Below are 42,460 nucleotides of genomic sequence, written 5' to 3' on the forward strand. Positions count from 1 at the left end.
TACTACATAGGCGAACAGGATCTGTACCTGCCTAAGGACAAGGACGGAAAGTACAAAGTGTATTCCCAGCCCGCCGAAGGCATGGCTGAGATGCTAGAAGTTGGCAAAGGGCTGATCCCGACCCATGTCGTCTTCAATGGCGCGGTCGGTGCGCTGACGGGCGACAATGCGCTCAAGGCCAAAGTCGGAGAGAAAGTACTGTTCATTCACTCGCAAGCCAATCGTGATTCCCGCCCGCACTTGATCGGCGGCCATGGCGATCTGGTATGGCAGGGTGGCAAGTTCAGCGATCCCCCCATGACCAATCAGGAAACCTGGTTCGTCCCAGGGGGCGGGACCGGAGTGGCCTTGTATGAATTCAAGCAACCTGGCCTCTATGTCTACCTCAGCCATAACCTGCTGGAAGCCGTATTGCTGGGTGCCGCAGCACACATGAATGTCGAGGGCAAATGGAACGACGATCTCATGATCCAGCTCAAGAAACCGAATGAGAATTCAACCCCGGCGATGGATCACTAACAAGAATCCGTTAACAGCCTTTCCGGCGCGGCTTCAACGTTACGTTGAAGCCGCGTTTTTTTGTACGGGATACTGATCTGGAATATGAAATAAAATGAAGCTGACCGATAAGCCGGGTTCTGTCATGGACAATCATTCCTCTAGACGCACGGTTGCCCGTACGTTCAAGCAACCTACCCGCAGGCTCAGCGAGCAGCATCATCGCCTGCCTATTTGGTCTTGCTCCGGATGGAGGTTACCGCGTTTCACCGTAACTTAATACGCTCGTCTCTGTGGCCCTGTTCCTCACCTCACGGCGGCCGGCCATTAACCGGCATCCTGCTCTATGGAGCCCGGACTTTCCTCCCCCTGTCTTTCATGACTGAAAGCAGGCAGCGATTGTCTAGCCAGCTTCGGTTAGGATAGTATCATCAAACCGGAAGTATGAGACAAGCTTCCCCCAAGCTTTCCTTGCGAACTTATTTTTGTGTACTGTCTTTGTGAAAGCATCGTGTTTCGCACATCTCTTTTTACGAGTCGCCGTTGCGCTTGGCAGGATTTATCAGTCTTCCGTGACTTCAGACCGAAGAGCAATGTGGTGATTCATGCTCCCGTGGTCCATACGAAACAAAAAAGCGAGAAAGCCCTTCGATTCCAAAATATTCGAGTTATGATTCCAGATTCCACAAACCGGTAAGCCATAATTCCAAATCCGGCCGTTGTTACTCATTTATTAGGCTGATGCTATGATTGTTAAGGATGCTTTGTGCTATTTAGCCCTCATTTTCTGGGTGAGCCCGCCCAACCACTGGATTTAGGATATGAATCGTTGCGTACTACTCATTTCCACGCTGCTCCTCATTTTATCCGGATGCGCGGCACTCCGACTGCATGAACCGCTTCGCGTCTCCGTAGCCGGAATCGAACCATTGGAGGGAAGGGGTATGGAAGCACGTTTCGCGGTACACCTCAGGATTCAGAATCATGATGGCACGCCCCTTGACTATGATGGCATCGGACTCGATCTCGATTTGCGTGGGATGAGCTTCGCAAGTGGGGTAAGCGATCAGCAGGGCACGATACCCCGCTTTGGGGAAACGGTAATCACGGTGCCGGTAACAGTTCCTGGGACGGCTATGATTCGTCATGCCTACGGGTTTGCCACCGGCGATCGTACCAAGGCCGATTACCGGTTGCGTGGGCACCTTGGCGGACAGGGATTTGCCATCGGGCGGTACTTCGACTCAAAAGGAGAAATTACGCTGCCAACCATGCCGCCGGAGCAGGTGCACTAACATTAATCATCCTGGCAACGCACGGAACAGCGTCTTTCCCAGGAAGGTGTGACCCCGCCGCGGATGCCGGTGGCATGAAATGTGATCGGGCATTCCCTTTGTGATCCCCGCTTCGCCGAGACCCCGCGTGCGAGGGGCCCCTCGTGAGGCTCTGGGACATCCCATTCCAAAGCATTGCAATGCAACCATGCGCTACGAAAGCCGTGAAACCCAGCTCATAAACGGACCCCGTCAGGAAGACAAGAATCAGATTTCGAAACAATCTCTGTGAGTGATGGCTCGTTAGATTAACGAATTGGTGGGTCAAACTGCCGGACTCAAGATCATTCGCCGGAATCAAAAAAGTTTGCCCGGACGCTGCGTGAAACGACCCTGATACCGAAACCTGCCTATAGTCTCTCCTGGATCAGGAAGCTCCGTATTGTGCACGGTAGCTTTCTATCGCACGAAGATTGTGTCCCAGATTCCTGTTCCGCAGATAATTTGCAATGTCGTCCAGATTAACGATGCTGGCGACCTGAATTCCATATGCGTGATGAACCTCCTGCGTAGCAGAAAATCCTCCATTACCGCGCTCCATCCGGTCAAGCGCGATGATAACCCCACAAGGCATGGCGCCAGAAGCACAAATATGGCTGACAGACTCACGCACTGAAACACCAGCGGAAATGACATCATCCACAATCAGCACACGCCCGGCAAGGGGGGCGCCAACGAGGTTTCCCCCTTCGCCATGGTCTTTCACTTCCTTACGATTGAAACAGAAAGGGTAGTTATGCCCGCTCTCGGCCAGCGCGATGACAATAGCGCTAACCAGCGGAATGCCCTTGTAGGCGGGACCAAATAGCATGTCAAACGGAAGCTGGGCACCGAGAATGGCTTTGGCGTAAAATTGCCCCAGTTTCCTGAGAGAGTCACCGTCATTGAACAACCCGGCATTAAAAAAATACGGCGACATTCTCCCTGCCTTGGTTTTAAATTCGCCGAAGCACAATACATTGCGGCTAACGGCAAACTCAATGAATTCCTGACGAAAATCGGGCATCACTATATGACAAACTGGAAAAATAGACGTGAGAATTATAACGCTTAACCTTAATGGCGTGCGCTCCGCCGCAAACAAGGGGTTCTTTCGGTGGCTGCCAACACAGCAGGCGGATATCGTATGTGTGCAGGAACTGAAAGCTCATGTAGTCGACATAACCGGAGAAATGATCTCTCCTGATGGCTACCATGGTTATTTCCACTGCGCTGAAAAGAAGGGGTACAGCGGGGTGGGTATTTACAGCCGGCACAAGCCAGACAATATTATTGAGGGTCTTGGCATTGCGGAAATTGATGCGGAGGGACGTTTTCTACGAGCTGACTTTGGCCCATTGACTGTGATATCGATCTATTTTCCTTCCGGCTCCAGTGGCGAACACCGGCAAGCTGCCAAGTTTTTTTTCCTTGAGCGATTTCTCCCCATGCTCAAAGAACTGGCGGGTTGCGGCAGGGAGATCATATTATGCGGCGACTGGAATATTGCCCACAAGGAAATCGATCTGAAGAACTGGCGTTCCAATCAGAAAAACTCCGGCTTCCTGCCCGAAGAGCGCACCTGGCTGAGCGGGGTTTTCGATGAGCTCGAATTTGTCGATGTATTCCGGCGAATTAATACTGAGCCTGAGCAATACACGTGGTGGTCCAATCGCGGGCAGGCGTGGGCCAAAAATGTGGGCTGGCGCATTGACTATCAGATCGCCACGCCAGAGATCGCGGCCAAAGCGACCGAAGTTTCGATTTACAAAGCGGAGCGTTTCTCTGATCATTCCCCGCTTACCATCGACTATGACTACAACATATGATTCGACATCCGATGGCTGATCGCTCATCTTGCGGTATCACCATCTCGCTCGAATGCTGGATCTAGGATAATGTCCACTGCCTTATCCGGCTGGCTGCATGCTTTTCGCATTTACACCCATCCACGGGTATTGGGGATGCTGTCACTGGGTTTTTCTGCCGGGTTGCCGCTGTTGTTGGTACTGGGCACCCTATCGTTCTGGTTACGGGAAGCAGGCATCGACCGCTCCACCATCGGCCACCTGAGCTGGATCGGCCTGGCTTATGGTTTTAAATGGCTGTGGTCACCGTTGGTGGACCGTTTGTCATTGCCGTTATTAACCCGCCTTCTAGGCCGGCGGCGTGCCTGGCTGTTGCTATCGCAAATCGTTATAACCATCGCACTGGCTGGTATGGCGAGTACCGACCCGATCGAGAACTTGGCGTATATGGTTTTCTTTGCACTTGCTGTGGCTTTCGCTTCCGCCACCCAGGATATCGCGCTGGATGCTTATCGAATCGAAGCCGTAGCGCCGAGACTCCAGGGCGCCATGGCCGCCACCTATCAGGCGGGTTATCGCGTGGCCATGATCCTGGCTTCCGCTGGCGTATTGTGGATAGCGGCAGCGGTAGATCCTTCGGAAGCCACCTACGACTATGCGCCTTGGCGCACCGCCTATCTGGTGATGGCTGGATGCATGAGTGTGGGTATTATCACCACGCTTATCATCCGCGAGCCGGAAGTTCCTGTTACGCGTCTTATCGAAGAAAATGAAAACCACGCCCGAGGGATCATTGCACACTGGAATCTGAATGCACGACTCGCGCAAACGCTCGCCTGGCTGTATGGAGCAATGATTGCACCCTTCCGGGATTTTATTGTGCGCCATGGCCGGCAGGCGTTGGTGATTCTGGCATTGATCGCGCTTTATCGCATCTCGGATGTCGTGATGGGTGTAATGAGCAATCCTTTTTATGTGGATATGGGCTACACCAAGGATGAGGTGGCAACGATATCCAAGGTTTATGGAGTTATCATGACGATTGCGGGCGCGGCCATCGGCGGGGTACTCACGGCAAAAATCGGCGTCATGCGTACATTGTTTCTGGGAGCAGTATTATCAGCAGCAACCAATTTGCTGTTTGTCTGGCTGAGCGGACGCGGGCACGACGTAACCGGGCTTATATTCACCATCTCCGCCGATAACCTGTCTGGCGGCATCGCCTCGTCCGCTTTTATAGCCTATCTTTCCGGCCTGACTAATTCCGCCTACTCCGCCACGCAGTATGCGCTGTTCAGTTCGGTAATGCTGTTATTGCCAAAATTCATCGCTGGATTCAGTGGTGAATTCGTCGATGCTTACGGTTACGCCAGTTTTTTTACTGGCACGGCGTTGCTTGGCCTTCCGGTATTGGTATTAGTCTGGCTGGCGGGGCAGGCAAGATTTAAGACAATGGATTCCCCGCCGCATATCAAGTGATGTTGATGATTATTTTTGTTGTTCAAATCGATAAAATGCCAATGTTCCCAGTAAATTGGGCAGAAACGTAATTTGATGATCCCCACTCATTACCCTGCGCTCGAGAATACGTGCGCCATGCTGGCTGCAGAATTCTTCAAAATCACCGAGTGTACAATTGTGAATGTTAGGCGTATCGAACCACTGATAGGGTAGCGTTTCCGAAATAGGCATGTGACCGGACATAACCTGTAGCCGGTTTTTCCAGTAACCAAAATTGGGGAACGATACGATCCCCTCTTTGCTTACCCGCAGCATTTCCTTAATGATTCCCTCGGTGTGTTTTACCGCCTGCAACGTTTGCGAGAGAACCACGTAATCGAACGATCCTGATTCGAAACTTAGCAATCCCGATTCCAGATCACTCTGGATTACATTGACCCCGTTATTGAAACAAGCCAGGACATTGTCGTCGTCTATTTCCACGCCATAGCCACGAATATTGCGCATATCGCGCAAGAAACATAGCAGCGAACCGTCGCCACAGCCTAAATCGAGCACCTTCGCACCCGGTTTCACCCATGTGGCAATGGCAGCGAAATCGGGCCTGGTGGCGGTGGATGGGATAGTAAGGTTAGTCACGTCTTCAGTATTTGCGGGACTTGTCGCCCGCTGGTAATCATGGCAGTCTTCATCGAAAAGCAACGGCATCCCAGAGGGAATGCAAGGCAAACAGGATAGTATATGCCCGATGAAATGAAATTAAAATTATCTTGTTCTTTTCGCCATTTCGACTAAGGCATACCGCGCCTGTTGTGCGTCGAGTACCATCTCCTCAAAATCGAAACGCAAATTTCCACCATCGGCGCATACGTCGAAACCATCGCAATCGATCCCCAGCATTTCGACATCCACCGCCTCGCATTGGTGGAAATGTTCACAATAGCGGCGCAAAGTATCGCGATGATCTACATTCATGTGTGCAATGACGTCGTCCTCCTGCGCGATCAGTGGATAGGGGGGTACCAAATAACTGATCGCCGAGACCCAATGAATTTTGCCGAAGCCGCCAATGTAACGCAGTGTCCGCGGCAATATGCGGTAGAAAGAAAAATCGCTCATGGCGAGATAGCTTTCTGCTTCCGGAAAATGGCGCAGATAGCGCACAGCAATACGGGGATCGTTCTCCGCTGGTTGCGCCACCCCCACCACGGTGACGCGCCCTTGCGACTGGATGTTTAAATCATTCTGGTTGTGCGTAATAAGGCTTACGCGGGCATCATGCCGGATATTTTTGGTATGTTCGGCAAGTGTGCTAATCAGGATAAGCAGGCTGCCGTCGTGATCCACCAGATAGAACATAATCGAACCGAACGGATGGCCATTGAATTTTTCCGACAAGGTGCTCAAGGCCCCGTAGCGGTGGGCGCGTAACATCTGGCGAGCTGCGCGCGCGTTACTCATGGAAGCTTCTCTGATACCTCAAGCACCCCGGAGAGCTCATTTGCCCACCAATCATCGCGGTGAACTGTCCCAGCAATCCGCGAAGCGGTTGCTTGCAGATACAAGCTTCAAGGACATCCATGACCACGATCTCCAGCTTATATGACAATGTTGTCCATATAAGCCCGCATCAGCCTGTGATAATGACGATCTTCCATCAAGAAAGAGTCATGGCCATGACTGGAAGTGATTTCCGCATAGCTCACGTTGAGTTCATTATCCAGCAATGCTCTGACAATGGCACGCGAGCGCTCGGGCGAAAAACGCCAATCCGTGGTAAATGACAACACCAGAAACTTTGCCTTGGCAGCGCGGAATGCCGCGCTCAAATCGTTGTTGTGCAGGTACGCGGGGTCAAAATAGTCGAGCGCCTTGGTCATCAGCAGATAGGTATTGGCATCGAATTGATCGGCGAACTTATCCCCCTGGTAGCGCAGGTATGACTCAATCTCGAACTCCACGTCGAAACCGAATGCAAGGGCTCCGTTACGCAACTCCCGTCCGAACTTCGCGGCCATCGCGTCATCCGATAAATAGGTGATGTGCCCCAACATGCGGGCAAGCCTTAAACCGCGCCGCGGCACCGTGCTATGCGAATAATAGTCTCCGCCGTGGAAATCCGGGTCGGTAATGATTGCCTGACGCGCCACATCGTTGAATGCGATGTTCTGCGCAGTCAGCTTGGCGGCGGCGGCGATCACCAGCGCATGCCGCACCCTTTCCGGAAAATCGAGGGTCCACTGCAACGCCTGCATCCCGCCAAGGCTACCACCCGCCACTGCGGCGAACTGATCGATGCCAAGGTGGTCTGCCAGTCTTACCTGGGTTTGCACCCAATCTTCCACCGTCACCACCGGAAAATCCGGGCCATAACATTTTCCGGTCTTTGAATTGATGCTGGCCGGCCCGGTGGAGCCATGACAGCCACCCAGGTTATTCACGCCCACCACAAAAAACTTGCGCGTATCAATAGACTTGCCAGGACCGATCATGTTGCTCCACCAGCCAACGTTTTTGGGGCTGTCCGCGTAACAGCCGGCTAAATGATGATTGCCGGAAAGCGCGTGACACACCAGCACCGCGTTGGATCTGGCCGCATTAAGATCGCCATAAGTCTCGTATACCAGCTCGTAGTCTTCAAGCACGGCACCGCTCTTTAAATATAGCGGTGTATCGAAGCGTGCACGTTGCGGCGCGACAATGTCAATCGAACTGGAATCTTGCATCGGAAAGTTCGTTCATGAAAAAAAACGTTTATGCGTCGCGGCGTGCCGAAACAGATCGCACTTCGCAAGAATGCCAGGAAAATAACCAGTGACTTTGACTATCTCCAAGGTTCAGTCGCATCGACAGCTGGCATTCGCGCAATCCATGATCAGTCATTGTAATTAAATACATCGTTAATAATCCTTGCGCACACGCTAGCCTGGGCGGAATGGTTGCCTCCGCTCTCCATTTCTATACCTCGTTGCTCGAAGAAAAATACTCATTCATCCCGATATCATGCCGCGCCACGTTCTCTTCCACCACTGCTTGGCACTCAATTGGAGAATAAGTTGGCAAACAAGTTCACCCGGGATCTGCTTTCCGGGAGCTCACATCAATCAGCTATTCAATTTCACCAATAATGCTTGAATTTTTGCCGGATCATCAGCTTTGAGTATCTTCTGCGTGAGCGGGATGATATCAGACAGACTGCTCCTTAACACTTCTCGCTTCACAGTCAATAGTTGTGCCGGGTGCATGGAAAAAAGCCGTAGCCCGAAGCCCAGCAGCAACCGGGTAAATAATATATCTCCCGCTAGCTCACCACAAACCGTCACGGGCACGCCGGTTCGGTTGGCACTGCGAATGATATGTGCAACCAGTCGCAGCACTGCCGGATGCAGGGAATCATAGAGGTGCGCCACCGAATCGTCGGCGCGGTCTATGGCAAGCGTATACTGAATCAAATCATTGGTGCCGATGGACAGAAAATCCAGTTTGCGCATAAAAATATCGAGACACAGCGCTGCGGCGGGCACCTCAATCATGCCACCTACCTGAATTTTCTCGTCGAATAAAATCTTTTCCTGGCGCAAGCTTTGCTTGGCGTTTTCAATCAGGTGCAATGTCTGCGTAATTTCGGTAATACTGGAGAGCATCGGCACCAGAATACGAATCTGGCCATAACGCGAAGCGCGCAAAATCGCTCGCAATTGCGTATGGAACATTTGTGGTTCGGCCAGGCACAGGCGGATGGCGCGCAATCCGAGTGCCGGGTTGGCTGCCACGCGCTTGGCACTATCAAGGTTCTTGTCGGCGCCCAGATCGAATGTACGAATCGTCACCGGCAGACCTCGCATTTTTCGCGCCACAGTACGATAGGCTTCGAATTGTTCTTCCTCGTCAGGCAGACTGTCGCGGTTGAGAAATAAAAATTCGCTGCGAAACAAGCCGATGCCGGTGGCACCGTTTTCTTTGACCTGTTCGATATCCTGGGGTAGTTCGATATTGGCGTGCAGCTCTACTATAGTGCCATCAAGCGTCGTGGCAGCGGTTGTTTTGATGCGTTTGAGCTTCTGCTTTTCCAGCTCAAACTGGCTCTGGCGCAACCGGTATTCCGACAGCACATGCTTGTCAGGATCAACAATTACGACACCCTGATTACCGTCCACAATCAGGATGTCATTATCGCGGATCAGGCGGCGAGCTTGATGCAGCGCCACGATAGAAGGAATATTGAGACTGCGCGCAACGATAGCAGTGTGGGAAGTCAAGCCGCCCAAATCAGTAAGAAACGCGCTAAACCGGTGCTGCTTATATTGAATGACATCGGCGGGACTTAAATCATGGGCAACCAGAATGCTATCGCCATCGCGCTTTAGCGAACTGGGCACATAACCTGGATGCCCGAGCAAGACTTTCAGCACGCGCTCCACTACTTGAATCACATCGGTTTTGCGCTCGCGCAGATAAGGATCTTCAATCTCCTCAAACTGCGCCATCAATACGTCCATCTGTTGAGTAATCGCCCATTCGGCATTGCACTGATTCTGGGCGATGTAAGTTTTGGCCGCGGTGGAAAGCGTGGGATCGTCCAGAATCATCCGGTGCAAATCAAGGAATGCGCCATATTCCGCCGCCGCAGGACCATCGACAACAGAAGTATGCAGGACTTCAAGCTCCTCGCGAACCGCTGTGAAGGCAGTGTCGAGCCGGGATATTTCATTGTTGACCTGATCCCGCGGCACAATGTGGTGTGCCACCTCCAGCGCGGCATGGGAAGCAAGATAAGCGTGGCCTATGGCAATGCCGCCGGAAACGCCCACACCATGCAACGCAAAGCTCATTCATTCTCTCCGAAATAATCCTCGATCAGGTTTACCAGCGCCTGCATGGCTTCGGTTTCATCCGTACCGTTCGTTTCGATACTCAAAATAACTCCCTTGCTTGCGGCCAGCATCATCACGCCCATGATACTTTTTGCATTCACTCTACGATCGTTTCGCGATAGCCATACCTCACACCTAAATTTACTGGCCAACTGGGTTAATCTGGCGGAAGCACGCGCATGCAAGCCCAGTTTGTTGATGATTTCAATCTCTCTACATTGCATTTTGCGGCCTCGATTCGATGCGCATGACACCTTCCCTGCCACCGGTCAGCGCCTTATCCCCAACTACTGCCAGCGGTTCGTTACGATAAGTGAGTGCTCTCACCAGCATGGGCAGATTGACGCCGGCAAGACATTCCACCCTGCCGGGGCTCACCAGCCGAGTGGCGATATTGCAGGGTGTTGCTCCGCAAATATCACTCAATACAAGCACACCATCACCACAATCGACCTGTTTGATCAATTCCAGCGCTTTAGGCATAACAGCATCGGGATCGTCTCTGTTGGTAATACTTAGATACGTCAAATGCGGCGACTTCTCCCCCATGACATGGTTGGCGCAATGGATAAGACTGTCACCCAGATTGCCATGAGAAATAACCAGAATTCCGATCATGTTCGGTTCCGCCACTTTATATCAAAGGACGAATACATTAATTAAGCATCTTCTCAAGTGCGTCCATCATCATTCCAGCGGCGTTGAAACCTGTCTGCTCAGCGATCTCCCGCATGCAGGTTGGGCTCGTAACATTAATTTCGGTGAGATAATTGCCGATCACGTCCAACCCCGCCAACATCAAGCCCTTATCATATAACGCGGGACCCAGCGCTTTAGCGATTTCACGGTCGCGCCGGGTGAGCGGCTGCGCCACGCCGGTACCGCCCACGTTAAGATTGCCGCGCGATTCACCCGCCTTCGGGATGCGCGCAAGCGCGTAAGGCACAGGCTCTCCAGCTATCAGCAGAATACGTTTATCACCTTGCGTGATTTCGGGGATGTAGCGCTGCGCCATAATCGTACGCGTACCATAATGCGTAAGCGTTTCCAGAATCACGCTGATATTATGATCAGCGCTATGAATTCGAAACACGCTGGCCCCACCCATGCCGTCAAGCGGTTTCAGCACGATATCGCCATATTCAGCAAGGAAATCGCGAATCAAATATTCCTGTCTTGTCACCAAAGTCGGAGCAGTAAATTGCGGAAACTTCGCTATGGCGAGCTTCTCGTTATGATCCCGCACCGCTCGCGGGCTATTAACGACACGAGCGCCCCGCTTCTCCGCCAGTTCCAGCAGGTAGGTACTGTAGACATACTCCATATCAAATGGAGGGTCCTTGCGCATCAACACCACGCTAAATTCTTGCAATGGCGTTTCCTCCGGTTCCTCTGTCCGATACCAATGATGCCCGTCTGCCTGAGCTGTTAGTTCCAGTGCGCGCGCAAGTCCAACTGTCTCGCCGCTCCTGCATACCAAATCCCCCTGCTGCATACTAAATAGCTGATGACCGCGGGAGGCTGCTTCACGCATCATGGCAAAGCTTGAATCCTTATAAGGCCTGATGGAATCCAGTTGGTCTAGAATGAAGGCGAGTTTCATTTATTATTGCTGATCACAACTTAAATATCGGGGGTCGATGAGTTATTTTTGTATGGCTCCAGCAAGCTGCCGGACGTGAAGATCGAAGCCAGAAAACAATGGGATGAGGACAGGTTTTGACGATTTTCCGATCCAGAATCGGGCTCGCCCGGAACAGCGGCAAGATAGGCTTCAGCATGGAATAAATATGATGTTTACTGAAAGTTTACATTGTAGCATCACGTGTTGGCGGAACCCGTGAATATTGGAAATCGTGTATGGGTTCAGAGACCAGGGCCTGTTAACAGACCCTAGCGTAGTTCGCCCATTGTATACAGCTCCGTTTGGAAATCAGTTTTGTATTTTTGTGGAAGCTCGGTCTCCGCCACACTGGCTTGGTCGCGGTTGACATAAATTCCGTACGAAACCCTGAATCTGGCCACGCCGTCGCTGGTGACCGGATGTATAAAAAGATCAGATAAATTGACTAGACTCTGAGCACGAGTCAGAAACCGCTCCATCCGGTCAGGCCGCACATTTTCAGTTGTAAATAATTGAATAGTATAGTAATTGTTATCAACCGTGGCCATAATTTGCTTGGTGGCCTCGATTCGCTGTTCTAACAACTTATGCCCCGCCAACTTGACTCCGCCAAAATCCAGCTTGGCGGTTACGTGTTGTTCGGTTGTGGGAACTGACCCACCCTGAGTGGACGCGATTGCTCCCGCCGCAGTCGCAGATAATCCTTGTGGCGCAGAAGGTCGGGGCGGTGGGGAAGACTCGGAAAGCACAGGCGGGGCGGAGAGTACGGGAGATACGGATACCGGTGCTGAGGCTGCCGGAGAGACACTGGGAGTGGCTAGTGCAACCGCCGGTGGAGATAGTGGGGTCGAGAGCGGAACGGGTGCTGTCGCCTCAGCGGATACCGAAGCAACAGTGGAGGTAACGTTCGTTGGCGTAAAAAGCTGGGCCTGCCAACCCAGTACCGCCAGCATTACCACGGCGAGTATGGCGCCCGCACCCGCTATGCGGAGATTCGGCAAATGGCGGCGCTTGATTCCGGAATCGTTAATAGCCGTTCTGGCATGAGGGGCTTCTATGCCACGAGTATGGGCGGCAAACGCCGCGAGCAGAGATTTATCGGCAAGAATGTTTATCCGTTGAATGAGTCCACCGGAAGCGGCGGCAATTAATCTTACCGCTTCAGGAGTAAAAATATCCGGACCGCGATGGCCAGCAGCGCGCATGCGGAACATGAGATAGCCATTCACTGCTTTAGCGTCGAGTGGCTGCATCATTAAATGATGCGTGATGCGATTCTTCAACTGACGCATAGGTGGCAAAGCGAGCGTATGCTTCAGTTCGGGCTGGCCAAACAGAACAATTTGCAGCAATTTGTGGTGAGATGATTCAAGCTCGTAAAGTAATCGTAAGGCTTCCAGTGTCTCCGCCGACATGGTGTGGGCTTCATCCACCAGCAACACCACTTGTTTGCCATCGTATTTCTCGATCAACGCATTTTGCAGGTCACATATCGCGACGATGGTGCGTGCTTCGATCATCGCGCTTTCAGCAAGCTCAAACCTTAATTCGTCGGCAATTGCGTGAAAAAGCTCATCTCGTGACAAATTCTGCCCGCCCAGATAAATAGTTTTCATCCCGGCGGGCAACCGTGTCATCAGTACCTGACATAAGGCGGTTTTTCCACTGCCCTCTTCTCCAGTGAGCTGGATAATGCCCTCGACCCCCTCACCATGGGTCAACATATAGATGAGCGCGTCCAGGGTTGCGCCTCTATCACCTCCCTCGTAAAAGCAATCGGTGATTATTGTATGGGCAAATGGCTGTTTAGAAAGTCCAAAATGGCCAAGATACATTATCCTAAATCCGGTAGTTGTAGCGAGCTCGACAAAAGGTGGACGTTAAACCTAAATCCGATAGTTGGACGGGGGGTGAAGTGTGCAGTTTTTGGGGTACAGAGCAAGTTAAATGGTCCAAATAGTGTTTGTATATCATAGCGCCACTGAATCATGAAAAATGAGCGGCCAATCACCGGATCCAGGATTATCATCTCTTGTGGTCAGGAATCCGCCGGTATGTTCGCATACTGTAACCTTTATCGAAGCTGCATCGCCATGCAAGACGCGCGGTACGATCCTGCTCCAACCCTTCTGAGCAGCAGAAAAGCACGGCTCCAAGTTTCGCTGGCCTGGAATAAGATATCACTATAAATGTAAAGCTTCCTGATTCCAATCGCGGAAAAAGCACTTTCAACATACTATTTACCTTGTCTTGATCCCCGTTGCTGGAGTATAGTGCGAGTCTGCTATTTATATCCAAGCGGAAGAGCGCGCCGGTTTCATCGTCGCCGCCGAAGGCGCAACCCCCCGGAATCGCTCAGGCGTAGATCAGATCGATCTTGATCTTTAGAACCGCTTGCGACAAGCAATCTGGAGAGTGCCAGCATTGAATGCCGGCCACCGAAGGGGCACACGGACAGGGATTCCGTAATCTCTCAGGTAAAAAGGACAGAGGGGTGAGGTCATATAATGTGACTTCGCCTTTTTTATTTTTGGGACATCCATTCGTGAAAACAACCTCTCTTAATCAAACCCACCGCGAGATGAAGGCCAAAATGGTCGATTTCGGCGGTTGGGATATGCCCCTGCATTACGGCTCCCAGCTGGATGAGCATCACAAGGTGCGTAGTGACGCCGGCATGTTCGACGTATCGCATATGTTGGCGGTAGATATCAAGGGCGAATCAGCGCGTAGTTTTTTGCGGCGGCTGGTCGCCAACAACGTGGATAAACTGACGCAGCCGGGGAAAGCACTTTATACGTGCATGCTCAATCCCCAAGGGGGCGTAATAGATGATCTGATCATCTATTTTTTGACGGAATCGCATTTTCGCATGGTAGTCAACGCGGGTACCGCTGACAAGGACATGGCGTGGATGCAGGCGCAACGCGATGAAACCGCACCCGGACTGGAAATCATTCCCCGCCGTGATCTAGCCATGATTGCGGTGCAAGGACCTAATGCACGCGCCAGGGTTTGGCAGGTCATTCCCGGTGCCCAGGCTGAGACAGAGGGCTTGAAGTTGTTTCAAGCGGCAACGTATGATAAATATTTCATCGCCCGTACCGGCTATACCGGGGAGGACGGCTTTGAAATCATGCTTCCCTCGAAGGATGCTGCGGAATTCTGGCACGCTCTCCATGCCGCGGGCGTAGCGCCAGCGGGGCTCGGTGCGCGTGACACTTTACGGCTTGAGGCTGGAATGAATCTTTACGGTCAGGATATGGATGAGACGTCCAACCCATTGGAATCTGGATTAGGCTGGACGGTTGATCTAAAAAGTGATCGGGATTTTATTGGCAAGCCGGCACTACTGGAAAAACCCGTTAAGCAACAATTGATTGGTTTGATTTTACTGGAGCGGGGTGTGCTGCGCAGCCACCAGAAGGTTGCTACGCAATATAGCGACAACGAAGGCGACGGTGAGATAACCAGCGGCGGGTTTTCTCCCTCGCTTAATCAGTCTATCGCCCTGGCGCGCTTGCCGTTACAGGTATCCGCGGGAGATGAAGTACAGGTGTTGGTGCGGGACAAAATGCTGCGAGCGAAAGTGGTGAAGCATCCTTTCGTGCGAAACGGCAAGAGCTTGATTTGATTAGAACGGAAAAGCGATATCATTTAATTCTGGAGCAAAAACATGATTATTCCAAACGATCTGAAATACACTAAATCCCATGAATGGGTCAGGCTTGAAGACGACGGGACAGTGACAATCGGCATTACTCAGCATGCTCAAGAGTTACTGGGCGACATGGTATTCGTAGAGACGCCGGACGTCGGGCGTAAACTCAAGCAGGGAGAGGAATGCGCCGTAGTGGAGTCAGTCAAGGCTGCGGCCGACGTGTATACGCCCATCGCGGGAGAAGTCACCGCGGTTAATCCTGATCTTGAGCCGGCCCCGGAAAAAATCAATCAGGATGCCTACGCAGCATGGCTCTTTAAGCTAAAGCCAGTGAATACCGCGGATCTGAACAATCTTCTCGATGCCGCAGGCTATCAGAAAATACTTGAGAGCGAGGAAGATTAATAAAGCCATGGACCTGCGAAAATTAAAGCTGGGATAATATTTTCCGGCTTGTCTTTCACTTCTCCTTTTCAACTTTCATACCCATGATTCACGGAACAAACCATGCCGTTCATTCCCCACACTGAAGAAGATATACAAGCGATGCTTGCAAGCATTGGCGCAAAAACCATTGATGATTTGTTCGATGAAATCCCTCCCGCCCTGAAGGGCGGCAGCTTGAAACGAGTGCCTCCCGGTTTGAGCGAAATGGAAATTTCGCGATTGATGCTGGAACGGGCCGAAGCGGATGGGCGTTATCTCAGTTTTATCGGTGCAGGTGCCTATGAGCACCATATTCCGGCAGCAGTATGGCAAATAACCACTCGCGGCGAATTCTATTCCTCATACACCCCCTATCAGGCGGAAGCGAGTCAAGGCACGCTGCAATTGCTCTACGAGTATCAGACCATGATGGCGTCGCTGACCGGAATGGATGTCTCCAATGCAAGTATGTACGATGGCGCTTCCGCACTGGCTGAAGCGGCATTGATGGCGGTACGCTCGCATAAATCCTCACGCCGTATTCTGATGCCCGCAACGGTGCATCCCATCTACCGTAGCGTGGTACGCGCGATCGTCAAAAATCAGGGTATTGACGTGGTTGAAATCCCTTATTGCAAAGAGTCTGGCCAGACCTTGCCCGAATCTCTGAATGCGTTCGACAAGGAGGAATTTGCGGCGTTGGTTATTCCCCAGCCCAACTTCTTCGGTGTGCTCGAACAGGTTGATGCCCTCACCGATTGGGCGCATAGCAAGAATGCGCTTGCGATCGGCGTGGTCAACCCCATTGCGCTGGCATTGCTTAACCCACCCGGCGAATGGGGGGCGAAAGGTGCAGATGTAGCGGTGGGTGAAGGGCAGCCATTGGGAATTCCCCTTTCGAGCGGTGGGCCCTACTTCGGTTTCATGGCCTGCAAGCAGGCACTGGTGCGTCAGATGCCCGGGCGTATCATCGGCCAAACTACAGATCAGGATGGCAAGCCTGGCTTTGTTCTCACGCTACAGGCACGTGAGCAGCATATTCGACGCTCCAAGGCCACTTCCAACATCTGTACTAACCAAGGATTGATGGTCACCGCCGCCACCATTTATATGGCGCTGACGGGTCCGGAAGGGTTGCGGCGGATTGCCGCTCAGTCTCATGCAAACACCTTGGTTCTGCTGGAAAAACTGGAAGCCCTGAAAGGCGTAAAGAGAATTTTCAATGGATCATTGTTTCATGAAACGGTGATTTCGCTACCGGGACCGGTTGATGAGTTATTGCGGACGCTCAAAAATCAGCAGATATTGGGGGGACTGAGTCTAAAAGATTTTTATCCAGAGCTTGGCAACGCAATACTGGTATGCGCCACCGAAACCAAAACGCCGGCGGATCTGGAAAATTACGCAGGGTATTTAGGCAAGGCAATTGACAAGCTATAACAGGTTCCTCGTCGATTCCTGGCTATCCTCAATTGAATCATTCTTAACTTAAGGAGAACAGCATGGTTACGCTTGCAGGCAATCCCATCAAAATTGAAGGAACCTTTCCCAAAACAGGCGAAAAAGCACCGGCATTTTCGCTGGTTAACAAGGATTTGAAGGATGTCACGCTGGCCGACTTTGCCGGCAAGAAAAAAGTACTTAACATTGTTCCCAGTTTGGATACCCCCGTCTGTGCCATCTCTACCCGCAAGTTTAATGAGAAGGCCAGCAACATGGAAAATACCGCGGTGCTGATAATCGCCGCTGACTTGCCTTTTGCAATGAGCCGTTTCACTGATACCGAAGGGTTGGACAAAGTGGTGGTATTGTCCACCATGCGGGGGGCGGAATTCATGAAGAATTATGGCGTTGCCATTACCGACAGTCCGCTGGCTGGCATTACCGCCCGTGCCGTTGTGGTACTGGATGAAAACGACAACGTAATTCACGCTGAACTGGTGCCGGAAATTAAGGACGAGCCCAATTACGATGCAGCTCTGGCGGCTTTGAAATAAATCCGGCAACCAGAGATACCCTATAAACAAATACTTATTGCAGGACTCGGATTATACCCATGTTGATATTCGAACACGCGCGCCCCGGCCGGCGCAATTATTCGCAATCCCCCGCGACGGCAGCGAAAACAGATAGTATTCCCCAGAGCTTATTGCGTAAAGTGCCGCTGCTGCTGCCGGAAGTATCTGAAATGGATGCGGTGCGTCATTACACGCGACTGTCGCAAAAGAATTTCTCGATAGATACGCAGTTTTATCCGCTTGGTTCCTGCACGATGAAGTACAACCCGCGGGCATGCAATTCCCTGGCCATGCTGCCGCAATTTCTGGCGCGGCATCCGAGGGCACCTGAAAGTACCGGGCAGGGATTCCTTGCATGCATGTATGAGTTGCAGGAAATCTTGAAAGATGTAACCGGCATGGCGGGTGTAAGCCTCACACCGATGGCCGGTGCGCAGGGTGAATTAATCGGCATAGCGATGATACGCGCCTATCATGAAGCGCGCGGAGACTCTGCCCGTACCGAAATCATTGTTCCCGATGCCGCCCATGGTACCAACCCCGCCACAGCGGTCATGTGCGGCTACAAGGTGGTGGAGATTGCCACGGATAAGGAAGGCGACGTGGATATGGACGCGCTCAAGGCAGCTGTGGGTCCGAAAACTGCCGGATTGATGCTGACCAATCCTTCCACGCTCGGCGTATTTGAAAAGAATGTGGCCGAGATGAGCAAAATCGTCCACCAGGCGGGCGGATTGCTCTACTATGACGGTGCCAATCTTAATGCGATACTTGGCAAGGTAAAGCCCGGTGACATGGGTTTTGACGTCATTCACATCAATCTGCACAAAACTTTCTCAACCCCCCATGGCGGCGGAGGGCCAGGTTCAGCGCCTGTGGGTGTTGCCCAACGTTTATTGCCATTCATGCCCGTACCGATAGTGGCATCTGAAAACGGTGTCTATCGCTGGCTAACGGAAAAGGAAATACCTCAATCCATCGGCAGACTTTCGGCACATATGGGCAATGCGGGCGTGCTGCTGCGAGCGTATGTCTATGTCCGTCTGCTAGGGGCGGAAGGCATGCACCGCGTGGCTGATTTCGCCGCGCTCAATGCCAATTATCTGATGGCGGAATTGAGCAAAGCGGGTTTTGAAATCGCCTACCCGACCCGCCGCGCCAGCCATGAATTTATCGTCACGCTAAAAGAGCTGAAGGAAAAAACCGGTGTCACTGCAATGAACGTAGCCAAACGGCTGCTGGACAAGGGTTATCACGCGCCTACCACCTATTTTCCGCTACTGGTGCCGGAATGCCTGCTGATCGAGCCTGCTGAAACCGAATCCAAGGAAACGCTCGATGCGTTTGTCGTGTCCATGAAGGAGATCCTGGAAGAAGCCTACACTCAACCGGAAATGGTAAAGGGTGCACCCTACAACACACCGGTGCGCAAGCTGGATGATGTAAAAGCTGCGAGGGAACTGGATTTAGCCTGGAAACAACCTTGAACGCCGGTCTGATTTAAACGGACGCCGAAAGACAGTCTCCTCTAACACGCCGGGCATATGCATACACTCATTTGCGGTTCCATGGCCTACGACACCATCATGGTGTTCAACGACCATTTCAAGAATCATATCCTGCCGGAAAAGATTCACATTCTGAATGTCGCTTTTCTGGTTCCGGATATGCGCCGGGAATTCGGCGGCTGCGCCGGAAATATTGCCTATAATCTGCAAATGATCGGTGGCAATCCGCTTATCATGGCTACAGTGGGCGATGATCATCAGCCCTATGCCGGTCGCTTGAGCAGTCTGGAGCTGACGCAAACTCATCTCCGCCACGTAGATGGTACATTCACCGCACAAGCGTTCATCACCACTGATCTGGCGGATAACCAGATCACCGCGTTCCATCCCGGTGCAATGAATTTTTCGCATGAGAACCATGTAAGTGATGCGAAAAACGTAAGCCTCGGCATTATTGCTCCAGACGGGCGTGATGGCATGGTACAGCATGCCCGGGAGTTTCATGAAGCAGGTATTCCGTTCATGTTTGATCCCGGGCAAGGACTGCCCATGTTCAATGGCGAAGAGCTGTTGGACTTTATCGGCAAGGCTGATTACGTCGCCGTCAATGACTACGAAGGCCAATTACTGCATGAGCGTACCGGATGTCCGCTGGAATCGTTGGCGAAACTCGTCAAAGGTTTGATAGTCACAAAAGGTTCGGAAGGGTCGATAATTTATGCCGATGGTCAACAAATTGTGATCCCGAGCGTTAAACCGGAGAGGCTGATCGATCCGACTGGCTGTGGCGATGCTTACCGCGCGGGACTACTTTACGGTCTCACCAATGAAATGGATTGGCAGAGCACTGGGCAGCTTGCCTCGCTTATGGGGGCTCTGAAAATCGCCCAGCGCGGCGGGCAGAATCACAGTTTCAGCCGGGATGAGATTGATCAACGATATTTTGAGATTTTCGGCAATCGCATTCTATAAAGAGAGCGAGATGATGCGGATGAATATTTCCGCGGTGGCGTTGATATACTTATCCGTAGCCGTTTTAAGCGGTTGTGCGTCGGGCTTGTCGGGGAGTGATTATTCGCGCGGCCAGGCTCGGCAAGAACAAAGTGTACGCACCGGCGTGGTGGAGAGCGTTCGTGAAGTAAAGATCGAAGGCACGCGTAGCGGCATCGGCGCGATCGCAGGCGGTGTAGCGGGCGGTATCGGGGGCAGCACCGCGGCCAACGACAGACTTGGCGCCATTCTGGCCGTTCTCGGCGCGCTTGGCGGCGGGCTTCTGGGACAGGCTCTGGAGCAGGGCGTAACAAGTCAGAAGGGACTCGAAATTACCATCAAACTGGATAATGGCTCGATGGTGTCAATTACCCAGGCGGCAGATGAGGAATTCAAGCCCGGTGAACGGGTAAGAATTCTCGGGGGAGGAGGAGTTTCACGCGTATCGCACTAACAGCCAGCCGGAGCCGAATTTAAGTACCAACAACTGTTCTGTTGATCAAAAGTGGTACAAGCAGCTTTCTTTCAAGATCGGCCGCCGTTATTGATGCAATAATAAGAGCATGAAGAATGCTACTACGAGCAGGTTGACACAAATTGTTCGTGCCATCCGTTTGTTGCTGCACATCATTTCGGGCTTGGCCCAATCCGCGATATATCCGCACCTGAGTCAGCCAGCACAAAGGCGCATGGCGCAAAACTGGTCGGCGATACTTCTTAAAATTCTACGCATCAGGTTGCGCTACAGCGGTGTCATGCCTGCGGCTGAAGAGCGCCGAGTAATGTTAGCGGCCAATCATGTTTCCTGGCTGGATGTTTATTCCCTGAATGCGGCATGCCCTGCTCGCTTCGTCGCCAAATCCGAAATTCGTGGCTGGCCGTTACTCGGCTGGTTAAGCCGGAATGCGGGAACATTATTCATCGAGCGTGCGAAGCGCAGCGATACCGCCCGGATCAACACGGACATTGGCAATGTATTGATGATGGGAGACCGGATTGCGGTATTCCCGGAAGGCACCACCAGCGACGGAACCATGCTCCGGCACTTTCATGCGTCGCTATTGCAGCCGGCGGTAACGGTTGCAGCAATATTATGCCCGGTTGCGATACGTTATACCGACGCCACAGGAATGATTAGCAAAGCGGCGGCGTTCACCAATATCTCGATGCTGGAATCGCTGCGGCAAATATTGCGGGAACCGTGGATTAACGTCGAATTAATCTTCACCGACCCTATTCATAGCGACGGGAAGAACCGGCGAGAACTGGCGCGTTATGCCGAGCATGCTATTGCCAGCGCTTTGTTCCTTCCCCTGCCGCACAAGACACCTGGAAGATCTTTCGATCTTCCAGCCGAACCGCAGTGAGATTTCCTCCCCATAAGCAACCGGTATCCAGCGCTATCAGATTGCTTCTGATTTGCAAACCTAGCGCCGACCAATGGCCGCAAATAATGGTAGCTTCCCGGCTGACACGATTCGGCACCTCAAACCACGGCAAATAGCCAGCCGGAATGTCCTGGACCAACCCCTTATGAGCGAAATTCATTTTCCCGCCGGGTGTGCACACGCGCATCCGCGTCATGGCGTTGATGATCACTCGCAGGCGCGCATATCCTTCGAGACTGTCGTCCCAATGGTCGGGTTCGTTGCCATACATATGGGCACATAAATCGTGGAAATCTCCGCCGCGAAGCACTGTTTCAACTAATTGAGCAAGCAGCATGGCTTGTTCTACGCCCCATGACGGCAACAAACCCGCATGCACCATGACATGGTTCTCATGCACATGCAGCAGCCGCTGATGCCGTAACCAGTGGAGCAACTCATCCCTGTCAGGCGCAGAAAGTATTTCCTGTAACGTATCGTTCCGGTGCAATCTGGCGCAACCTTCAGCAACCATGAGTAAATGCAGATCGTGATTGCCTAGTACCATGACTACCGCATCATTCAATCCCCGGACAAAACGCAATATCGATAGCGAATCCGGCCCTCGGTTGACAATATCCCCCACCAGCCACAATCTGTCTTTCGAGCAATCGAAACGGATCAGGTCAAGAAGCTGCCTGAACTCCTTATAACACCCTTGTAAATCACCGATTGCGAAAGTAGCCATTCTCTGGAAAACTCATTAACATCAATCGCCCAAGATTCATGCGCTTCCGCTTCCAATCTAGCTCAGGCAGTTACTGCCCATTTTTCAGTTTAATGCCCTGAGCCCACCGTTTTGGTGAGCGCGCTACAGCGCCGTATTCAGATTCAATTAGCGTTTGCGTCCCACCATAAAGAATAAGGGCGATAGGGATCTTTCCTATCGCCCCGCTATCTTTTTACTCTTCATATCCTCAGGAAATTATTTTGCCTGGCTCACCATATAATCCACCACCGCTTTGACATCGGCATCAGATAGGCTGGCATTCCCGCCTTTGGCGGGCATCGCATTCTTGCCCTTGAGCGCGCTATTGTATAGTGTATCCGTACCACTCTTAATACGGGAAGCCCATGTCGATTTATCACCGAGTTTGGGAGCGCCCGCCGCACCGCTTGTGTGACACGCAGCACAACTTGCTGTGTAGATTGTCTTGATCCTATCTGCGCCATCTGCAGCCGCTGCCGGAGCGGCTACCGCACCTGCCGTCTGACTGGTTACGCCCACGTTCTCGTCAGCCTGCGGCGAGTCACTTGCAACTATCAGCCGGCCCACCGGTTTCAAGCGCTTCGCGATGGCTTCATCCGAATAAATGGGATCATTCTGATCTACCGTTCTATCGCCCGTAACAAGCTGTGCCAACAAGATAATAGTCAAGACTGGAAACAAGAAAGCGGACACAAGGACCGTAATCAATTGTTTCGGTGTCTTGATGGACGAGGTATGCCCTTCTTCTTCATCAATCTCGCTCACAATAACTCCCCAAGGAAAAAGGGGTTATTGTATAGATTCATGCGTGTTGAAGCAAAATGCAATTCGTTTACGTTGGACGCGGGATTTAAAAAAGGCTATTCTATAGCATCCAACCGGTTTGCTCGATAAGGGTTACACCACTTCATTTGCGCCCATAGCTCAGCTGGATAGAGTACCGCCCTCCGAAGGCGGGGGTCACACGTTCGAATCGTGTTGGGCGCGCCACTGGATTTGCTTCCGTCACACCGAAAGAATGGATGGTAACAACGCACTTCAGGCCTTCCTTTTCCCGCGCCCAAACACTGCATACTCCATCCCTCCAATCACCACTCAGGCTTATTGAATATGCCGGTATAGCGAGAGGCCGCTGTCCCTAACCTCCAGGCGGAGGAATATCCTGACGACGCTCACGGCACGCCTGTTTTAAGAATCCCAAAAGATAACAAGACTTGAAGACTCAATCGCATCAAGGTATATCAACGTCAACGACTAAAGATGGATGCTACCTGTAAAATTTTACAGCTATCAGGGAGTTGAATCTAATGGCATTATCATAGCGACAAAGGGAGGCTGCCCTCCTTATTTAAGCCATCTCAATACATACGATACTTGAAACACTATGCATATTGTCGAGCTTGAACCCTCCCACTCCGCGCACATCCGTATCCGATTGAATTGAGAGTCGGTCCATCAGTCCGGTTATTATTTCTGTTTCTGCTAATGGGTGGCATGTCCATTGCCGGTAGTGCTGTCGCGGCAGGATTTGCCTTACAAAACCAGAATGGAGCTGGAACGGGCTATGCCTACGCCGGAGCAGCGGCAGTCGCGCAAGATGCTTCAACGATCTATTTCAATCCGGCCGGCATGACCTATCTTGCCCCCAGACATCATGTTTCCGGGGCATTGAGCTTATTGGTGCGGTCGCTGAAGTTCAGTGACACGGGGAGCAGCACATTACTGGGCTACCCCCTCGGTGACAACGGCGGCCAGGCGGGTGGTCTGGCCGCGATTCCTGCGGTTTACTGGACCATGCCTGTTACATCCGCGCTGCGCCTCGGGTTAGGTGTATCGCCAACCTTTGGCAACTCCACGGAATGGAAAAATACCTTTATCGGCCGGTATCAGGGCGTATTCTCGGAGATAAATGCCATCAATTTTAATCCCAGCATTGCCTGGCGAGTGAATGATGCCATCTCGCTCGGTCTAGGCTTCAACGTCGTGAGATTCGAAGCTGATCTGCGCGCCATGTCGCCCGTAACAGCGCTATTACCTGCACGGGTGGATACCAGAGCAAAAGTGACCGGTGACGATATAGGTTTTGGCTATAACCTTGGCGCCATGTTCCAGTTAAACCAGGCCACGCGCGTGGGTCTGACCTATCGATCAACGGTGAATCTGAAAGTTGATGGGCATCTTGGGGTACTCAGCAGTACCCTTCCGGCATCCGTCTCTGTTGAGTTGCCGAATACTGCATCGATAGCAATATCTCATAGAGTCAATGACCGGTTGCAGCTTCTCGGTGATTTAACATGGACAGGCTGGAGTAGCATTTCCGCATTAATGGTCAGGAGTCGTACTTCCGGATCTGTCCTGTCAAACGAGCCGTTGGGTTTTAAAGACAGCTATCGCGTGGGGGTAGGAGTGCAATACCAATATAGCGATACCTTTCGGCTACAGACAGGAGTCGCTTACGATCAGTCACCGGTGCGCAATGCAACGGATCGAACCGTCCGGCTGCCGGACTCGGATCGCGTCTGGTTAAGCGTGGGCTTTAACCAGAAGATCAATGAACGAACATCGATTGATGCGGGATATGCCCACATATTTTTTGACAAGAGCGAGATCGATCGGGCGACGAATAATAACCCGATGCTCCAGGTTGTCCGTGGTTCCTTCAATACCTCGGTACACATCATTTCTGTTCAACTCAATCACCGATTTTGATCTCGCCGCGAGGATGGATGGGTTTCAGGGAAAAACAGAGTCCCAATAATGAATCTATACTTAGATTGTGTTTCATATACCGGGTCTACACCGTGACGCGCCATGATCCGGATGATTCGGCCATGGCGGAGCACCCATGGCCGTGCGCAAACTCAAAGCACACCATATGACACAACCTAAACCGTTAAGCAGCTCGAACCCCAACCTCGAATTCGATGCATTGAAGGTTGAGCACGTTCATTTGCTCTATGCCAACTTACCGCTCTCGCTTGGCGCCAATCTGGTGCTTGCGCTGATTCTTGTCTATGTACAGAGATTAGTGATAGATCCCGCCGTGCTGTTTGGCTGGTTTATATCGATCAGCATGGTCTCGTTGTGGAGAGCAGTTCTGATGGTACGTTGGCGCCGTAACAGAAAGGGCGACATATCCATTTTATTATGGAGATTCCGTTTTCGCGGGGGGGTCATTGCCAGCGCACTGGTCTGGGGCGTCGGTGGGGTGCTCTTATTCCCAGAGGGCGACATACCCCATCAGGTATTTCTTTCCTTTGTCCTGGCTGGATTGAGTGCCGGAGCCGTCACTTCATTGTCAGTGGACAGATTATCAGTATTGAGCTTTCTACTGCTGACCTTGATACCGCTGATTGTACGTTTCGGGATAGAAGGCAGCGAAATTTCCCTGGCCATGGGCGTGATGACCACGCTTTTTTTGATTGTTATTTCGCAAAACGCGTCACGAACGGCGCGCACTATCCATGAAAATATCAAGCTGCGTATCGAAGCATCAGCGCGTGAAGAGGCATTGCAAGAGGGCAAAATACGCTTGCAGCAACTGAACCAGAATCTCGAACAGCTTGTCGCCAAGCGCACAAGTGCGCTGAGAGAAAGCGAGGCGCGCTTTCGGTTCCTGTTTGAGCAGGTAGCGGTGGGCGTAGCGCAGATCGATACCATGACCGGCCGGTTCGTGCGCGTCAATCAGAAGTATGCCGATATTATCGGCTATACGCCCACAGAGATGCTTGTGCTGGATTTCCAATCCCTTATCCACCCCGACGACCTCAAAGCCTCTCTGGCCAATGTAGAACGCCTCAAGGCAGGAGAAATACGTGAATTCGAGATGGAGAAACGCCTCTTTTGCAAAAACGGCAGAGACATCTGGGTCAAGCTAACGGTTTCACCCATGTGGATGCGGGGTGCAAAACCCGATTATCACATCGTGGTAATACAGGACATCACCGGGCACAAGCAGGCGGAAGAGCAAGTACATCAACTTGCTTTCTATGATTCACTCACCAGGCTACCCAACCGGCGTTTGTTCCTCGATCGTTTGCAACAGGCGCAGGTTCATAGCACACGTCATAAGACCAATTGTGCAATCCTATTCATCGATCTGGATAACTTCAAGACACTTAACGATACCCGGGGCCATGATGTCGGTGATTTGCTTTTAATTGAGGTTGCCGAACGCCTCCGGAGTAGTGTGCGTAGCAGTGATACCGTAGCCCGGCTGGGTGGCGACGAGTTTGTTGTAATCATTGAGGGACTAAGCGAAGATACCGTGCCGGCGGCTGGCCAGGCCAAAGATATCGGTGAAAAATTTCTAGCATCCATCACCCAGCCTTTCAAGCTTCAGGAGTTTGAATACCACGGCTCCTCCAGTATTGGTATCCGCTTGTTTCGTGATGGCGAGACCAGCATAGATGACCTGCTCAAGCATGCCGATACCGCAATGTATCAGGCTAAGACAGCAGGTCGCAATACCCTGTGTTTCTTTGACCCGTCCATGCAGATTGCGCTGGAAATGCGTACCACCATGGCGATTGAGCTGCGTCAGGCCATAGCTCGTCAGCAATTCAAGCTTCACTATCAGAGGCAAGTCAATGCGGAAGGCACTGTGGTGGGTGCTGAAGTCCTGCTACGCTGGCAGCATCCCGAACGGGGAATGATTTCGCCGATGGTATTCATTCCGATCGCAGAAGAGACCGGTCTCATTGTGCCGCTTGGAAAGTGGGTGCTGCAGATGGCCTGTGCACAGCTTAAGCAATGGGAACACGACCCGGATACCCGCAACTTCCAGCTTGCCGTCAACATTAGTGCACGCCAGTTCCGTCAATTGGATTTTGTCGATGAGGTGCTTGAAGTATTGCGAAAATCGGAGGCCGATCCGCTCAAGCTCAAGCTCGAGCTTACGGAAAGCCTGGTGCTACAAGACATTGTCCATAGTATCGAAAAAATGGAGATACTATGCAATGCTGGCATACGCTTTGCGCTGGATGACTTCGGCACAGGACACTCCTCGCTGACCTATCTTAAGCGCTTACCGCTGGAGCAGATCAAGATCGACCAGAGTTTCGTGAACGACATCGCCACCGACCCAAGTGACGAAATAATTGTTCGCACCATTATCGTGATGAGCAACAGCCTTGGGATGAAAGTCATTGCCGAGGGAGTGGAAACAGAAGACCAGCGAGACTTCCTTGCTCGAAACGGTTGTTACACCTATCAGGGCTATCTGTTTGGAAGACCTATGCCAATCGAGGATTTCCAGAAACTGCTATCCCAGTTTCAAAAAATTTAACCCTCACCGTGCTTTCATAGCACGGGGCTCAGCAAACCGGTTTTTTGGACTCGCCATTATCGAAATATGGACCGGCTCGATGCTTTTATCCCCGGCTTTTGCAGCCAATAGCTTTGAGTCCGGCGGGCTGCTAGATCTCGACCCGTGCCCCCAGTTCAAGAACCCGGTTAGCGGGTAGCTTAAGATATTCCGCCGCATTGCTCGCATTGCGGGTCATGGCTGCGAAAAGCCGTTCCCGCCACAACGCCATGCCGGCACCAGAGCTCGGTACGACGATCTGGCGACTCAGAAAATAGGAGGTTTTAAGCGGTTCGAACACAAGCCCATATGGTTCGCACAATTCCAGTGCGTATGGCAGGTTGGGTTCGTCCTTGAAGCCGTAACGGACAGTAATTTGGTAGCAGTTATTGTTTAATGACTTTACGGATACTCGCTGGTCTTTAAGAACGCGAGGAGTTTCCAAAAGAGCCACCGTCAAGAATACCACTCGCTCATGCAAAACCTGGTTATGGGCAAGATTATGCAGTAGCGCATGAGGCACTCCATCTAAATCAGCGGTCAAAAAGATCGATGTGCCGGCGACCCGCGCCGGGGGGTGCGCCATCAGCGATTCCAGAAACGGCTCAAGTGGAATAGCTGCCGAGCGCAGGTGCTCGAACAGGATTTGACGTCCGCGATGCCAGGTAACCATGATAGTAAAAATTATCACTCCGATTACCAGCGGGAACCACCCGCCCTGGGCAATTTTCAGGGTGGTCGCCGCAAAAAATGTCATATCGATGGTAATGAAAATCGTTGTCGCAAAAACAGCTAAAAACCAGGAGTATTTCCAGGCGTAGCGAAGTACGAAGAAAGTAAGCAGTGTTTCAATGACCATCGTGGCGGTCACGGCAAAACCATACGCGGACGCGAGACTGGAGGATGAGCCAAAGCCCAGCACCGCCATGACTACCGCTGCCAGCAGCGTCCAATTGACGAAAGGAATATATATCTGACCAATCTTACGATCGGAGGTGTGTTTTATCTGCATGCGCGGCAGAAATCCCAGCTGGATGGCCTGCTTGGTCATGGAAAAAACACCGGAGATAACGGCTTGTGATGCGATGACGGTGGCAATAGTCGCCAATCCTACAGCCGGATAAAGCGCCCAGGCGGGAAACAAAAGATAGAAGGGGTTGGAAATCGCCAGTGGATTGGAGAGCAGCAGCGCTCCCTGCCCGAGATAATTCAACGTCAGCGCTGGCAGCACACATCCATACCAGGCAAAGCGGATAGGTTTGGCGCCAAAGTGTCCCATATCTGCATAGAGCGCCTCTCCACCCGTGATCGCGAGCACCACGGCACCAAAGGCAACGAATGCCGGCCACCCATTGTTCAGGCAGAAAGCGACGGCATGAACCGGGTTTAGCGCCGTCAGTATCTGTGGCGCGGCACCAATATTGGCGAGACCGGCGAGACCGAGCGTACTGAACCATATCAGGGTGATGGGTCCGAACATGGCGCCGATTCCCCCCGTTCCCCGCTGCTGGATTAAAAAAAGTGCAATCAGTACAGTCAACGTGATGGGTACCACGTACGGCTTGAGCAGCGGCGTAGCCACTTCCAGCCCCTCCACGGCACTCAGCACCGAAATGGCCGGTGTAATAACCCCGTCACCATAAAACAGCGCCGCACCAAAGCCACCGATGAGGAATAGCATATTGCGCAGTTGCGGATGACTGGCGACCGAAGAACTGGCGAGCGACAGCAACGCCATGATGCCGCCCTCCCCCTTGTTGTCCGCACGCAAGATCAACGTTATGTACTTGAGCGACACCACCGTCATGATCGCCCAGAAGATAAGCGAGATAATGCCGATTATATTGCCCTCGCTGACCGCAAGCCCGTAGACGGGATCGAAAACCGTCTTCATGACGTATAAGGGGCTCGTACCAATGTCGCCATAGACCACCCCCAGAGCGGCCAGACTTAGTACGCCCAAAGACTGCTGTCTGACTGTTGTTTTCGGTCCCGTGTTTTCGCCGGTCACGATCCTGAATCCCGCGGTAAGAGCAGACCTACCAAAAAGGTAAAGTCGGGTTGGAGCAAAAAGTCATTACGGGTCATGTGATACCGAGCTAAGAAACGAGTGAAAAATACATGGTCAACTGACAGGCTTATTGATTCGGCGAGAAAACACCATGTACCATAAATTTCGCCATTCCGGACGGGCTGGAATCAGCCCAAACCAGCAACGGCACACTTTGAACGCCCGTTGGATACCGGTTTCTAATAGCATGACGTTTGTAATGTTTACTCGCTGGATCAACAGAATATGGATGCATTGAAGCAGGTGCCTGATTTACCTGATGGCGGCACGATGGTGGCTAAGGGATCCATACGGCTAGGAGTGAGCCCCATAAGTACTTCCGCCTTCTTTACTTCAATATGAAGGACGACAAACGTTATAAGTCTGAACGCCCTTTCATTGGGTTTAGTGTACTGAATGGTTTATTTGCTGCGTGCCTGCGGCAATGGGCAATGGTTAATAGTCGCCACCGATTGAACGGGATTCCGCTCCTATTGTACACGACCTGTATGTTGGATTGCGCCAGCGCGCAACGCGGGGCAATTGCACACAAGACTACAACATATCCGGAGAAATGCTGGTATGCAAGACCACTTCAGCGAGGTCTCCCTTCTTTTTGTTGCTAAACCACCATATTGCGCCTTTCCGGACGCTCCATTCCATGGGATCGCCTGACATGAGAAAAGCCGCGACTTCTCCAAGTGTGGGCTGATGGCCCACTACTACGACCGCGCCTTTGGCATCTGGCCAATCCGCGGCAGCGAGAATTGCTTTTGCCGAAGCACCCGGCCCGATTGCACTGACAGTTTCGAAATCGCCGTCCAACGCCGCCGCGGTCTGCTGGGTGCGCCTGGTGGGGCTGACTATAATGCGTATATTTTTTGGTAATCTTGGCTTAAGCCATTCAGCCATGACTCGCGCTTGTTTTAATCCCTTGTCCGTAAGTTCCCGTGCGCTATCGGGTACACCATCCTCAGCTTCGGCATGACGCCATAGAATGAGTTCCATGTTTTCTCCTATAGTAAAATCATTGATCCATAGCAGCCTGAATGTGTGCCGGATGGAGGCAATTCTATATATTCGCACGCACTGAACTGACCAAGTGCGCTATAGCGACTATATAACATCTGATCTTGCTCTTTGTGTCTGGCAGAGCATTACATGAAATCGTCTCATCGACAACGAGCATGCGCTAAGGAGGACAACCGGTATTGAGTGCCTATGAGAGAGATTCTGACAGTGGAATCTATTGGGGATGACGGAAAAATGATGCTTGCGGAAATGGCGGGCATATCCGCCCGCCTCCCATCGCAATTAGGATTTCAATGCGGAAATTGGGGCGCCAAAGTTGATGTGGAAAGGTGCTCCGTTGATTACGATTGCGGGTACTGACTTCACGCCAGCCGCTTCAGCAGCTGCAATGCGATCTCCATGCTCGCCGAGATGCACAAGTTCCACATCGTAACGGGTGGGATCCAAGGCATCAGCAATCTGACGCTCGGCTTCGACACATACAGGGCAACCGGCATGATAAAAAGTAGCAGGTGTTTTCATAGTCGATATCTCCAGAATATTTAGATGTCAGTGGGGGCTACCCACGTTCGCAAGAACCACTTAAACTGTAACCATGCGACGAGGTTATTATAACCGAAGACCCTCAGAGGATCAAAAATAGCAGGCCGTGAATTTCGCTGTGGTTGCACGTTCAGCGCTAACATTCGTTGGCAATTAAGTCCACCGCTAATGACAATGCCTATGCTCTGCTATTTGTCTCACCTTTTAGTGCCAATGCCAAGGCATACAACATGTTTTTGCTTTCACCAGTTATCTCCGTGGCTAGCTTGACAGCCTGCTTCAGCGGCAGATCTTCCAATAATAGTGCCAGTGTACGTCGTGCCTGATCGCTGACTTTCTCTTCAGTTCGGACCTCCGCGCCAGACACAAGTAATACGAATTCGCCCTTTTGACGGTTAGCGTCAGCCTGCAACCATGCGGGAGCATCATGCAAAACGCAACGGTGAAACGTTTCGAACACTTTGGTCAGCTCTCTGGCAATAATGAGTTGGCGATGCATGCCCAGTACCTCAACCAGATCGGCCACGCAGTCAAGTATGCGATGAGGGGCCTCGTAAAATACCAGCGTGTGAGGCAGCGATTTTAATGCCTCCAATTCGCGTTTGCGCGGCCCGGAATTGACGGGGAGAAATCCATAGAACAAAAAATGGGGCATGGTAATCCCTGATGCGGACAGGGCACATATGGCCGCATTGGCCCCAGGAATCGGGGTTACTTTGTAGCCTTGATCCCGCACCAGGCTAACCAGTACGCTCCCCGGATCGGAGATTCCCGGTGTACCTGCGTCAGTGACGAGAGCGATGGATTTTCCTTGGGCGAGAAAATTCACGACCTTTTCTGCCATAGCGCGCTCGTTGTGCTGATGCAGCGCCATCATCTTCCTGGCTATCGAATAGTGTGCCAATAAACGCGCTGTCATGCGGGTATCTTCAGCAGCGACCATATCCACCGCCGCAAGTATATCCAGCGCCCGAAGACTAATGTCGCGCAGGTTTCCTATGGGTGTGGCAACGATATATAGCGTGCTGGTGGATATCATATTATTGTGATTCATTCTATTGGGACTTGCCGGTATGGATCGTCGCACTATAAACCTAAATCAGGCGTATGGACCGTCAACTTCCAGATTTTGGATAAAGCGATCTGTTGGTTTTTCAATCGGGCTAGGGTGATTTTATGGTAGATGCGCACGCGCGGAACGAGATAACCGCAGCGTGTTTTTTGGACCGTGAGGGGCAGCCACCTTTAGTTCCTCTCTGAATTACTGATTATCTATAATTCATGAAGTCACGATAAAGCGCTATGCTGGATTGCGGGACATTGTAAAATATAACAGCTGACTGACTGGCGCCTAGCTGAAACGGAAGCCCTCAATTTTCTTCTTTATATGCTCCGTTTCGCGCAACGGCAAGAACAGAAATTGGATATCCTGTCGTTTGGAGCGGGAATTGTAGGGACATTAGGATATGAAGGGCAGCGAGGCTGAGCGATGTGCCGAGACATTTCTTTTACGTCAGCGCCTTCGCTTGCTTGAGCGAAATTACCGGTGCCGTTTTGGTGAAATTGATCTCATCATGCAAGATGGGGAGATGCTGGTATTTGTTGAGGTACGGTTGCGTACGAGTTTGATTTTTGGCGGGGCAGCAGCTAGCATTACGTCATTCAAGCAGGCGAAGCTGTTACGAACAGCGCGTCATTATCTTGCCGGTTTAAAGATGGCGCCTTCGTGCCGGTTTGATGCGGTACTACTATCGGGTCAGAGCGGGGAGGAGATGGAATGGATCAAAAATGCCTTTGAGGAATAGTGTTGTTACTAGGGCCTGTTAACACTTATTTTGCACCCGCGACGGCGACGGATTTCATCCAGTAGGAGGCATGAGCCGCGCGGCGGAGCAGGCCTCCGTAAGCGGCGAGTAACGAAGGGCTGGATGAAATCCGTTCCGTCCCTTCGGGTTACTCACAAAAAACGCGGATGCGAAATAAGTGTTAACAGGCCCTAAGTCGCAGAGATCGCATTCCTGGTTCCCATTTTTGCCGTGAAGTACGATGAACACCTTGAGTAGCTTGCCGAGCTTGAAGAATCGAAGCAAAGATCTGGCTGATGAGGGTAGATTTTTAGGATTTTGAAAAGCTGATAATTCTATTGGCCGAAAGGGTGGCGAAATATAAGTCGGTGCAGCACCTTAACATTCGGTTTTTGCAGCAGTCGATTTTCTTTAATCCCGACAGGCTGCCAGGTGAGGCGGGAAAACGTGGTTGTTTTTTACAAAGGGAACATTGATGAAAAGTTTGAACGGGGGATGGCTGTTTTTACTTGCGCTGCTATTTCCGTTTCTTCCGGGGTGCGCCGCGTTGATAGCGGCTGGTGTCATATCCGGTGTCGGTACAGGCGTGGCGGTATCTCAAGACCGACGAACGGGGGGTATTTTCGTCGAGGACGAAGGGATCGAGATAAAGGGTGGACGACGCGTCAGTGAGAAATTCGGGAGTGATGTTCATGTTAATGTCACCAGCTTTAATCGCAACGTCTTGCTCACCGGTGAGGTTCCATCCGAGGCTGCGAAAAAGGAAATTGGGGATCTTGTCAAAGGCGTCGAGAACGTGCGCAACGTCACTAACGAAATAGTTGTGACCGGAATAAGCTCATTCATGTCCCGCAGTAATGATGCGTTGATTACCTCCAAAGTGAAGGGTCGCTTTATGGATGCCGGGAAATTCCAGGTCAATCATGTGAAGGTTGTTACGGAAAACGGGGTGGTGTTCCTGCTGGGTATGGTAAGCCGCAAGGAGGCTGATAGCGCGGTAGAGGTTGCGAGTTTGACCAGTGGCGTGAAGAAAGTGGTCAAGGTTTTTGAATACCAGGGTTGACCGCTATTGGCAGGGATATCGAAGCCCGACTGATACTCTGGATTGCGGATCGGATGGTCGGATTTGTAATCTGAGATTTCGCACACCCGGATTGATACGTGTTTTGGTGAAGGATCCTGTCATTGAGTCGTTCAATACTGCCTGCCCTGTCTGGCGATTTTCCTCGAATGCTTCCTGTTGACTTCGTCGCCCGGCTCCGGGATCTTTTGCCTCCTGATCGGCTGCTCACGGACCCTGTGGATTGTTACGCCTATGCCTACGACAATAGCCGAAAAATCTTCCCGCCTGCGGCGGTTGCGTTTCCGGTGACGGCAGCGGAAGTTCAGGCTATTGTGGCACTTTGCAATGATCATGGAATCCCGCTCACCCCGCGTGGACGCGGCACTGGGACGTCGGGAGGAAGTCTTCCCGAACAGGGAGGTGTCGCGTTATCGCTGGAACGCATGCTGCGTGTTGTTTCAGTTGATCCCGCCAACCGTGTGATTGTTGCCGAACCGGGCGTCCTCAATCAGTCAGTACAGGAGGCTGCCAAACCCTATGGTTTTTTTTGGCCGCCCGACCCGTCCAGTGCCGCCTATTCAAGTATAGGCGGGAATCTGGCCACCTCCGCGGGCGGACCCCATGCGGTAAAATATGGGACGACACGGGACCATGTGCTGGGGCTGAGAGCCGTGACGGGGGCAGGCGAGTTTATCAAAACCGGGTGCTATACCACGAAAGGTGTGGTGGGTTACGATTTAACGCGGCTTTTAATTGGCTCGGAGGGTACGCTGGCCGTCATCACCGAGGCTACACTCAAGCTTACTCCTCTCCCTCAGGCGCGTGGTGGGATCACTGCACACTACCGTGATGTCAGAAGTTGTGCGTCCGCGATCGTTAAGGTGATGGCGCTTCCGGAAACCCCTAGTGCGCTTGAGTTTCTGGATGCGGGCGCACTCAACCTGATCCGTGGGCACTTTCCAGACATGGTGCCCGGTAACACCTGTGCCATGCTGATGATCGAGGTGGATGGGCCTTCTCATTGCATCTCGGAGTCAAGTGCGTCGATTCTCGATGCCTGCCGCAATTCGGGGCTGATTCTCGCCGGGGAAGTCGCGGATGCCGCCACCTTGTGGCGGGCGCGTAAGACGCTATCCCCGCTATTGCGCGATATCGCACCAAAAAAAATCAACGAGGATGTGGTGGTGCCCGTTTCGGCATTACCGGAATTTCTGGATGGCTTGGCGCGGCTAACTGGCGAGTACGGGATTGCCAACGTCAATTTTGGCCATGCGGGCAATGGTAACATTCATGTCAATCTGCTGGTAAATCCGGATATCGGCGATGAAATGGATCGTGCGGAGAGATGCCTGAATGAGATGTTCGATCTGGTAATCAGGCTCAATGGTACGTTATCGGGTGAACATGGAGTGGGCAGCGAGAAACGCGCATACGTCGGCAAGGAGATTGATGCGACAACGCTGGCATTGATGAAAGATATCAAGCGAGTATTCGATCCCCGTAATATCCTTAATCCGGGAAAGTTATTCCCTGGGGATCCATAATAGATGTAACGTATCGCACTTTGGAGCGCAAACAGAAGTCTTGGCGCAGTGTATCTCCCTTTCTCCGTAACACCCGCCGTTATGCGGAAGTCCTCAATAACTCCACGATATCATGGGCGAAAACATCCCGGCCAGCGCCGTTGCTCACGTACAATCTGAGTTTTCCCCTGGGATCAAAAATATAGGCACCGGACGAGTGATCCATGGTGTGATGATCCGCCGAGTTCGACATCTGCTTCTGATAAACGATCTTGAATTCGCTGGCGATGTCTCTGGTTGATTGTGGATCACCGTATAGGCCCAGAAATGCTGGACTGAATGCCGATAGATATTGCGCTAACTGCTCGGGAGTATCGCGTTCCGGATCGACTGTAACGAATAATACCTGCACACGCGCCGCGTCTTTATCCAGCTTCTGCAGGGCAGCCGCAATTTCTCCCATGGTAGCGGGGCATATGTCGGGGCAGTGCGTATATCCGAAAAAGAGAACTACGGCTTTACCTTTGAAATCAGCCAGAGTTCTGGATTTACCCGTATGGTCGGTGAGTTTGAAATCCTTGCCGAATTCGGCGCCTGTGATATCCGTTGCCAGAAAAGTTGGCTTGGCGGTATTCCCGCAAGCCGCCAAAACAAGCACCGCCGACCATACTATAGCCGCATAGAGGGCACGATACCTCATGCGAAATTGTTCAGAACCGGATGTAGTGATCTACCAGTAATACAACGAACAACGCCGCCAGATAAAAAATCGAGTACCGAAAGGCTCTTCGCGCAAGCTGATCACTGTAGTCGAGATAAATCTTTACTGCATAGTACAGAAATACCGCATCCAATACCGCCGCACCGATTAGATAGATGAGCCCACTCATTTGGGTGGCATAGGGCATGAGCGTCACGCCGATGAGTATTAGCGTGTATAGAAGAACATGCAAACGCGTAAACTTGTCGCCATGGGTTACCGGCAACATCGGCATTCCCACTTTTGCGTATTCCAGCTTCCGGTAGAGCGCTAGCGCCCAGAAATGGGGAGGAGTCCAAGCGAAAATGATAAGAAACAGGAGTAACGCATCAGCGGTCACTTCGCCCGTCACCGCCGCCCAACCCAGTACAGGCGGCATTGCGCCGGAAGCACCGCCGATCACTATATTCTGCGGCGTCATTGGCTTCAGTATTACTGTATAGATGATTGCGTAGCCGACGAATGTACCGAGGGTAAGCCACATGGTTAAGGGATTTACCAGCTCATGAAGAATGAGTAATCCCGCTCCACCAACCAGCGCCAGAAAAAACAAAGTTTCCGGAGAAGTTACCTTTCCCCGTGGCAACGGCCTGGCACGCGTACGCGCCATGACGGCGTCGAGCTTTTGCTCCACCAGGCAATTGACCGCCGCGGCTGCACCCGCCACAAGCGCAATTCCCAGCGTGCCAAATATTAGTGCGTTTAATGGAACCGCACCCGGGACTGAGAGAAACATGCCGATAAACGCAGTAAAAACGATGAGCGAGACGACTCTCGGTTTGGTTAATCGGTAAAATTCCTGCACACGCGAAGCGGTTTGTTGCCAAGCCAATGTAGTAGCCATAATTATTACCTCCTAATTCATCTGTCGCAGGCACAACTACCTGCTTCTGTCTCATAAATGCTAAATTATTTGCGGCTGCGATCTATTTTCCTGCACCTGAGGTCCAAGATAAAGTTCTGGATCCCCCAAGATATTTATTCACTTTAATGCTTTGAATCCGTTCCCATCGCATGTTCCAATTGAGAAACTTTGAGCAGCCGTTTAATATCTTTTGCCATGAGCGCTGGGTCTGGATTTTTGGGAAAACGCATCATCAGGTTTCCTATGGGATCTATCAGATATATGTGATCATGCCGTGAATCCTTTGCCGGAAGTTGCGAAAGTATGTCGCTATCTTTGGCATTGATCCGCCATGTACCCTCGAACTCGCTCGCGATTTCAGGTGCTGGCACTTCCGGGTCGTCAATCAGCCATACACGCTCTACACGTTCCTTTTCTGTATTTTGTATCAGCCGGACCTGACGCATATAGTAGAGTTTTTTCCGGCAATACTCGTCGCATTTCCCCGAATCCACCGATATCAACGCCCATTTTCCGCGTAGGTCACGTATGCGAAAAATGGTATTGTTGGATTGATTCAAACCATCTCCCGCCAGGGGCTTCACTTTGAGCAATTCGCCATAATTTACGCTCTCAGGTCTTACTTCCCAAAAATAAAGCGTATAAGACGCGATAATCGGCGCACCCATCAATACCAACAACAGGATCATCGTACGCCTGTTTGTTCTATTTGCTTTTGGAGTGCTCTCGTTTGACACTTAACACCAAATAAATAATCGATACGGCGAATGCCATCGCGAACCATTGAAATGCATAGCCGAGGTTCTTGCCGGCACCCGAGTCTGGCCGAGTCCACTGCCGCACCAAACCGTCCTTTATATCATCCTGCTGCAATATCATCACAGGCTGCAGCGTTAACCCCGTGGCGGTGCGGTAGCGCTCCAGATCAAGATTCTCCCATACTTGACCCGATACGAGTTCATCGGAAAGCTCAAGCGTTTTCTGTGTTGCGGACGTTGCAACCCCTGAAATCACCACCGTGCCACCGGGTATGACTACCTCCGGCAATTTTCTGCGATCGCGGTCCGCAGCTGCCCAACCGCGATTGATCAAAACGTGCATCGAACTTGTACCGATTCTCAGGGGAGTGATGATGTGGTAGCCAGCCATTCCCTTATATATCTTGTTATCCAGATAAATCGTATGTTTCGGTACATACACGCCGCTAACCTCGACATGCCGGTATTGCAAGTCCTCGAGCTTGACAGGCACAGCAGGCAACGCTACAGCGGGCTGCTGGGAGCGTAAATCAAGTTGCTCCTGCCTCGATTCTTTTTCCCGAGCTCGGGAAAGCTGCCAATTACCAAGCTGCAACATAATTATTATTACTATCGCCGCAGTCGCTGTTGACCATAATCGCGGCGTAAATCTCCAGCCTGAAATAGTCATTGGATAGTGTGTGGAACTCGGCTAAACTTGTTCCTGAACCCTACAACTACCGGAATTAGCCTTGAAAATCGTCGTCGTACTATTTCTGTTCTTCATACTCGCCAGTCTGGCATCCGCTTTATATTACCTGGTCAAAGACAAGGGGCAGGGTACGCGCACCGTCAGGTCCCTGACCTTTCGCATCGGTTTGTCAATGTTTCTCTTTGCCTTGCTGATGCTGGGCACTTACCTAGGCTTCATTCCGCTTCAGTGATTTGCCGGACTTAAGGACGGCTACGAAGCTCAATCCCTCAAGTCCGGACGCTGTCTTATATCAACCAGTAAACAAAGATAAACAGCCCCAGCCAGACCACATCCACAAAGTGCCAGTACCAGGCAACGCCTTCAAAGCCGAAGTGATTCTCGGGCGTGAAGTGGCCCGCCATGACACGAAACCATATCACCAGCAGCATGATGGAACCCAGCGTTACATGGAAGCCGTGAAAACCGGTCAGCATGTAAAACGACGCGCCGTAGGCACCAGTCGTCAGCTTGAGATTGAGATCGGAATAAGCATGACCATATTCATACGCCTGGAGGCCGACAAACAGGAATCCCAGCGCGAAAGTCAGAAACAGGCCCATTTTCAGCTGCCCACGCTTGTTCAGTTTGAGTGCCCAGTGCGCCCAAGTAACCGTCACACCCGATGTCAGCAGTATCAGGGTATTGATGGCAGGAAGCCCCCATGGTCCCATAGGCATGAACTTCTCGCTGATCCCGGGGCCAGCCGTAGGCCAAATACCCGTGAAATCCGGCCACAGAATCTTATGCTCCAAATCAGAAAGCCAGGGAATCGAAAACACCCGCATGTAGAACAGCGCCCCGAAAAAAGCAGCAAAGAACATCACTTCGGAGAAAATGAACCAACTCATCCCCCAGCGAAAAGAGGCACCCACCTGCGAGCTGTACTTGCCACCTTCGCTCTCCCGCGCCACCGTGCGGAACCAGACAAAGCACATATAAAATAGGATGGCAAAGCCAATTGCCAGCAGCCCATAACCAATCGGAAGTCTATTGACTGAAAAGGCGGCACCAAAACCCATGAATAACAGCGCTATCGACCCGGTCATCGGGTAAGTCGATGGGGCTGGAACGTAGTAATGACCGTGACCTGCTTCTTGGCTCATGTTGAATCTCCCGCGTATAATTAATTAATTTCTAACTTGTTACAAATTTAACCAGCAATAACACGCCCACCACAAACAACGCTGCACCAACGATTCCCGCAATAATCACCTGTCCCATTGTCAGGGTTGCCGCATCATGGTCATGATCGGTATGCTTTCTCACACCAAAAAAAGCCCATGATACTGCCTTCATCGCTTGAATGAAGGTTCCCTTGGCCGGTTTATCGCTCTTGTCTTTCAACTTTTACTCACGCGGCTGCCCGCGTCAGCCGCCTTGTCGCCACCAAGTTCAAAGAATGTGTACGAAATGGTCACGGTATCATAATCGACCGGTAAACCCGGTTCAATCATGAATTGAACCGGCATCTGCCTTACCTCGTTTGGCTTTAATACTTGTTTGCTGAAACAAAAACATTCAAGCTTCTTCAGGTGCTTGGCTAGCAATTGGGGACTGTAACTGGGTATTGCCTGGCCATTTATTTCGCGATTTGAATTATTTCTGACTTCATACATTACCTGCACCAATTCACCAGGATGTATGCGCACAGTGGATTGCAGCGGTTTGAATTCCCATGGTAGCCCGCGTGTATTCGCGTCTAGCTGCACCGTTACCCACCGACTGGTGTCCACTTGCGTATTTTCCGCCAGCGTATCCGCCTGCAACAAATTATTAATCCCTGTAACTTCGCAAATCTTTTCATAGAACGGCACGAGCGCAAAGCCAAAACCAAACATGGCTACTGTAAAAATCAGTAGCTTCTTCATGACGATGGAATTGGATTGGATTACGTTCATTTCCAGTTCTTTATAATGACTGTAACAAAAAGACCCACCACGATTGCCAGCAGAATTAGCGCCGTTCTGATTACTCCACGCTTCCTTCGCGCATCTTCTGCTGACATATCGTAGCCGTTTATTACCTGACGACCGGGGGCGTTTCGAAGCTATGGTAAGGCGCCGGCGACGGCAGTGTCCACTCCAGCGTAGTCGAACCTTCCCAAGGATTCGCTGGCGCCTTCTCTCCGCCACGGATGCACTTCAGCACCACGACGAGGAATATCAACTGACTCAGGCCAAACCCGAAAGCGCCGATACTGGAAATCATATTGAAATCGGCGAATTGCAACGCATAGTCGGGGATACGGCGTGGCATGCCTGCCAGTCCCAAGAAGTGCTGCACAAAGAAGGTAAGGTTGAAAAAGATCATTGACATCCAGAAATGTAATTTGCCCAGCTTCTCATCGTACATATGTCCGGTCCACTTCGGCAGCCAGTAGTATGCCCCACCGAATATCGCGAACAACGCACCTGACACCAGCACATAGTGGAAGTGCGCAATCACGTAGTAGGTATCCTGTACCTGAATATCTATCGGCACGATGGCGCAGACCACGCCGCTGAAACCGCCAATCGTAAACAGGAAAATAAAACCGATGGCGAACAGCATGGGCGTCTCGAAGGTCATGGCGCCACGCCACATGGTGGCGGTCCAGTTGAACACCTTCACGCCGGTCGGTATCGCGATCAACATGGTCGCGTACATGAAAAACAGTTGCCCGGTGACCGGCATGCCGGCGGTGAACATGTGATGCGCCCAGACGATGCAGGACAGGATGGCAATGGAGGCGGTCGCGTAAACCATCGAGGAGTAGCCAAACAATGGTTTGCGCGCAAACGTCGGAATGATCTCCGAGACAATGCCAAATGCCGGCAAGATCATGATGTAGACTTCCGGGTGCCCGAAGAACCAGAACACATGCTGGAATAACACCGGATCGCCACCGCCCGCCGCATTAAAGAAATTGGTGCCGAAATTGCGGTCGGTCAGCAGCATGGTAACGGCTCCCGCCAGCACCGGCATCACCATGACCAGCAGATACGCCGTGATCAGCCAGGTCCAGACGAACAGCGGCATCTTCATCAGCGTCATGCCCGGCGCGCGCATATTGAGAATGGTGGTGATGATGTTGATCGACCCCATAATGGAGGAAGCGCCCATGATGTGGAGGGCAAAGATTCCCATATCCATACCCATGCCCATTTGTACCGATAGCGGCGGATAAATTGTCCAGCCACCCGCGGGCGCCCCGCCCGGCACAAAAAACGAGGATATCAATAGCAATGCCGCCGGAGGCAGCAGCCAGAAGCTCCAATTGTTCATGCGCGCGAAAGCCATATCCGGCGCGCCGATCATCATCGGTATCTGCCAGTTGGCAAAACCGACAAACGCCGGCATGATGGCGCCGAACACCATCACCAAGCCATGCATGGTGGTCAACTGATTAAAGAACTCCGGCTGGACGATCTGCAGACCCGGCTGAAACAACTCGGCCCGGATAGTCAGCGCCATCACGCCCCCCGTGAGGAACATGATGAAACTGAACCACAGATACATCGAACCGATGTCTTTGTGGTTGGTGGTGGTCAGCCAGCGCATCATCCCGGTGGGGTGATGGTCGTGTGCGTGTGCAATGTCGTGATCGTGTACTGCTGCCATGATTTCCTCCTTGATGCTATTTTCTGAGTTCGTTGATTTCGGATGGCTGCACTACGTCGCCTGTCGTATTGCCCCAGGCATTGCGTTCGTAGGTGACCACCGCCGC

40 protein-coding genes, 1 tRNA gene, 1 other RNA gene, 1 pseudogene and 1 riboswitch are annotated in these 42,460 nt (G+C 51.8%); of the genes and pseudogenes, 19 read left to right on the plus strand and 24 right to left on the minus strand.

Annotation, left to right across the window (positions count from 1 at the left end):
• Positions 1 to 519, plus strand: a pseudogene (locus BLO43_RS14795) (nitrite reductase, copper-containing); the annotation flags it as partial.
• A gap of 92 nt (positions 520 to 611) precedes the next feature.
• Here the strand turns inward: BLO43_RS14795 and rnpB are convergent.
• Positions 612 to 913, minus strand: an RNA gene (rnpB, locus tag BLO43_RS14800) — RNase P RNA component class A.
• 406 nt (positions 914 to 1,319) lie between these two features.
• Between rnpB and BLO43_RS14805 the strand changes: the two genes are divergently transcribed.
• Positions 1,320 to 1,793 (plus strand): LEA/WHy family protein, encoded by a 474-nt coding sequence (locus BLO43_RS14805; protein WP_090907731.1) that lies wholly within the window; start codon positions 1,320 to 1,322, stop codon positions 1,791 to 1,793.
• Between the two features lie 406 nt (positions 1,794 to 2,199).
• On the opposite strand, the gene pyrE is transcribed toward BLO43_RS14805, so the two are convergent.
• On the minus strand, positions 2,200 to 2,838 hold the full coding sequence (gene pyrE / locus BLO43_RS14810) for an orotate phosphoribosyltransferase (RefSeq protein WP_090907732.1): 639 nt from the start codon (positions 2,836 to 2,838) through the stop codon (positions 2,200 to 2,202).
• A 28-nt stretch (positions 2,839 to 2,866) separates the two neighbouring features.
• On the opposite strand from pyrE, the gene BLO43_RS14815 reads away from it, so the two are divergent.
• Together BLO43_RS14815 and BLO43_RS14820 are read left to right on the plus strand one after the other, a co-directional pair.
• Positions 2,867 to 3,640, plus strand: a complete 774-nt coding sequence (locus tag BLO43_RS14815; RefSeq protein WP_090907733.1) for an exodeoxyribonuclease III — start codon at positions 2,867 to 2,869, stop codon at positions 3,638 to 3,640.
• A gap of 69 nt (positions 3,641 to 3,709) precedes the next feature.
• Positions 3,710 to 5,098, plus strand: a complete 1,389-nt coding sequence (locus BLO43_RS14820; protein WP_090907734.1) for an AmpG family muropeptide MFS transporter — start codon at positions 3,710 to 3,712, stop codon at positions 5,096 to 5,098.
• A 9-nt stretch (positions 5,099 to 5,107) separates the two neighbouring features.
• Here BLO43_RS14820 and metW read toward each other — a convergent pair whose 3' ends face one another.
• From metW to BLO43_RS14860, 8 genes are all read right to left on the minus strand, one after another.
• Positions 5,108 to 5,719, minus strand: coding sequence for a methionine biosynthesis protein MetW (metW, locus tag BLO43_RS14825; RefSeq protein ID WP_090907760.1), 612 nt, complete (start codon positions 5,717 to 5,719; stop codon positions 5,108 to 5,110).
• Positions 5,720 to 5,845: 126 nt separating this feature from the next.
• Positions 5,846 to 6,541 carry a HugZ family pyridoxamine 5'-phosphate oxidase gene (locus BLO43_RS14830; protein ID WP_090907735.1) on the minus strand — a complete coding sequence of 232 codons (696 nt, stop codon included), beginning with the start codon at positions 6,539 to 6,541 and terminating at the stop codon, positions 5,846 to 5,848.
• Between the two features lie 137 nt (positions 6,542 to 6,678).
• Positions 6,679 to 7,806 (minus strand): homoserine O-succinyltransferase MetX, encoded by a 1,128-nt coding sequence (locus tag BLO43_RS14835; RefSeq protein ID WP_074630506.1) that lies wholly within the window; start codon positions 7,804 to 7,806, stop codon positions 6,679 to 6,681.
• Positions 7,807 to 8,184: 378 nt separating this feature from the next.
• Positions 8,185 to 9,912, minus strand: coding sequence for a phosphoenolpyruvate--protein phosphotransferase (ptsP, locus tag BLO43_RS14840; protein ID WP_090907736.1), 1,728 nt, complete (start codon positions 9,910 to 9,912; stop codon positions 8,185 to 8,187).
• Positions 9,909 to 10,178, minus strand: a complete 270-nt coding sequence (locus tag BLO43_RS14845; RefSeq protein ID WP_074630508.1) for an HPr family phosphocarrier protein — start codon at positions 10,176 to 10,178, stop codon at positions 9,909 to 9,911. The genes ptsP and BLO43_RS14845 overlap by 4 nt, the downstream gene beginning before the upstream one ends.
• On the minus strand, positions 10,168 to 10,572 hold the full coding sequence (locus BLO43_RS14850) for a PTS sugar transporter subunit IIA (protein ID WP_074630509.1): 405 nt from the start codon (positions 10,570 to 10,572) through the stop codon (positions 10,168 to 10,170). The genes BLO43_RS14845 and BLO43_RS14850 overlap by 11 nt, the downstream gene beginning before the upstream one ends.
• A 37-nt stretch (positions 10,573 to 10,609) precedes the next feature.
• Positions 10,610 to 11,557, minus strand: a complete 948-nt coding sequence (gshB, locus tag BLO43_RS14855) for a glutathione synthase (protein WP_090907737.1) — start codon at positions 11,555 to 11,557, stop codon at positions 10,610 to 10,612.
• A 290-nt stretch (positions 11,558 to 11,847) separates the two neighbouring features.
• On the minus strand, positions 11,848 to 13,413 hold the full coding sequence (locus BLO43_RS14860; RefSeq protein ID WP_090907738.1) for an ExeA family protein: 1,566 nt from the start codon (positions 13,411 to 13,413) through the stop codon (positions 11,848 to 11,850).
• A gap of 563 nt (positions 13,414 to 13,976) precedes the next feature.
• Positions 13,977 to 14,078: riboswitch (glycine riboswitch) on the plus strand.
• Positions 14,079 to 14,123: 45 nt separating this feature from the next.
• On the opposite strand from BLO43_RS14860, the gene gcvT reads away from it, so the two are divergent.
• The 8 genes from gcvT (at position 14,124) to BLO43_RS14900 (ending at position 21,548) form a co-directional block, all read left to right on the plus strand.
• Positions 14,124 to 15,212, plus strand: a complete 1,089-nt coding sequence (gene gcvT / locus BLO43_RS14865) for a glycine cleavage system aminomethyltransferase GcvT (RefSeq protein ID WP_090907761.1) — start codon at positions 14,124 to 14,126, stop codon at positions 15,210 to 15,212.
• Positions 15,213 to 15,254: 42 nt separating this feature from the next.
• Positions 15,255 to 15,644, plus strand: coding sequence for a glycine cleavage system protein GcvH (gene gcvH, locus BLO43_RS14870; protein WP_090907739.1), 390 nt, complete (start codon positions 15,255 to 15,257; stop codon positions 15,642 to 15,644).
• Positions 15,645 to 15,746: 102 nt separating this feature from the next.
• Complete coding sequence (gcvPA, locus tag BLO43_RS14875; protein WP_090907740.1) at positions 15,747 to 17,105, plus strand: aminomethyl-transferring glycine dehydrogenase subunit GcvPA; 1,359 nt, start codon at positions 15,747 to 15,749, stop codon at positions 17,103 to 17,105.
• Positions 17,106 to 17,167: 62 nt separating this feature from the next.
• Entirely contained in the window at positions 17,168 to 17,662 is a 495-nt protein-coding gene (gene tpx, locus BLO43_RS14880; protein WP_074630514.1) for a thiol peroxidase, read from the plus strand.
• 59 nt (positions 17,663 to 17,721) lie between these two features.
• Complete coding sequence (gene gcvPB, locus BLO43_RS14885; protein ID WP_090907741.1) at positions 17,722 to 19,170, plus strand: aminomethyl-transferring glycine dehydrogenase subunit GcvPB; 1,449 nt, start codon at positions 17,722 to 17,724, stop codon at positions 19,168 to 19,170.
• Between the two features lie 57 nt (positions 19,171 to 19,227).
• Positions 19,228 to 20,163 carry a carbohydrate kinase family protein gene (locus BLO43_RS14890; RefSeq protein ID WP_090907742.1) on the plus strand — a complete coding sequence of 312 codons (936 nt, stop codon included), beginning with the start codon at positions 19,228 to 19,230 and terminating at the stop codon, positions 20,161 to 20,163.
• A gap of 19 nt (positions 20,164 to 20,182) precedes the next feature.
• Positions 20,183 to 20,635, plus strand: coding sequence for an outer membrane lipoprotein (locus tag BLO43_RS14895; RefSeq protein WP_090907762.1), 453 nt, complete (start codon positions 20,183 to 20,185; stop codon positions 20,633 to 20,635).
• A gap of 109 nt (positions 20,636 to 20,744) precedes the next feature.
• Complete coding sequence (locus BLO43_RS14900; protein ID WP_090907743.1) at positions 20,745 to 21,548, plus strand: lysophospholipid acyltransferase family protein; 804 nt, start codon at positions 20,745 to 20,747, stop codon at positions 21,546 to 21,548.
• Here BLO43_RS14900 and BLO43_RS14905 read toward each other — a convergent pair.
• Complete coding sequence (locus BLO43_RS14905; protein ID WP_090907744.1) at positions 21,469 to 22,296, minus strand: symmetrical bis(5'-nucleosyl)-tetraphosphatase; 828 nt, start codon at positions 22,294 to 22,296, stop codon at positions 21,469 to 21,471. The two genes, BLO43_RS14900 and BLO43_RS14905, sit on opposite strands and share 80 nt — an antisense overlap.
• 237 nt (positions 22,297 to 22,533) lie before the next feature.
• Entirely contained in the window at positions 22,534 to 23,082 is a 549-nt protein-coding gene (locus BLO43_RS14910; protein ID WP_090907745.1) for a c-type cytochrome, read from the minus strand.
• Between the two features lie 148 nt (positions 23,083 to 23,230).
• Here BLO43_RS14910 and BLO43_RS14915 point away from each other — a divergent pair.
• The 3 genes from BLO43_RS14915 to BLO43_RS14925 all read left to right on the plus strand — a co-directional run bounded on the left by BLO43_RS14915 (position 23,231) and on the right by BLO43_RS14925 (position 27,604).
• Positions 23,231 to 23,307 (plus strand) — tRNA-Arg (locus tag BLO43_RS14915).
• Positions 23,308 to 23,811: 504 nt separating this feature from the next.
• Positions 23,812 to 25,026 carry an OmpP1/FadL family transporter gene (locus BLO43_RS14920; protein WP_254773500.1) on the plus strand — a complete coding sequence of 405 codons (1,215 nt, stop codon included), beginning with the start codon at positions 23,812 to 23,814 and terminating at the stop codon, positions 25,024 to 25,026.
• A 136-nt stretch (positions 25,027 to 25,162) separates the two neighbouring features.
• Positions 25,163 to 27,604: an EAL domain-containing protein gene (locus tag BLO43_RS14925; protein WP_090907747.1), complete on the plus strand. Its 2,442-nt coding sequence runs from the start codon at positions 25,163 to 25,165 to the stop codon at positions 27,602 to 27,604.
• 130 nt (positions 27,605 to 27,734) lie between these two features.
• On the opposite strand, the gene BLO43_RS14930 is transcribed toward BLO43_RS14925, so the two are convergent.
• From BLO43_RS14930 to rsmI, 4 genes are all read right to left on the minus strand, one after another.
• Positions 27,735 to 29,633: a potassium transporter Kup gene (locus BLO43_RS14930; protein ID WP_090907748.1), complete on the minus strand. Its 1,899-nt coding sequence runs from the start codon at positions 29,631 to 29,633 to the stop codon at positions 27,735 to 27,737.
• Positions 29,634 to 30,227: 594 nt separating this feature from the next.
• Positions 30,228 to 30,680, minus strand: coding sequence for a phosphohistidine phosphatase SixA (gene sixA, locus BLO43_RS14935; protein ID WP_090907749.1), 453 nt, complete (start codon positions 30,678 to 30,680; stop codon positions 30,228 to 30,230).
• Between the two features lie 306 nt (positions 30,681 to 30,986).
• Positions 30,987 to 31,226 (minus strand): thioredoxin, encoded by a 240-nt coding sequence (locus BLO43_RS14940; protein WP_074630524.1) that lies wholly within the window; start codon positions 31,224 to 31,226, stop codon positions 30,987 to 30,989.
• Between the two features lie 199 nt (positions 31,227 to 31,425).
• The gene (gene rsmI / locus BLO43_RS14945) at positions 31,426 to 32,301 is read right to left on the minus strand and encodes a 16S rRNA (cytidine(1402)-2'-O)-methyltransferase (RefSeq protein ID WP_254773501.1); all 876 of its coding nucleotides are present in this window, start codon (positions 32,299 to 32,301) and stop codon (positions 31,426 to 31,428) included.
• Between the two features lie 412 nt (positions 32,302 to 32,713).
• Between rsmI and BLO43_RS14950 the strand changes: the two genes are divergently transcribed.
• From BLO43_RS14950 to BLO43_RS14960, 3 genes are all read left to right on the plus strand, one after another.
• A complete protein-coding gene (locus BLO43_RS14950; RefSeq protein WP_090907750.1) occupies positions 32,714 to 33,052 on the plus strand; it encodes a YraN family protein in 339 nt (112 codons plus the stop codon).
• A gap of 475 nt (positions 33,053 to 33,527) precedes the next feature.
• A complete protein-coding gene (locus tag BLO43_RS14955) occupies positions 33,528 to 34,115 on the plus strand; it encodes a BON domain-containing protein (protein WP_090907751.1) in 588 nt (195 codons plus the stop codon).
• A gap of 167 nt (positions 34,116 to 34,282) precedes the next feature.
• The gene (locus BLO43_RS14960; RefSeq protein WP_090907752.1) at positions 34,283 to 35,659 is read left to right on the plus strand and encodes an FAD-binding oxidoreductase; all 1,377 of its coding nucleotides are present in this window, start codon (positions 34,283 to 34,285) and stop codon (positions 35,657 to 35,659) included.
• Positions 35,660 to 35,738: 79 nt separating this feature from the next.
• Here the strand turns inward: BLO43_RS14960 and BLO43_RS14965 are convergent, their stop codons facing one another.
• From BLO43_RS14965 to BLO43_RS14980, 4 genes are all read right to left on the minus strand, one after another.
• Positions 35,739 to 36,338, minus strand: a complete 600-nt coding sequence (locus BLO43_RS14965; protein WP_090907753.1) for an SCO family protein — start codon at positions 36,336 to 36,338, stop codon at positions 35,739 to 35,741.
• 10 nt (positions 36,339 to 36,348) lie between these two features.
• Positions 36,349 to 37,242, minus strand: a complete 894-nt coding sequence (gene cyoE / locus BLO43_RS14970) for a heme o synthase (protein WP_074630530.1) — start codon at positions 37,240 to 37,242, stop codon at positions 36,349 to 36,351.
• A gap of 143 nt (positions 37,243 to 37,385) precedes the next feature.
• Positions 37,386 to 37,952 carry an SCO family protein gene (locus tag BLO43_RS14975; protein ID WP_090907754.1) on the minus strand — a complete coding sequence of 189 codons (567 nt, stop codon included), beginning with the start codon at positions 37,950 to 37,952 and terminating at the stop codon, positions 37,386 to 37,388.
• A gap of 16 nt (positions 37,953 to 37,968) precedes the next feature.
• Positions 37,969 to 38,691, minus strand: a complete 723-nt coding sequence (locus BLO43_RS14980; protein WP_302847706.1) for an SURF1 family protein — start codon at positions 38,689 to 38,691, stop codon at positions 37,969 to 37,971.
• A gap of 61 nt (positions 38,692 to 38,752) precedes the next feature.
• On the opposite strand from BLO43_RS14980, the gene BLO43_RS14985 reads away from it, so the two are divergent.
• Positions 38,753 to 38,944 carry a twin transmembrane helix small protein gene (locus BLO43_RS14985; protein ID WP_090907756.1) on the plus strand — a complete coding sequence of 64 codons (192 nt, stop codon included), beginning with the start codon at positions 38,753 to 38,755 and terminating at the stop codon, positions 38,942 to 38,944.
• A 55-nt stretch (positions 38,945 to 38,999) separates the two neighbouring features.
• On the opposite strand, the gene BLO43_RS14990 is transcribed toward BLO43_RS14985, so the two are convergent.
• The 4 genes from BLO43_RS14990 to ctaD all read right to left on the minus strand — a co-directional run bounded on the left by BLO43_RS14990 (position 39,000) and on the right by ctaD (position 42,354).
• A complete protein-coding gene (locus tag BLO43_RS14990; RefSeq protein ID WP_090907757.1) occupies positions 39,000 to 39,857 on the minus strand; it encodes a cytochrome c oxidase subunit 3 in 858 nt (285 codons plus the stop codon).
• 31 nt (positions 39,858 to 39,888) lie between these two features.
• Positions 39,889 to 40,098: a DUF2970 domain-containing protein gene (locus BLO43_RS14995; protein WP_217628086.1), complete on the minus strand. Its 210-nt coding sequence runs from the start codon at positions 40,096 to 40,098 to the stop codon at positions 39,889 to 39,891.
• A complete protein-coding gene (locus tag BLO43_RS15000) occupies positions 40,095 to 40,652 on the minus strand; it encodes a cytochrome c oxidase assembly protein (protein WP_090907758.1) in 558 nt (185 codons plus the stop codon). Before BLO43_RS15000 ends, BLO43_RS14995 begins: the two co-directional genes overlap by 4 nt.
• A gap of 121 nt (positions 40,653 to 40,773) precedes the next feature.
• A complete protein-coding gene (gene ctaD, locus BLO43_RS15005) occupies positions 40,774 to 42,354 on the minus strand; it encodes a cytochrome c oxidase subunit I (RefSeq protein ID WP_090907759.1) in 1,581 nt (526 codons plus the stop codon).
• Between the last annotated feature and the right edge of the window lie 106 nt (positions 42,355 to 42,460).

The sequence above is a fragment of the Nitrosospira sp. Nsp13 genome (assembly GCF_900101945.1).
Classification (GTDB): domain Bacteria; phylum Pseudomonadota; class Gammaproteobacteria; order Burkholderiales; family Nitrosomonadaceae; genus Nitrosospira; species Nitrosospira multiformis_D.

Bases quoted from the DNA above. Each gene is read 5' to 3' on its own strand.
- BLO43_RS14805 (WP_090907731.1), top strand. From the start codon at position 1,320: ATGAATCGTTGCGTACTACTCATTTCCACGCTGCTCCTCATTTTATCC.
- pyrE (WP_090907732.1), bottom strand. From the start codon at position 2,838: ATGCCCGATTTTCGTCAGGAATTCATTGAGTTTGCCGTTAGCCGCAAT.
- BLO43_RS14820 (WP_090907734.1), top strand. From the start codon at position 3,710: ATGTCCACTGCCTTATCCGGCTGGCTGCATGCTTTTCGCATTTACACC.
- BLO43_RS14830 (WP_090907735.1), bottom strand. From the start codon at position 6,541: ATGAGTAACGCGCGCGCAGCTCGCCAGATGTTACGCGCCCACCGCTAC.
- BLO43_RS14835 (WP_074630506.1), bottom strand. From the start codon at position 7,806: ATGCAAGATTCCAGTTCGATTGACATTGTCGCGCCGCAACGTGCACGC.
- ptsP (WP_090907736.1), bottom strand. From the start codon at position 9,912: ATGAGCTTTGCGTTGCATGGTGTGGGCGTTTCCGGCGGCATTGCCATA.
- BLO43_RS14845 (WP_074630508.1), bottom strand. From the start codon at position 10,178: ATGCAATGTAGAGAGATTGAAATCATCAACAAACTGGGCTTGCATGCG.
- BLO43_RS14850 (WP_074630509.1), bottom strand. From the start codon at position 10,572: ATGATCGGAATTCTGGTTATTTCTCATGGCAATCTGGGTGACAGTCTT.
- gshB (WP_090907737.1), bottom strand. From the start codon at position 11,557: ATGAAACTCGCCTTCATTCTAGACCAACTGGATTCCATCAGGCCTTAT.
- BLO43_RS14860 (WP_090907738.1), bottom strand. From the start codon at position 13,413: ATGTATCTTGGCCATTTTGGACTTTCTAAACAGCCATTTGCCCATACA.
- gcvH (WP_090907739.1), top strand. From the start codon at position 15,255: ATGATTATTCCAAACGATCTGAAATACACTAAATCCCATGAATGGGTC.
- gcvPA (WP_090907740.1), top strand. From the start codon at position 15,747: ATGCCGTTCATTCCCCACACTGAAGAAGATATACAAGCGATGCTTGCA.
- tpx (WP_074630514.1), top strand. From the start codon at position 17,168: ATGGTTACGCTTGCAGGCAATCCCATCAAAATTGAAGGAACCTTTCCC.
- gcvPB (WP_090907741.1), top strand. From the start codon at position 17,722: ATGTTGATATTCGAACACGCGCGCCCCGGCCGGCGCAATTATTCGCAA.
- BLO43_RS14890 (WP_090907742.1), top strand. From the start codon at position 19,228: ATGCATACACTCATTTGCGGTTCCATGGCCTACGACACCATCATGGTG.
- BLO43_RS14895 (WP_090907762.1), top strand. From the start codon at position 20,183: ATGAATATTTCCGCGGTGGCGTTGATATACTTATCCGTAGCCGTTTTA.
- BLO43_RS14900 (WP_090907743.1), top strand. From the start codon at position 20,745: ATGAAGAATGCTACTACGAGCAGGTTGACACAAATTGTTCGTGCCATC.
- BLO43_RS14905 (WP_090907744.1), bottom strand. From the start codon at position 22,296: ATGGCTACTTTCGCAATCGGTGATTTACAAGGGTGTTATAAGGAGTTC.
- BLO43_RS14920 (WP_254773500.1), top strand. From the start codon at position 23,812: ATGTCCATTGCCGGTAGTGCTGTCGCGGCAGGATTTGCCTTACAAAAC.
- BLO43_RS14925 (WP_090907747.1), top strand. From the start codon at position 25,163: ATGGCCGTGCGCAAACTCAAAGCACACCATATGACACAACCTAAACCG.
- sixA (WP_090907749.1), bottom strand. From the start codon at position 30,680: ATGGAACTCATTCTATGGCGTCATGCCGAAGCTGAGGATGGTGTACCC.
- BLO43_RS14940 (WP_074630524.1), bottom strand. From the start codon at position 31,226: ATGAAAACACCTGCTACTTTTTATCATGCCGGTTGCCCTGTATGTGTC.
- rsmI (WP_254773501.1), bottom strand. From the start codon at position 32,301: ATGAATCACAATAATATGATATCCACCAGCACGCTATATATCGTTGCC.
- BLO43_RS14950 (WP_090907750.1), top strand. From the start codon at position 32,714: ATGAAGGGCAGCGAGGCTGAGCGATGTGCCGAGACATTTCTTTTACGT.
- BLO43_RS14955 (WP_090907751.1), top strand. From the start codon at position 33,528: ATGAAAAGTTTGAACGGGGGATGGCTGTTTTTACTTGCGCTGCTATTT.
- BLO43_RS14960 (WP_090907752.1), top strand. From the start codon at position 34,283: ATGCTTCCTGTTGACTTCGTCGCCCGGCTCCGGGATCTTTTGCCTCCT.
- BLO43_RS14965 (WP_090907753.1), bottom strand. From the start codon at position 36,338: ATGAGGTATCGTGCCCTCTATGCGGCTATAGTATGGTCGGCGGTGCTT.
- cyoE (WP_074630530.1), bottom strand. From the start codon at position 37,242: ATGGCTACTACATTGGCTTGGCAACAAACCGCTTCGCGTGTGCAGGAA.
- BLO43_RS14975 (WP_090907754.1), bottom strand. From the start codon at position 37,952: ATGATCCTGTTGTTGGTATTGATGGGTGCGCCGATTATCGCGTCTTAT.
- BLO43_RS14980 (WP_302847706.1), bottom strand. From the start codon at position 38,691: ATGACTATTTCAGGCTGGAGATTTACGCCGCGATTATGGTCAACAGCG.
- BLO43_RS14990 (WP_090907757.1), bottom strand. From the start codon at position 39,857: ATGAGCCAAGAAGCAGGTCACGGTCATTACTACGTTCCAGCCCCATCG.
- BLO43_RS15000 (WP_090907758.1), bottom strand. From the start codon at position 40,652: ATGAACGTAATCCAATCCAATTCCATCGTCATGAAGAAGCTACTGATT.
- ctaD (WP_090907759.1), bottom strand. From the start codon at position 42,354: ATGGCAGCAGTACACGATCACGACATTGCACACGCACACGACCATCAC.